General features: G+C 57.4%; 43 protein-coding genes, 20 pseudogenes and 1 other annotated feature (1 of these 64 running past the window's edge). Of the genes and pseudogenes, 32 read left to right on the forward strand and 31 right to left on the reverse strand.

Translation table 11 applies throughout. The annotated features are described in order from the left end of the window. Positions 1–885: 885 nt before the first annotated feature. From A6U98_RS37270 to A6U98_RS23590, 3 genes and pseudogenes are all read left to right on the forward strand, one after another. Positions 886–1,059 (forward strand): annotated as a pseudogene (locus A6U98_RS37270) (hypothetical protein); the annotation flags it as partial. A 153-nt stretch (positions 1,060–1,212) separates the two neighbouring features. After that, positions 1,213–1,743 carry an inorganic diphosphatase gene (gene ppa / locus A6U98_RS23585; protein WP_064653279.1) on the forward strand — a complete coding sequence of 177 codons (531 nt, stop codon included), beginning with the start codon at positions 1,213–1,215 and terminating at the stop codon, positions 1,741–1,743. A 198-nt stretch (positions 1,744–1,941) separates the two neighbouring features. Further along, positions 1,942–2,936 (forward strand): annotated as a pseudogene (locus tag A6U98_RS23590) (IS30 family transposase). 99 nt (positions 2,937–3,035) lie between these two features. Here A6U98_RS23590 and A6U98_RS23595 read toward each other — a convergent pair. Beyond that, positions 3,036–3,773: a hypothetical protein gene (locus A6U98_RS23595; RefSeq protein ID WP_064653281.1), complete on the reverse strand. Its 738-nt coding sequence runs from the start codon at positions 3,771–3,773 to the stop codon at positions 3,036–3,038. 291 nt (positions 3,774–4,064) lie between these two features. Between A6U98_RS23595 and A6U98_RS23600 the strand changes: the two are divergent. Then, positions 4,065–5,439 (forward strand): annotated as a pseudogene (locus tag A6U98_RS23600) (ISNCY family transposase). Between the two features lie 288 nt (positions 5,440–5,727). Then, a pseudogene (locus A6U98_RS36190) lies at positions 5,728–6,251 on the forward strand (IS30 family transposase); the annotation flags it as partial. Positions 6,252–6,512: 261 nt separating this feature from the next. Here A6U98_RS36190 and A6U98_RS23605 read toward each other — a convergent pair. The 3 genes and pseudogenes from A6U98_RS23605 to A6U98_RS23615 form a co-directional block, all read right to left on the reverse strand. Beyond that, entirely contained in the window at positions 6,513–7,223 is a 711-nt protein-coding gene (locus A6U98_RS23605; RefSeq protein WP_064653282.1) for an NPP1 family protein, read from the reverse strand. Positions 7,224–7,244: 21 nt separating this feature from the next. After that, a pseudogene (locus tag A6U98_RS36895) lies at positions 7,245–7,322 on the reverse strand (hypothetical protein); the annotation flags it as partial. A 1,104-nt stretch (positions 7,323–8,426) separates the two neighbouring features. Beyond that, positions 8,427–8,693 (reverse strand): annotated as a pseudogene (locus tag A6U98_RS23615) (ATP-dependent DNA ligase); the annotation flags it as partial. A 448-nt stretch (positions 8,694–9,141) separates the two neighbouring features. Between A6U98_RS23615 and A6U98_RS37280 the strand changes: the two are divergent. Then, positions 9,142–9,381, forward strand: a pseudogene (locus A6U98_RS37280) (IS30 family transposase); the annotation flags it as partial. Positions 9,382–9,488: 107 nt separating this feature from the next. Then, a pseudogene (locus A6U98_RS36195) lies at positions 9,489–9,955 on the forward strand (ISNCY family transposase); the annotation flags it as partial. Between the two features lie 18 nt (positions 9,956–9,973). Here the strand turns inward: A6U98_RS36195 and A6U98_RS23630 are convergent. The 3 genes and pseudogenes from A6U98_RS23630 to A6U98_RS37785 all read right to left on the reverse strand — a co-directional run. Further along, positions 9,974–10,669: an acyl-homoserine-lactone synthase gene (locus tag A6U98_RS23630; protein ID WP_245304563.1), complete on the reverse strand. Its 696-nt coding sequence runs from the start codon at positions 10,667–10,669 to the stop codon at positions 9,974–9,976. A gap of 125 nt (positions 10,670–10,794) precedes the next feature. After that, positions 10,795–11,538, reverse strand: a complete 744-nt coding sequence (locus A6U98_RS23635; protein ID WP_115156642.1) for a LuxR family transcriptional regulator — start codon at positions 11,536–11,538, stop codon at positions 10,795–10,797. Between the two features lie 405 nt (positions 11,539–11,943). Beyond that, positions 11,944–12,105, reverse strand: a pseudogene (locus A6U98_RS37785) (autoinducer synthase); the annotation flags it as partial. Between the two features lie 179 nt (positions 12,106–12,284). Here A6U98_RS37785 and A6U98_RS37285 point away from each other — a divergent pair. Further along, positions 12,285–12,463: pseudogene (locus A6U98_RS37285) on the forward strand (ISNCY family transposase); the annotation flags it as partial. Between the two features lie 43 nt (positions 12,464–12,506). On the opposite strand, the gene A6U98_RS23640 reads toward A6U98_RS37285, so the two are convergent. From A6U98_RS23640 to A6U98_RS23655, 4 genes are all read right to left on the reverse strand, one after another. Then, positions 12,507–13,211: a hypothetical protein gene (locus A6U98_RS23640; protein ID WP_064653293.1), complete on the reverse strand. Its 705-nt coding sequence runs from the start codon at positions 13,209–13,211 to the stop codon at positions 12,507–12,509. Between the two features lie 92 nt (positions 13,212–13,303). Then, positions 13,304–14,665, reverse strand: coding sequence for an NAD(P)-binding protein (locus A6U98_RS23645; RefSeq protein WP_130671793.1), 1,362 nt, complete (start codon positions 14,663–14,665; stop codon positions 13,304–13,306). 116 nt (positions 14,666–14,781) lie between these two features. Beyond that, positions 14,782–15,897: a nucleotidyltransferase family protein gene (locus A6U98_RS23650; RefSeq protein WP_064653296.1), complete on the reverse strand. Its 1,116-nt coding sequence runs from the start codon at positions 15,895–15,897 to the stop codon at positions 14,782–14,784. A gap of 21 nt (positions 15,898–15,918) precedes the next feature. Continuing rightward, complete coding sequence (locus tag A6U98_RS23655; RefSeq protein ID WP_064653298.1) at positions 15,919–16,335, reverse strand: hypothetical protein; 417 nt, start codon at positions 16,333–16,335, stop codon at positions 15,919–15,921. Between the two features lie 1,440 nt (positions 16,336–17,775). On the opposite strand from A6U98_RS23655, the gene A6U98_RS36210 reads away from it, so the two are divergent. From A6U98_RS36210 to A6U98_RS23725, 13 genes and pseudogenes are all read left to right on the forward strand, one after another. Then, positions 17,776–18,348 (forward strand): hypothetical protein, encoded by a 573-nt coding sequence (locus A6U98_RS36210; protein WP_082933980.1) that lies wholly within the window; start codon positions 17,776–17,778, stop codon positions 18,346–18,348. Positions 18,349–18,524: 176 nt separating this feature from the next. Continuing rightward, a pseudogene (locus A6U98_RS23665) lies at positions 18,525–19,757 on the forward strand (IS3 family transposase). Continuing rightward, positions 18,809–18,925 (forward strand) — a sequence feature (AL1L pseudoknot). It overlaps the preceding pseudogene by 117 nt. A 1,269-nt stretch (positions 19,758–21,026) precedes the next feature. Then, the gene (locus tag A6U98_RS23670) at positions 21,027–21,731 is read left to right on the forward strand and encodes a GntR family transcriptional regulator (protein WP_064653302.1); all 705 of its coding nucleotides are present in this window, start codon (positions 21,027–21,029) and stop codon (positions 21,729–21,731) included. Between the two features lie 773 nt (positions 21,732–22,504). Then, positions 22,505–24,127: a cytochrome-c oxidase, cbb3-type subunit I gene (gene ccoN / locus A6U98_RS23680; protein ID WP_064653365.1), complete on the forward strand. Its 1,623-nt coding sequence runs from the start codon at positions 22,505–22,507 to the stop codon at positions 24,125–24,127. Between the two features lie 8 nt (positions 24,128–24,135). Next, positions 24,136–24,870, forward strand: a complete 735-nt coding sequence (ccoO, locus tag A6U98_RS23685; RefSeq protein WP_033183463.1) for a cytochrome-c oxidase, cbb3-type subunit II — start codon at positions 24,136–24,138, stop codon at positions 24,868–24,870. A gap of 8 nt (positions 24,871–24,878) precedes the next feature. Next, positions 24,879–25,031, forward strand: a complete 153-nt coding sequence (locus A6U98_RS23690; protein ID WP_017969139.1) for a CcoQ/FixQ family Cbb3-type cytochrome c oxidase assembly chaperone — start codon at positions 24,879–24,881, stop codon at positions 25,029–25,031. 1 nt (position 25,032) lies between these two features. Then, positions 25,033–25,896 (forward strand): cytochrome-c oxidase, cbb3-type subunit III, encoded by an 864-nt coding sequence (ccoP, locus tag A6U98_RS23695; RefSeq protein ID WP_064653305.1) that lies wholly within the window; start codon positions 25,033–25,035, stop codon positions 25,894–25,896. Between the two features lie 11 nt (positions 25,897–25,907). Further along, complete coding sequence (locus tag A6U98_RS23700) at positions 25,908–26,093, forward strand: hypothetical protein (protein WP_064653307.1); 186 nt, start codon at positions 25,908–25,910, stop codon at positions 26,091–26,093. A 199-nt stretch (positions 26,094–26,292) separates the two neighbouring features. Beyond that, the gene (gene ccoG / locus A6U98_RS23705) at positions 26,293–27,861 is read left to right on the forward strand and encodes a cytochrome c oxidase accessory protein CcoG (RefSeq protein ID WP_064653309.1); all 1,569 of its coding nucleotides are present in this window, start codon (positions 26,293–26,295) and stop codon (positions 27,859–27,861) included. After that, positions 27,858–28,343, forward strand: a complete 486-nt coding sequence (locus A6U98_RS23710; RefSeq protein WP_033183459.1) for a FixH family protein — start codon at positions 27,858–27,860, stop codon at positions 28,341–28,343. The genes ccoG and A6U98_RS23710 overlap by 4 nt, the downstream gene beginning before the upstream one ends. After that, positions 28,340–30,625: a cation-translocating P-type ATPase gene (locus A6U98_RS23715; protein WP_064653311.1), complete on the forward strand. Its 2,286-nt coding sequence runs from the start codon at positions 28,340–28,342 to the stop codon at positions 30,623–30,625. Before A6U98_RS23710 ends, A6U98_RS23715 begins: the two co-directional genes overlap by 4 nt. Next, complete coding sequence (gene ccoS / locus A6U98_RS23720; RefSeq protein WP_027681636.1) at positions 30,622–30,780, forward strand: cbb3-type cytochrome oxidase assembly protein CcoS; 159 nt, start codon at positions 30,622–30,624, stop codon at positions 30,778–30,780. The genes A6U98_RS23715 and ccoS overlap by 4 nt, the downstream gene beginning before the upstream one ends. Before the next feature lie 34 nt (positions 30,781–30,814). After that, a complete protein-coding gene (locus A6U98_RS23725) occupies positions 30,815–31,486 on the forward strand; it encodes a Crp/Fnr family transcriptional regulator (RefSeq protein WP_064653313.1) in 672 nt (223 codons plus the stop codon). Between the two features lie 225 nt (positions 31,487–31,711). On the opposite strand, the gene A6U98_RS23730 is transcribed toward A6U98_RS23725, so the two are convergent. Next, positions 31,712–32,023, reverse strand: coding sequence for a hypothetical protein (locus tag A6U98_RS23730; protein ID WP_064653315.1), 312 nt, complete (start codon positions 32,021–32,023; stop codon positions 31,712–31,714). A gap of 82 nt (positions 32,024–32,105) precedes the next feature. On the opposite strand from A6U98_RS23730, the pseudogene A6U98_RS23735 reads away from it, so the two are divergent. Continuing rightward, positions 32,106–32,806 (forward strand): annotated as a pseudogene (locus tag A6U98_RS23735) (IS6 family transposase). A gap of 115 nt (positions 32,807–32,921) precedes the next feature. Here the strand turns inward: A6U98_RS23735 and A6U98_RS23740 are convergent. Continuing rightward, a complete protein-coding gene (locus A6U98_RS23740; protein ID WP_033181738.1) occupies positions 32,922–33,782 on the reverse strand; it encodes a S49 family peptidase in 861 nt (286 codons plus the stop codon). 557 nt (positions 33,783–34,339) lie between these two features. Between A6U98_RS23740 and A6U98_RS37790 the strand changes: the two are divergent. Next, positions 34,340–34,897: pseudogene (locus tag A6U98_RS37790) on the forward strand (DDE-type integrase/transposase/recombinase); the annotation flags it as partial. A gap of 295 nt (positions 34,898–35,192) precedes the next feature. Here the strand turns inward: A6U98_RS37790 and A6U98_RS36220 are convergent. From A6U98_RS36220 to A6U98_RS36230, 5 genes and pseudogenes are all read right to left on the reverse strand, one after another. Further along, a pseudogene (locus A6U98_RS36220) lies at positions 35,193–35,512 on the reverse strand (transposase); the annotation flags it as partial. Then, entirely contained in the window at positions 35,431–35,757 is a 327-nt protein-coding gene (locus A6U98_RS37795; protein ID WP_064653319.1) for a zinc-binding dehydrogenase, read from the reverse strand. The gene A6U98_RS37795 and the pseudogene A6U98_RS36220, both read right to left, overlap by 82 nt. Then, entirely contained in the window at positions 35,758–36,156 is a 399-nt protein-coding gene (locus A6U98_RS37800) for a hypothetical protein (RefSeq protein ID WP_064653321.1), read from the reverse strand. 6 nt (positions 36,157–36,162) lie between these two features. Further along, positions 36,163–36,408, reverse strand: a complete 246-nt coding sequence (locus A6U98_RS37805; protein WP_245304564.1) for an alcohol dehydrogenase catalytic domain-containing protein — start codon at positions 36,406–36,408, stop codon at positions 36,163–36,165. A 93-nt stretch (positions 36,409–36,501) separates the two neighbouring features. After that, positions 36,502–37,032 (reverse strand): annotated as a pseudogene (locus A6U98_RS36230) (aldehyde dehydrogenase family protein). Between A6U98_RS36230 and A6U98_RS23770 the strand changes: the two are divergent. The 4 genes and pseudogenes from A6U98_RS23770 (at position 37,026) to A6U98_RS23780 (ending at position 40,629) form a co-directional block, all read left to right on the forward strand. Continuing rightward, positions 37,026–37,753 (forward strand): annotated as a pseudogene (locus tag A6U98_RS23770) (IS6 family transposase). The pseudogenes A6U98_RS36230 and A6U98_RS23770 overlap by 7 nt on opposite strands. A 466-nt stretch (positions 37,754–38,219) precedes the next feature. Then, positions 38,220–38,741, forward strand: coding sequence for a transposase (locus A6U98_RS36240; RefSeq protein ID WP_130685522.1), 522 nt, complete (start codon positions 38,220–38,222; stop codon positions 38,739–38,741). Then, positions 38,689–39,057 carry an IS66 family insertion sequence element accessory protein TnpB gene (gene tnpB, locus A6U98_RS23775; protein ID WP_197496434.1) on the forward strand — a complete coding sequence of 123 codons (369 nt, stop codon included), beginning with the start codon at positions 38,689–38,691 and terminating at the stop codon, positions 39,055–39,057. The genes A6U98_RS36240 and tnpB overlap by 53 nt, the downstream gene beginning before the upstream one ends. Further along, a protein-coding gene (locus tag A6U98_RS23780; protein ID WP_115156651.1) for an IS66 family transposase occupies positions 39,033–40,629 on the forward strand; the annotation gives its coding sequence in 2 pieces (ribosomal slippage) (positions 39,033–40,595 and positions 40,597–40,629; 1,596 coding nt in all). Before tnpB ends, A6U98_RS23780 begins: the two co-directional genes overlap by 25 nt. A 232-nt stretch (positions 40,630–40,861) precedes the next feature. Here A6U98_RS23780 and A6U98_RS37290 read toward each other — a convergent pair. The 4 genes and pseudogenes from A6U98_RS37290 to A6U98_RS36910 form a co-directional block, all read right to left on the reverse strand. Beyond that, a pseudogene (locus A6U98_RS37290) lies at positions 40,862–40,960 on the reverse strand (IS5/IS1182 family transposase); the annotation flags it as partial. Between the two features lie 372 nt (positions 40,961–41,332). Further along, positions 41,333–42,398: pseudogene (locus tag A6U98_RS23785) on the reverse strand (IS3 family transposase); the annotation flags it as partial. Positions 42,399–42,773: 375 nt separating this feature from the next. Next, the gene (locus A6U98_RS37810) at positions 42,774–44,009 is read right to left on the reverse strand and encodes a hypothetical protein (protein ID WP_245304565.1); all 1,236 of its coding nucleotides are present in this window, start codon (positions 44,007–44,009) and stop codon (positions 42,774–42,776) included. An 89-nt stretch (positions 44,010–44,098) separates the two neighbouring features. Next, a complete protein-coding gene (locus A6U98_RS36910; protein ID WP_156667886.1) occupies positions 44,099–44,251 on the reverse strand; it encodes a hypothetical protein in 153 nt (50 codons plus the stop codon). Positions 44,252–44,746: 495 nt separating this feature from the next. Between A6U98_RS36910 and A6U98_RS23805 the strand changes: the two genes are divergently transcribed. Together A6U98_RS23805 and A6U98_RS23810 are read left to right on the forward strand one after the other, a co-directional pair. After that, a complete protein-coding gene (locus A6U98_RS23805) occupies positions 44,747–46,351 on the forward strand; it encodes a hypothetical protein (RefSeq protein ID WP_130671790.1) in 1,605 nt (534 codons plus the stop codon). Positions 46,352–46,596: 245 nt separating this feature from the next. Continuing rightward, entirely contained in the window at positions 46,597–48,078 is a 1,482-nt protein-coding gene (locus tag A6U98_RS23810; protein ID WP_064653330.1) for a carboxypeptidase, read from the forward strand. Positions 48,079–48,123: 45 nt separating this feature from the next. Here the strand turns inward: A6U98_RS23810 and A6U98_RS23815 are convergent. The 9 genes and pseudogenes from A6U98_RS23815 to A6U98_RS23855 all read right to left on the reverse strand — a co-directional run. After that, positions 48,124–48,387: pseudogene (locus A6U98_RS23815) on the reverse strand (IS110 family transposase); the annotation flags it as partial. 260 nt (positions 48,388–48,647) lie between these two features. Continuing rightward, positions 48,648–49,167: pseudogene (locus A6U98_RS23820) on the reverse strand (thiamine pyrophosphate-dependent enzyme); the annotation flags it as partial. Between the two features lie 33 nt (positions 49,168–49,200). Beyond that, the gene (locus tag A6U98_RS23825; protein WP_064653337.1) at positions 49,201–50,118 is read right to left on the reverse strand and encodes an NADP-dependent oxidoreductase; all 918 of its coding nucleotides are present in this window, start codon (positions 50,116–50,118) and stop codon (positions 49,201–49,203) included. 92 nt (positions 50,119–50,210) lie between these two features. Continuing rightward, positions 50,211–50,678 carry a DUF3788 domain-containing protein gene (locus A6U98_RS23830; protein ID WP_064653339.1) on the reverse strand — a complete coding sequence of 156 codons (468 nt, stop codon included), beginning with the start codon at positions 50,676–50,678 and terminating at the stop codon, positions 50,211–50,213. Positions 50,679–50,717: 39 nt separating this feature from the next. After that, entirely contained in the window at positions 50,718–51,461 is a 744-nt protein-coding gene (locus tag A6U98_RS23835; protein WP_064653341.1) for an NAD(P)H-dependent oxidoreductase, read from the reverse strand. Positions 51,462–51,503: 42 nt separating this feature from the next. Continuing rightward, complete coding sequence (locus tag A6U98_RS23840; RefSeq protein ID WP_064653342.1) at positions 51,504–52,049, reverse strand: peroxidase-related enzyme; 546 nt, start codon at positions 52,047–52,049, stop codon at positions 51,504–51,506. Positions 52,050–52,081: 32 nt separating this feature from the next. Beyond that, positions 52,082–52,735, reverse strand: a complete 654-nt coding sequence (locus A6U98_RS23845; protein WP_064653344.1) for a nitroreductase family protein — start codon at positions 52,733–52,735, stop codon at positions 52,082–52,084. 114 nt (positions 52,736–52,849) lie between these two features. Next, positions 52,850–53,818: an AraC family transcriptional regulator gene (locus tag A6U98_RS23850; protein ID WP_064653346.1), complete on the reverse strand. Its 969-nt coding sequence runs from the start codon at positions 53,816–53,818 to the stop codon at positions 52,850–52,852. 311 nt (positions 53,819–54,129) lie between these two features. After that, positions 54,130–55,089: a LysR family transcriptional regulator gene (locus A6U98_RS23855; RefSeq protein ID WP_003562137.1), complete on the reverse strand. Its 960-nt coding sequence runs from the start codon at positions 55,087–55,089 to the stop codon at positions 54,130–54,132. 233 nt (positions 55,090–55,322) lie between these two features. On the opposite strand from A6U98_RS23855, the gene A6U98_RS23860 reads away from it, so the two are divergent. The 3 genes in view from A6U98_RS23860 to A6U98_RS23870 are tightly spaced (at most 42 nt apart) and all read left to right on the forward strand, a layout consistent with a single transcriptional unit that may run on beyond the window. Then, a complete protein-coding gene (locus A6U98_RS23860; protein ID WP_064653348.1) occupies positions 55,323–56,414 on the forward strand; it encodes an ABC transporter ATP-binding protein in 1,092 nt (363 codons plus the stop codon). 42 nt (positions 56,415–56,456) lie between these two features. Continuing rightward, positions 56,457–57,188, forward strand: coding sequence for an HAD-IA family hydrolase (locus tag A6U98_RS23865; protein WP_003562139.1), 732 nt, complete (start codon positions 56,457–56,459; stop codon positions 57,186–57,188). Positions 57,189–57,203: 15 nt separating this feature from the next. Further along, positions 57,204–57,671: the 5' portion of an FAD-binding oxidoreductase gene (locus A6U98_RS23870; protein WP_064653350.1), read on the forward strand. Its footprint extends 840 nt past the window's final position; the window shows 468 of its 1,308 coding nt (coding positions 1–468); the start codon lies at positions 57,204–57,206; its stop codon lies off the right edge, out of view.

The raw sequence follows: 57,671 nt of genomic DNA on the forward strand, positions 1-57,671 counted from the left end.
CTTCCTTTCTTGCTGTCTCGGTTGTCCTAGCACTCGTCGTGCCAGGCCGATGGCGCGCTGATTAACCTAGGGATTTCGGATTAATCCGCTTTCGCCAGGGGTCCCAGCGCGACAGCTTTGTCAGATTTGCGACAAAGGGTGTCTGCTGCGCTCGGTAGGTCGCAACATCTGCCTTTTGGTCGTCCCTTAAATCGGGAGTAAACTTGTCCGAGCCCTGGCCCCCATGTGGCGTAGTCCGCCTTTCCCAGCTTCAGGTTCTTGAGACGCAGAGCAGCCATTCTTACTTCCTTTTCGTGTTCGAACCGTCCGAGGTGATGCCGCGACATCGGACGCGGCTGGTTCCGTCGCAGCCCAAGAACAATTTTCAAGCGCCGTGCCAATTGAGCTGATTGATGGGGCAGAACGGAAGTTCGTGCTGCTGCAAACACTTAGAGGGATTAAATACCGGACCGAGGAATCCTAAAGCGTGTCACGAAGCCGACAAAGGAGACGACAATGTCGCACATCTGTCGTGAGGCTCCTGAAGAAGCCGCGGAATAGAAGCGCCAATGCGCAAGCACTTCTTGGCCGAATGAGCCGCACTTGATGCAAATGCTGGCAATGGAAAGCGGCGCGGTGCTTTAGCGAAATCTTTTGCGGTTAAAAATCTCGCAAGCAGTGTTGCACCCCTGCCAAGCGCATGCAGCCACCTGTGTCGCAAACCCGACAAACTGTCGAACTGTGGACCACTAGCGAAGTCCACCCGCCGCACAATCGGCCTGGCACGGCGAGTGCTAGGACCGAGGTACCAAGACGACGGTGCTCGGAGCCAGGAATCTGGCTGCTGACAGGTAGTCACCTAACGTGTGAAGGAGGAGCTATGGCCTCGTTACTTGAAATTTATTTTACGTCATCCTTATCGACGGCGAGGCTGCTTCTGACGACCTGCGCAAGGAACTCGTTTCCTGGGCACGCAGAGAGATCGGCTCGATCGTCACGGCCCAGTTCGCGCCGGACCTGCCGAAGACAACTTCCGCGAAAATCATCCGCCGCATCCTACGTAAGATCGCCGAGGACAAATGCACCTAGTTCGGTGACGACGCATCACCTGATCGACAATCGGCTGAACCGAAAAGGCTAGCTGCCGATACGACAGATGAGCGCGATTATGCTTGGACAGCTGTCGTGACAGTACCTTTGTGTCTGCGCGTCTACATCCACCTAAGGAGCCCCATGCTTATCGACTCGATTTCTATTGGCAAGAACCCGCCGGACGACGTGAGTGTCATTGTCGAAGTTCCGTTCGGTCAGCCGATTAAGTATAAAAGGAACAAGGCATCCGGTGCACTTGTTGTCCAACGCTTCCTCTCCACGCCAATAACCTATCCGGGCAATTACGGCTTTGTGCCGCACACGCTGTCAGAAGACGGCGATGCGATCGACGTCTTGGTCGAAGACACTCGACCACTCGTTGCGGGCTGCGTCAAAAATGTGCGTCCGATAGGTGTTCTGGTCATGGAAAAGGATGGCGGTAAAGACGAGAAGTTAATCGCGGTGCCGATGGCGAATTTGACGCACCTCTACGACAAGGTTGAGAACTACACCGACCTGTCGGGAAGCTCCCTGCCTCAGATCGAGTACGTTTTCGCGTACTACAACGATCTGAAGCCCAGCACGTGGGTGAAGATAGACGGCTGGCAGGACGTCAATGCGGCAAAGAATATGATTCTTGAGCCGGTAGGCCGCTACAATTCAAAAACATGATCGCCAATCGCGAGACCTGCGAGAGTCGTCGACGGTCGAGTTGGAGCATGCTAAGTCACGGGATTACGGACAACCTATAACCGATTACTGGCCTAAGGTTCCATAAGATAGATTGCGCCGCAAATTTGTGTAGCCGGGTACATTCTATCTCGAACTGCAACAAAGGCGCTAAGCTGCCTGCTTTTCGGGAGCCATGGTTTGATCCGTACCTTTTCGCATTTGAGTTTTGACGAACGCCGATCGATTTCCAGGATGTTGGATCAGAAGTTTAGCCAGTCTGAGATCGCCAGACGCCTCGGCCGGGACCGTGCGACCATCTCCCGGGAGATAAAACGCAACTACTGGCACGATCAGGAATTCCCCGATGCCGAGGGCTACTGGGCGATGACCGCCAACGACATGGCGCGCGACAGGCGCCGGCGGATCGGCAAGCTCTTTCGTCGCGAGGATCTGCGGAACGAAGTGATCGGAAAGTTGGAATCCGGCTGGTCGCCGGAACAGATTGCTGGACGACTGAAGATCGAACCAGCGGCCAAGGCAAGCGTCTGTCACGAGACGATCTACCGGTATGTCTATTCACCAGAAGGACAACGGCAGCAACTCGCGCGGCTTCTCCCGGAACGGCGGAGAAAGCGCCGGCCGCGATATGCTCGCAAGCCGCAGAATCCAGTCTTTCCAGATGAGCGTTCGATCAAACATCGGCCGGAAGCCATCAACGATCGCAAGGAATTCGGTCACTGGGAAGCCGATCTCATGATCTTCGAAAGGGTTCAGGGCAATGCCAATGTGGCAACGGTTGTTGAGCGGACGAGCCGGTTCACCATGCTGTTCAAGAACAACGACCGGCAGTCCAAGCCGATCATGGAGCGGCTCATCGACGTGCTCAGCCCCCTGCCCAGGCATGCCCGGCAAAGTTTGACGTTTGATCGCGGATTTGAATTCGTCTCCTGGCGGCGACTGAAGCAGGGAATGGGAACCGATGCATGGTTCTGCGATCCGTCTGCGCCCTGGCAAAAAGGCTCCGTTGAGAACATGAATCGGCGGATTCGGCGTTACCTGCCGAGGGATACTGCTGTCCTGTCAGTTCCTGATGAATCGATACGATCACTGATCGATCGGTTGAACAGTCGCCGAGAAAATGCCTTGGTTTCCGCACCCCAGCTGAAGTGTTCAGGCGTGAAGTGAACAAATGACGGCAAGCTGGGGCGGAGGACGGATTTTATGAATGATCCTGCGGTGATTGCGCGGCGAGAGAAAGCGTTATTAGGCAGCCAGCGGCAGAATAGAGATCGTCAATGCACGCCGATATCGCTTTGCGTATCCGATCCCAACTGCAGGCAAGCTGCCCAAAGTAGCGTCTTGTGGAAGGATCCATCCTGCAGAAGAGTGAGCCCCTCTCGTGCCTCGTAGAGCAAGCCGAGCCAGCATAAGCGTTGGAAGACGCCATACTGAAGATCGGATTTCAACTCCCAGGCTTCTATGGTCATTTCGGTGTCCGACAAAGGCGCCAGCTCTGGATAGAGGATTTTCACAACGTCCATTGGCGCGCAACCTTTTCTGGCCTTGATATTGAGAAGATTGAGGAACATGCGCCACCAGCGTAACCGCGCTCGGACCTCCTCTTCCCGCTCGGTGGCGTGGACATAGGAATAGAGATAATCCGTGGCGACCAGATCGAAGAAGGCTTGCGGGTTCACCAAAAACTCCCGGCCGCGTCTGGTTGGCAGCAGCACATCCTTTTTCCGACGAAGAAGCTTCAGATGACGGGCCATGTCGCGCACGACCCAAAGCGGCGGCATGTCGCTTTCATTGAGCACCTTGTTCATGCTGTAGAGGTCCTCGGCTGTGAATCCTGGCCAGAGGAAGTGCACAGCGGCCCAATGCACGAACTTGCGGTTCATGGCGCCGGTCGCCGTCAATCCTATGCCACCCTCACCGTCAGCATAGGCAACCGAAAGAAGCATGCCGCGAAGAAGTGGTGACAGCGCGGCGATGTCGACGTCACCTTGCAGGTTGATTTCCGGAAGCATCGTGCGGCTTTGATCCCCAACTGCGCCATGCAAGTCCCAGCGAGTATCGAGCGGTAAAAGAACAATTGCTAGTGAGAAAGCTAAAGCCGAAGGGTGCGTCATCACCCGCCCCCGCTCCGCCCTTTCAACCCGGCCCAGCCGGTCGGATCGAGGGCTGATCTCCTTGCCCTGTAGTAGCCTTTAAGCCCTTGTTGCATTTACATTAGAAGTCACACCGCAAAGTTAAAGTGTCCTGTTTCTGCAAAGTTGGAATGTCACTCTCCCCTTGTTTGATGACCTGGGAGATTGCGGATGGGACTGATTGCGATGAGCAGATCGTGATCTGCAGCGGATCGAGATTCTATCGAAAGTGATCGCCGGCCGGATGACGATGGTGTCGGCGGCACATGTGCTTGATCTGAGTACGCGCCAGGTGCGTCGTCTGCTGGAGCGGATCAACACGGGTGGTGCGGCGTCGATCCGGCACAAGGCGATCGGCCGACCGTCGAACAACCGGATCAGCGACGGTGTTCGGGATTACGCCGTGACGTTGGTTCGCGAACGCTATGCAGACTTCGGACCAACCTTGGCGGCCGAGAAGCTTGCCGAGCGCGATGGGTTGCGGGTGTCGCGCGAGACGTTGCGCGGCTGGATGGTGGATGCGGGCCTGTGGCTCTCGCGCAAGCAGCGGCGGACGTTTCATCAGCCGCGCTTGCGGCGTGAAGCCTATGGCGAGCTGGTGCAGATCGACGGGTCCGAGCATCGCTGGTTCGAGGACCGCGGTGATCCATGCTCGCTGCTGGTGTTCGTCGACGATGCGACGGGCAAGCTGATGCAGTTGCGCTTCGTGCGCTCGGAAAGCGCCTTCAGCTATTTCGAGGCGCTGGCGCTTTACCTGCGCGATCACGGCGCGCCTGTGGCCTTCTACTCCGACAAGCATTCGGTGTTCCGGGTGGCGAAGAAGGAGGCTAAGGGTGGCCAGGGCATGACCCAGTTCGGGCGGGCGCTTTGTGAGCTAAACATCGAGATTCTCTGCGCAAACTCAAGCCAGGCCAAGGGCCGCGTCGAGCGGATGAACCGGACGCTGCAGGATCGGCTGGTCAAGGAATTGCGGCTGGCCGATATCTGCGACATGGAGGCAGGCAATGCGTTCCTGCCTGACTTCATAGAGCATTACAATGCGCGGTTTGCGCTCGCCCCTACCCGGTCCGATAATCTGCATCGGCCGATGAATCTTGCGTCGGACCGGCTGAAGGAGATCCTGTGCAAGCGTGAGCAGCGCTATGTCGGGTCGCAGTTGACGTTTTCGTTTGAGCGCCAGCGGATCATGCTGGAAGAGACCGAGGTGACGCGTGGCCTGGTTGGCCGCTATGTCGAGACCTATGCCTATGCCGATGGCCGGCTGGACGTGCGCTGGAAAGGTCATTCCCTGCCCTACAAGACGTTCGACAAGGACCAGCGGGTGACGCATGCGGCGATCACCGAGAACAAGCGGCTCGGCGATGTCCTGGCCTATATCAAGGAGCGTCAGGACCAACTGCCGGCGCCCAAGGTCAGGACCAACAGCGAGAAGAATGGCTACACGCCGCGGGGCCGCAAGCCGGGTCGGAAGACGGATTTCATGAACGATCCCGCCGTCATTGCCCGACGGCGACAAGCGCTCTCTGACCTCGATGCGGCGGAATGACTGGCTGCTCCAACTGTCAAAGCTAAAGCCGAAGGGAAGCATCTCACCCGCCCCCTCCCTTCCCTTGCAACCCGGTCCAGCCGGTCCGCTCGGGGGCTTGCCTAAGCGCAAGTGGACATGCCGAGTGTCGCATTTCTAAATGGCTGAAGAAGCGCCCAAAGTGACACTTCTACTTTGCACACAAACGGACATTCCAACCCTGCCGCCACAACTATTGTAAGGGGGTACATTCTATTTCCAATTGCGACATGCCAGTAATTTCAACGGCTTCACTTTGGAGATTTTGGCATGTCTCGATGCTATTCGCAGATCACCCTCGCCGATCGCCGACGCCTGCGTCACATGGTGGCGGCAAAAGTTCCGGTAAACGAGATGGCACTTCAGCTTGGCCGCCATCGTTCGACGATCTATCGCGAGATCCGACGCAACGCGTTTCGCGATCGCGAACTACCGGACTATGACGGTTATTACAGCACCGTTGCGAACGACACTGCCAAGGACCGACGTCGCCGGCTGAGAAAGCTGCGGCGCCACTCGACGTTGTGCACAGAGATCATCAACAGTTGGAGGCTCGCTGGTCGCCGGAACAGATTGCCGGGCGCCTGCTGTCGGACGGCCTCAGTCGAATTCGCGTTTGTAAGGAGACAATCTATCGCTTCATCTACAGCAAGGAAGATTATGGGCTTGGTCTCTATCAGTATCTACCTGAGGCACGCCGAAAACGTCGTCCAATGCGCTCCAGGAAGCCGCGTGACGGTGCGTTTCCAGCCACGCACCGCATATCCCAACGGCCCGATTTTGTTGGAGATAGACCGCTCGCATGCTCGAAGTTTCACGTATGTCGGAGGATCCTGTGGGTGAAAGACTCAGTGCCTCTAACCTGACATTCCGAACGAAGCAGCGCCGTCGAGAGATAGCTGTCGAAAGCGAATTTCAGGCTTCCAAAGTGTTCGAAAGTCGCGGGCCGTAGATGACGTTATCTTTGACGTGCGATCGGCCATGCTAGTTCTCCAGGTACTGTTGTGTTTAGATAAGGACAGGCACGGGATTCCCTTGCCCATCCCATCCACTACTCATAGTCGAGCCTTGCTCAGATTGAAGTACCAGTTGTATTCGTTGAACGGTACCCCCTTACCAAAGTCGAAGGTCTCCAGCGTCTGCCGCGCTGCCGGTGTCAAGTCGGACCAACTGACCGCAGGCTGTAACCCGCCGCGAATCTTAGTGTCAACGACTGAAGGGTTGAGCGGGAACGGGTTCCGCTGATAGCCGACCAGCGGATGTGTTCCGTGCATGTGGGGATTTTTCTCGCGGGTGTAATAGCCATGGCTCGAATAGCTGATCGAGATCAACCGCGCCTCGATATCGAAGGCCTCCGTCCAGACGATGATATTCTGCCAACCATGCCGATGCCCCAGATTGCCAGCCCCGTCGACGTTCTGCTCCTTAGGAAAGTACCACGCGTACATTGTTGCACACTGGCCTCTAAATTTTTCCGATCTCACGTAGACCTGCCCGATGCTGCGTGAGCAATGGCCGTCCATCGCTCCCGACGGTTTCAGACCAGCGCCGATGTTGCCTTCGGCATCCACGGCCGGGAAAGGCACACAGCCAGTAAAGACCTTGAGATAAGGCTGGAAAGCCTTGAGGTAGCCCGAGGTGCTGTCGGGAAACCCTTTCACATCATCGTGATCAATGGCACGAGCGTGCGCCGACCGCCATGGCACGCAAAGGGAGAGCAACCCGGCGAGCACCGTCCTGCGATTTGGGTCAATGTGGACCGGCATTTTGTTTCCTTTCTGTTAAAGGGCGAGCGTATTCTGGGATGTAGTGGATTTGCCAATGCCTCCCTTTCCGTAAAACCCGATCTGACGCAGAGCAGTCATAATTACTTCCTTTTCGTGTTCGAACCGACCGGGGCGATGCCGCGACATAGGATGCGACTAGTTCCGTCGCAGCCTGAGAACAATTTTCAAGCGTCGTGCCAGTTGAGCTGTTTGATGGGGCAGAACGAAAGTTGGTGCTGCCGCATACACTTAGAGGGATAAAAATACCGGAACAAAAACTCCATGGCGTGCCACGAAGCCGCCAACGATAACGACAATGTCGCACATATGTCGTGAGGCTCCTGAAAGCGGTAGATGAGCAAGCACTTGGCGCATGTACTTCTGGGTCGAACGGTGCGTGATGCCGCCGCCATCCTGCTCGAACCGCAAAGGGAAAGTCGGGTGTATCGACAGAGAGCGGTTGCTATGGCGACGGCCGGGGGTTCGGGCTAGAAGCCGCGCGGCTCCTTGGTCATACGCCGCGACAGATCGGCTACCCTTTGCGCCAGCACGGAATCGAACGGCCAGTCCTCAAAAGGAGATCTCGGCGCAAAGAGTAACCGATCTGTCGCCGCCAGCAGACGCCCGAAGATTCTAGATCTCGCGACGGACGAAGTCAGCCACAAGTGGCTCTGTCACACTCCAGACCAAGCCCGTAGCAAAGAGGTTCGAAAAGGAACGAAGAAGGGGCATATCCAGCTAAAAAGTGGAGTTTCTCAAACTGGCACCGCTCTTGCTCGAGGAACTGAGCTTTCAAGCGCCATAGGAGTTCGTGATGTCCAGAGGGATGAGTGCGTCACCACCAGCACTGAACCTGAGGGGTAAACCCTTGCTTACACCAGCGCAACCCAGAATAGGTTCTCTTCCGATGAATGTAATTGCAATTCCGGGCTCGCTTCTCACCTCCGCATCCCTCGCCTCCGCTAGTACAATCAGCGGTCACGCGCAAGAGAACTGGGAAAGATTCAATGACGCCTGCGCCTTTGAACGCGCCCTGTACGTTAACATCTTGACGTATGCCGAATACGCCCACTGGCCGGATGAGGCGGTCCTGCTTCTCACCCAGGTGCAGACCGTTATCGTTAGCCTCTGCAAGTATATACCAACGTTCTGGTCTTAGTGTGCACAAGTCTCAGCAATGGCATCGCGACGTTTATAGCTCATCCAGTCGTGGCCGCCGCGCGTCAAGATGCGAATGCGGGTCGGCTCGATAAGGACCGAAAGGCGATAGCCATCCCATTTCACTTCGAAAGCCCATTGCGGCCCTTTGGGCGGCTTTGGCTTCAGAAGCGCCAGACACGGCTCAATGCGATCCGGTATGGGGTCGAGGGGAAGGTTTGGCTGAGCAGGATCTCGCGGCTTGCGTGGCCGGGAACGAACGGGCCGATCAGCATCCCGCAAGAGCGGCTTTGATTTTGGCGGCTTTGTCATGCCTCCATCCCATCAGCAACGTCTTAAAAAGCAATTGACTAAGATTGATGACTCGCATCCGGATGAGAACATAATAAGAACATCCCGGCGAGGCGGCCGCCAATCTGAAAATCTGTACTGAGGAGAAACGACGATGCTGGAGCAATCGGCCGTCAGCGAAGCCGTGCATGATGAAGATGAGATGGACCTTTCCGGTCTCTATTGGACGCCACCGGGCGAAATGCAGCGGGAGGACGCGCATAGGAACTTAGCGGAAGCGATTGCCGGAAGGCGACCGGATCAAGTCAAGCTCTTCAGCGCCAGCGCTTTTGAAATACCTTCGGCCTTCCCGGCTGGCTTCTTTGATGTAGCTATCGACATGGCTACGCATGAAGCGTGTGGTGTTTACAGAGCTTATCGTGACAACAACGACTATGCGACGAAGCCGGAATGGTTCTCCCGCAAACTGAAGGCTTTAGAAGAAGGGATCGGTGCGTGCAGTTGGTTTTGCGACCCAAGTGCGCCTTGGCAAAAAGGGACCGTCGAGAACAGCAACAAGCGCATTCGACGCTTCCTGCCGGGCACCACAGATCTGGCAGTTGTGTCGCAACGCGACCCACCTCACGCGTCATGTCAACGACCGCGCAAATGCCTCGGATACAGGACGCCGACCGAGGTGTTTATGGCGCATTTGCACGAAGATAGGTGATCCCCTACTCTGCAAAACAGGCGTGATGCACTTGGGTTAGCTTCTTCAGGGTTATTTAGTAATGCGACACATAGGCCAGTTAGAGATGCGACAGTCATGGCGCTGACGGTCTCGTCTCGAAGAAGCGCGGCCGTCCGAGCAACCGGCGCCACAGTGAGGGGTTTCGCAAAGCGGCGCTAGACCTGATCCGCGAACGCTATCTCGATTTTGGCCCGACGCTGGCGGCCGAGAAGCTGATCGAACGCCACCGGATTGCCATCAGCGAATCTTCCAACCGCGCGGCCGGCGTGATTGTTTCGGCGAACTCGTTCAGATCAACGGCTCGCTTCATTGGTGGTTCGAGAACCGTGGCCGCAAATGCGCCCTGCTCGTTTATATCGACGATGCCACCGGCAAGCTGTTGCATGTGCGCTTTGCGACTTCAGAGAACACCTTCGACTATCTGCACGCGACGAATGCTTATTTGCAGCAATGGGGCAAGCCGATCGCGTTCTACAGCGACAAGCATGGCATCTTCCGCAGCACGCATGCCTCGATGACGGACCGGACGAGCGGTCTGACACAATTCGGTCGGGTGAATCAGGCGCACCAGTTAGCCTCTATCAGCCTGCAAGTCGCGCTTCGCCATGAATTCACAGTAATGCAAATGGTGCAAGGTAGCTTCGGGCTTCAGCGGATTTCGAGCCTCCGGCTCGAGCAAGAGGGTGCTTCCTTCGATAGAATAGAGTTGATGATGCTTCCTCAAGCCAGACATGGAAGGCTTTGCCTGGATTGGTACGATTAATACGCCATTGAGCAGCGAAGGCGGACCAAGCTCGGTTACGCTCCAACCGGTTGAGACTAAGAGTTGCACGAGCTTCGGGTGCGTTTCGACGATCACCGAGGTTATGCCGGCAACAAGGCAAAATTCCATCACGCCGGTCATCAAGACATGTGACGCCGATACCCCATTTATTAGAATTTGACCCTCCGCGACAATACATCGGGTCCACTCGAATATCTCGGGCGAACGCGGCCATGCTTGCCCTTTCACGATCTGCGGATAAACATCCGATAAGAGATGAGGTTCAGTCGTCGGGAGCAATCGCGTATATCCCACGACAGTGTCTTTGAAGAACAATGCAAGGTGCAGCGCACGGTCGTGATCGAACTGGTCGATTTCCAATCCATCATTTCTACGAAGCGCCTCCCAGCCAAGCCTTTCCACGAATTGCTCGTGCCGAAAGCGCCAAATTTTCTCCATTGCTTGCCCGTGTGATTCGTGGCGACCGACGTAAAATCTTATCATTCTGCCCCCCATCATAGTGCAAGAATGCATTAGATCCCCGGTCGTTTAAATGAGTGAAATTACCTAGTTTTCACGCGTCGCCGGCCAACGCCGTCGTCGATGGTCCTGCCCAGGAGGGCGTTACTTTACCGAAGGATTCCGTAACGAAAACTCTCCGCTATCATCTGCGCCGAATTGACTACATCGAGCTTGCGTTGAACATTGAGTATCTCATTTTGGATGGTTCTATGCGAGCGGCCTAGAATTGCCGCGATCTCCACCGCTGTCTTGCCCGCAGCGCACCACTGAATGATCTCGCGTTCACGCGCAGTTATTCTTAAAAGGCGCCTGTCTTGGGAGCTCACGTTTTTCGTTAACATGCTGCGCACTGTGTTATGGGCGTAAATTGATATGATATGTAGCGCTCCTCTGGCAGCTCGCGACAGATCCACCTTCTCTGACCCGAAAGTGATAATTGCTTGAAAGCCGTCGGCGGTATGCAGGGGCACACTGTAACCATCCTTCATTTTGAACTCTCGGGCCTCCATCATAATCCGGCGCGCATGACGGCCGAGCTCTTGACCCTGCAGTGCTTCCGACCACACAAAGGCACCGTCTTGCATTTTACTCAGATGGATCACGGGATCGGCATGGACGTAATTGCCCGTTGAATAACGTTCAAACCACTCATAGGGCCATGCGTTCAATAAGAAATACGGATCGATGCGCTCCGTAGGCAAGGGTATGCCGGACATTGCAAAACAACTAAAACCAAAGTGGCTCGCTGTTCTGTTCAATGACATCAGGATATCCTCACTGCTCTTCGCTAGTGCAGCGTCTGATATAAAGTCGAACATTACATTTGCCGTTGCCAACGCCTCGCTGTCCACTCTTCCCTCCAGGACATGCTACTCAAGGCAGCATTTTTCATGGTCGCTTCCGGTAGGAGCTAACTCTCCGAGTAGCCACTGTAGACGAAAAACCCAGCGAAGAGGAGCCTTGTCTGTATCTTTGGCAAAGTTGCCCAGACAACGAAACCAGGTCAACAGCTCCGCCTTTGCTTATAACAATGTACTTTGCAAATGGCCCGGACCTGATGTCAGAGCTGGCTTGACCTAGTACAAAGTAGCATCGGGCTTCAGCGGATTTCGAACCTCCGGCTCGAGCAAGAGGGTGTTTCCTTGGATAGAATAGAGTTGATGATGTTTCCTCAAGCCAGACATGGAAGGCTTTGCCTGGATTGGTACGATCTCGGGTGAACGCGGCCATGCTTGCCCTTTCATGATCTGCGGATAAACATCCGATGAGAGATGAGGTTCAGTCGTCGGGAGCAATCGCGTATGCAGCGCACGGTCGTGATCGAACTGGTCGATTTCCAATCCATCATTTCTACGAAGCGCCCCCCAGCCAAGCCTTTCCACGAATTGCTCGTGCCGAAAGCAACAGATTTTCTCCATTGCTTGCCCGTGTGATTCGTGGCGACCGACGTAAAATCTTATCATTCTGCCCCCCATCATAGTGCAAGAATGCATTAGACCCCCGGTCGTTTAAATGAGTGAAATTACCTAGTTTTCACGCGTCGCCGGCCAACGCCGCCGTCGATGGTCCTGCGAAGTGATAAGGAGGGCCTAAAGGTGTCGAGCAAAAGAACGGATTGGTCGTCCGGCGGGGATTGTCGGCTATCATCGCCACGAAGGCGTTGAAGCTGCGGCGACGCTCGCGGACCTATACCGTTCAATGCGTTGGTTCGCAAACTTCTTTAAACCGTCGTTCAAACTCCTGGAAAAGCGGCGTGATGGCGCATTGGTCAAGAAATGGCAGCTACCGATGTAAGTTGGGTTGGCGATTTGCAGTAATTTTATTCACACGGTGTAGCCGTCCTAGCCAGGTGGTATTCCTCGACGTCGTGTTGCGCGGCAATGTGCTGCAAAATGCAATCAACGACATCGGTATCGCGTGTATCTTCATTCTGAGGAACGACAAGCCAACCACGTTCGCAAGCCATCTCCTGCAAGACGGTCTGAATCTTTGTCTGATAGGCGCAGTAAGCGTCGCGCGGATTGCCGCGATAACCGTCCCAACGCCCAATCTCGGTCTCTTTGAAGACCGTGCGCCGGTGCCAAGATACATGCGGCTCTATCTCCAACAGGACGACGAGATCAGGCTCGGCAGCCCGATCGAAATAATCGAGAAGCTGGGCTCTGTCGATCTTCGCTCGGCAATGCGCTTTGGCGACCACTCTGAACTGCGAACCGTCCATAACGGTGATGAGATTGCCAAACCTTGGCTCTCTGCGAAGCATTTGGCCCACGGCAGAAAACCAGGATGCGAGCAAAAACAAATAAAAATGGGTTCCTAGCAGGTCAATCTTCGGTTCGCCCTGTTCAGGCCAAATGATTTCCTTTAGCAGTCGAAGCCGACTATCAGTGAAAGCGTCTCCGAACTCTATGTCGCTCTTATTCAAATAACGGGCCAGATACCCCCCATCACGCAGGTTATGAGCCAACTTTCGGGCAATATGAGTCTTGCCCGCTCCATCAATTCCTTCGATTGCTATAAGCATGCTCCACTACCTCCCGCGAATGGTCTGCGCTTATCGCAGTATTGCCGCCCGTTGATCGGCTCGGATTTTCGGATGTGTACTTCCGCGCCAGTTTATTGTGCAGCAATTGTCTGCACATCATGTAACTCCTCGGCCGCAGTTTCGCGAAGACATGCCGCGATGGAGGCTCCGACATAATGTCCGCTGACAAGGGCGGGGACGAGGCCGCGAAACCGGCCGACGACATCGCCGCAATACCAGATCCGCCCACTATGATTCTGCAGGGCGGCATCAACGGTCGGGAAGGCACCAACACCCTCGACTGATGGGAAAATGCAGACAGTCTCTGGCGTCGCCATGTCCGGAAACTGCGTGATGAGCATACGCGCGCTTTCGGCGAGGATCCTATAGAGTTCGGGATGTAATAGAGCGGCCACGTCGCCCCTGCTGAACTTCTGCCGCGGGAACCAGGGACGATCAGCCTTTCCGAATTCAAGCGCTTGGGATATGGAAGGGCGATCTAGGAATTCGGTGAGTGGCTGCCATGTCGCCGTCGTATCGCTCCCCAACCGCTGTTGCAAATCGGCCCAAATCTGTCGACCTCTGTCGAGATTATTCCCGCCGAAGCGCGCCAGTAAACCGAAATTGGAGTAGCCGGTCGGGGGTCCGTCCGACCGACCGGAAAGAGCAGCAGTGCCACCATAGGGGATCATCCAAACCTCCCCGTCGCGACAAGTGCAAAAGGTTCGCACTTCCGTACACGCCGCATCGAGAATGTATTTCACGTCTGGGCGTTTAACGGCCTTAAGGAACCCAACTCCGTTAGGATGTTCGATACGGATACCAAACTCGTATCGCAGGTCGGTCATGGCGATCGGCGCCGTCATCATGGACCGTAGTGCCTGCGGACCGAAGCGCCCAGTTGCGATCGCAAGATGGGTGAAAAACTCCTCTCTCAGATCGCCGTCCGCTCCACGACTTTGCACGAGGTAGCCTTGTGGCGAGGGAATGATCACTTCCACGCGCGTGTTGGCCAAGATGAGGTTGCTGAACTCATGCATCATGGCGGCTATCAGCGCGTTTCGCTGCGCCAACGAGCCGTAGGTCGACGGATAGTCCTTGCATATCATGGGGTGGCCCGTGCCGAGAAAGCTGGTTTCGGTGTCCGGATCAAAAGGGGGCGCCGGAATGCCCACCTCCGCCAGCTGGCGTTCGATGGCGCCATAGGCATCCTCAAGACGGCAACGGCCCTCTAGCGTGTAAAGATGTGTGCCGGATGGAAAAAAGCTGAACTTGCCGTCGGAGAAAAGGCCGGCACCACCAATTCCGCTTCCTAGATGGTCTGCCACGTCATGCTTACGTTCTGCAAGCGTACGGCCAGCCTCGAACAAGAGGAATTTAATACGCTGTTTGGCAAGAGCCTGGCCAACTGCCAGGCCGGCCGGCCCTCCACCGATTATTGCTACGCGTTCCACCGTTTGCTCCTCATATAAGGATCGGCTTGCCAGGCGGCGACCACCTTTGACCGCTAGCTGCAATAGCTTAGCCATGTTGTAATTGCCGTGCCGCAAGGCCGGCCGCGGGTCCCGCCTCAAGCGAGCTGAAGATCACTGATGACTGTACGCGATAACAGCTTAGGGACAATGTCTCCGAAGTCCGCTTCATCCGGCCGTCCTTGCTGATCTGGCATCAGAAGCGCCAACACCTTCAAAGGAACCGGCGCATCAAAGAGGCGACGAACCTGTTCAAGGACGTAGAAGATTGCAGCTGAAAAGCCGTACTTGCCCGCAACCGCAAGCAACTCGGGCCAGTCGATGTCCTCGGCATGAAGGCGCAACAGCGCGTCGATGTCGCCCAGCATCTGCAATTTCAGGGTGCCATGTTGGTAGGCTTCAAAATAGATGCGGGCAGCGCTGAACCACAGAACGCTAGTCAGCGACAGACAATGCACTTCTCGACCGAGCAACCTGCGGGGACCGGCGCCGCGCCAGACGTCTACCTCCTCCATGCCAGCTCCAAGACTGAAGTGGATGTCGACGAACACCGGCATCCGCACCGAGCCATCGTCTTGGACGAAGGATTTGATCTGCCGCGTTCGCCATTCTGGCGCGATTAGGGTCGTGTCGAACTTCGGCCGAATCTCCTCGACCATAGTGACTGAATGTAGCGCGTACTTATGCTCGAGCGTCTGGTGTGTGATCTTGCGGAACATGTGTGTGAAGACACCATCCGCCGGATTGAATACTCCGTGCTGATAACCCAATCGGTAAAGCTCTTTCTGCACTCGCCAGACATCTGCTTTGCGCACCATAATGTCCAAATCCTGCATCGGGCGCAGTGCCGGGTCGGAATAGAGCAGAGCTGCCAATAGAGGACCCTTGAACAAATAGTGTTCCAGATCGCACGCACGAAAATGTCCTAGAAGTTCACCAAGGCGACGGAATTGTACCTCGCTCCGCGCCTTCGACAACTGCGACCACATATGTATGTAGTGGACGACCCATTCTGGTGTCCGGGGAAGCAAGGCTAGTCTATTGAGGTGGAAACCGCACAACGGCAATGTCTGATAGCTCTCGGCACGCCAAAGGACGAATGACCAATCCAGATCCGAGTCGACAATCCGCTGCAGGCGCACGTCATCGGAGGGCGTCAGGTCCGGTCTACAAGTCAGTAGGAGAAAAGTCTCCTCTCGGGACAGCTGAACCATTGTTGCTCTCCTTCTATCCTCTTAATTTTTGGAGACGACCGTTTTTGTTTTAGCGACATCGGCGGCTTCATTCACGGCAACCGGCGTCTCGTGCCCGCGCCCGTTCGATCCAGCTGGCGATAGCAGAGCCTGATAACGTTCGAGTTGGCGATCGAATTCTCCTAAATCCTTGTCAAAGCCCTGTGCAAAGATGTCGGAGAGCGTGGACTCGCTCTTCTGTCCCTCCTCGACAGCGGCCTGAGAGCTCATCCGGACGGCATGGGATGCAAGCAGGCTATAGGGAAACATCATGGGCAAGCAGGCAGTGCCAGAAGCTTCGGGTTCGATGTTTGCCCCAATATCTTGCATAATCAGAACAGCCAGCTTCCCCGCCAACGTGATGACGAACTTGCCGTCGTTCTCTTCTACCGAATATCCAAAAAGCAACGAGTCGCTCATCTCAGTTATTCCTCCTTAGACCGAAATACAGCCAAAAGACCGTTGTCTCGGGCTGCGCAGAAACAATTGCCGCGGAATGCACTCGCGAGAATACATTCCGCGCCGGAGGGACACACCTAGACGGCGCGATGGATCGCGTAAGACCTGCGCCGGACACTCTGCCCGCGCTTCCAAAGGGACACCTCGTGCCGGGAAAGCGCCAAAGCACTGCGGCCGGCATTCAGCAGGCTCCAATACTTCTTCTTGTTGCCTGCCGCCCTGTGCTGTTTCGCCAATGCGAAGCAGTTCTTGGCTAGACGTAGGTGTTTTCCAGCTGGCGAAGTCCAAAAACCGCGGCTAGGTTTTGTCGACGATGTTGCTGCACGCGATGCTTGAAGAAAGGGATTTCTCGCATAAGCCATTTCCATTCTCCTCTTTTGAAGTCATGCGTCCCGCTATACGCAATCTATAGTTGCCGATAGCCGATCATTCTTTTGGGTGTAGTGGTCGTATAAAGGTACCCTTTTCGTATGTTGTGATAACCACTGTGAGCTAAAAAAGGATTCACTTAAATAGGTACTATTACTTAGCTTTGCCGACGTGCTGAGCAACGACTCACGGCCGCTGATGTCCCGAGCCACTCTCGGAGACGCAGTGCACGCGCGCCTGGGCGAAACTGTTCAGCAGCGCCTGCACGCTGACCTTGCCGCCGTGCATGTTCGGAAAGAGGGCCGCTGCGCCTCGTTTCCTACGCTTCTTGAGCCAAGCAACGAAGGGCTTGCTATGCGTCCTTTGTGAGTGGCGTACCTCGCTCTTTGCGGCCTCTTCCGATGTATTGCACCTATCCACCGCGGCCGAACATTACCGCGTCTCGGTCGAGATCGATGACCTCGGAGAGCCCCGCCACCCCGTTCGCGCGGCCAGCAGTAGAAGAGTGTGATCGCCGCGTTCCAGCCATGTGCTTCGATCCGTACAGTCCAGAATCGCTTCAATCTCGGGCCTGGTGAGAAACTGAAGCCTCCGCTTGTCACATCGCTCGGTAAGCTCCCGGTGGCCGCCTTGCGAGGTTGATGCGAATATCGGAAGTCCTTGTGTAATGGGCGTACTGCGCGCTATTCCCAATACGACTACAATCTCGCGGGAGCTGGTCCCGCTTCCCTCGCAGCATTTATCGTAATGTCTCATGCTCAGTCTTCTCTTTGCCGGCTCAAAATGTCCTCGATCATCACGAGGTATCCATGCCAAACCTTGCTGACCCAGGAGGTAATCTTCAGTGCCGAAAATTGGCCGGTCTTTGATTGGAACGGTGGTCGGGTTCACGTCTGAAATCCGCAACAAGGCCGCTCAATTAAGTAATTTTACTTATTTACTAGCGCCACCAACCCAGGTTCAAGTGAGACGCATTATTAAACCTACGATGGAACGATCCTTCGATCGTCACATCGCTACGGGGAGGGTAAAATGGCAGACGATTATCTCAAATACGGCGATAGATTGCGCATCATCAACGCATACGGAGGAGTCGGGCTTGGCGGCTACCTCGGTGTTGGCGGGGAATCAAAGGTACCCAGTGCCGTGGATAATGTCGGAACATATGCAAGCCTATCAGGTCAAGAACTTGCTACGCAATGGACAATAATGGCGGCGCCGGGCTCCTCTAAAACCCCTGGACAAAACGTTTGCAGCGGTGATCAGATTCGCCTTCAAAGTTACCAAGATGAAAGTTATTTGGCATTATTCAGCAGCAATCCGCCGGGTGATAGCGGTTATCCCGTGGCAACCACCACCACTTTGAATGATGATACGATTGCGGGCGCTTGGTACGTCCTCATTAGTAGCCAAAATAAACGCAATGATCCAAATCTGAGCGACACAAACGACGTATATTTGGTAGCTACCTTTGGTACGCTGGCAGGTGCTTTGGATACCAACGGCGTAGGTGCAGGCGGCTTCAAATACAGCGTCACGGGTGCGCGTCTGCTCAATCGTGACGGCGGAAGCGGCTCTTGGCAGGTAGTGAAAATCAGAAACTGAGCTTCAAATTCATCCATCCAGCGTTGTACCGTTACTGGCCTCGTGTCAAGTTAAGGCGCGAGGTCCCTCAAGCGGCCTACAGATGGGCAAGCTCTCTCCATACGGTAGCTGCCTTAGCTTGGGTCGTGAACCGCCCCGGGTTTGCCGGAGGCTCCAACTTCTGAGAAAGTGGAGCCATGACAAACAAGACAACAAACAAATTTTCACCTGAAGTTCGCGCCCGAGCGGTGCGGATGGTTTTGGATCACGAAGGCGAGTATTCCTCGCGTTGGGCGGCGGTGTCCTCGATAGCGGCCAAGATCGGCTGCACGGCGCAGACGCTCGATGAATGGGTGAAGAAGGCGGAAGTGGATAGCGGCTCACGTCCCGGCATTCCGAGCGACATGGCCGAGAAGATGAAGGCTCTTGAGCGGGAGAACCGTGAGCTTCGTCAGGCCAACGAGATATTGCGCAAAGCCTCTGCTTATTTTGCGATGGCGGAGCTCGACCGCCCACTGAAGCGATGATTTCCTTCATCGATGAACACCGTGGGGTGTTTGGGGTCGAGCCGATCTGCAGGCTGCTGCCGATTGCCCCGTCCACCTATTACGAGAACATCGCCAAGCGTGAAGACGTGGACCGGCTTTCGGTCCGCGCCCGCGGTGACATTGCTTGGAAGATCGAGATACGCCGGGTGCTCAATGAGAACTTCCAGGTCTATGGCGTGCGGAAAGTCTGGCGGCAGTTGCAGCGGGAGGGCTTCGATGTCGCCCGGTGCACCGTTGCTCGTCTCATGAGAACGATGGGGCTTCAGGGCATCATTCGCGGCAAGCCCGTCAAAACCACTGTGGCGGACAAGGCCGCCCCTTGCCCGCTCGACCGGGTCAATCGCCAATTCAAAGCGCCGAGGCCGAACATGTTGCGGCTTTCCAACTTCACCTACGTCGCCACCTGGGCTGGCTTCGTTTACGTGGCGTTCGTCATCGACGCCTTTGCCCGCCGCATTGTCGGCTGGCGAGTAAGCCGGACCCGCCCATGCCGGGTTTGTCCTCGATGCCTTGGAACAAGCTCTTCATGAACGGCGTCCCGTTCGTGGCGGCGGCCTCGTCCATCACAGCGATCGTGGCGTTCAGTACGTCTCGATCAAATATTCCGAGCGACTGGCCGAGGCAGGTATCGAGCCTTCGGTCGGAAGTATCGGTGACAGCTACGACAATGCGCTCGCGGAAACGATCAACGGCCTCTACAAGGCCGAGGTCATTCATCGGAGAGGGCCGTGGCGCAACTTCGAAGCGGTTGAATTCGCCACCCTGGAATGGGTTGACTGGTTCAACCATCGACGGCTTCTTGAGCCCATCGGCAACATCCCGCCTGCCGAAGCCGAGAAGCAGTATTATGCCACCCTGGACGAACCAGCTATGGCCGCATAACTTAAACCAAATGGCCTCCGGCAAACCCGGGGCGGTTCAGTCGAGCATAGGATGCCATGCGGCGGGCGAGAGGGTGATTTCCTGCCACGTATTTATGGCGGCGTTTCGCAGTTTTCGATGTTCAGCAGTGCTCGTTCGGTTGCGGCCAAGATGGAAGAGGTTGTGGATCGGATGTAAGTGATGAGGAACTGCTGGCGTGCGGGACTGATTTGAACCGACTCATATGGTGTTCCCCGCGGTCGGGCTGTTGGCGCGAGACCTCGCAGCGATTGTGAAATTACGGCTCTGTCCAACTGCACGTCGGAATTCTACCTTCGATCTCCGTGCTAAAGAGAGCCGTCTAGAAGGCAAACAGCGAATACGCCGCCGCTGCATGGCTTGCGACACCGATCGATCAAGCATCACCAGCGTCAGCTTGTCGGTCTTGCGCATTAACTCCACCTACAGGTTGATAAATACATGAGATCCAAGGCGTTAAGCCAAAGTCTTCGTTACCCACGCGCTTGAAAGTGCCTGATCCCTTACCCTGACAACCGCGATGATACACTTCCATTGCGTTTCCTATGTTGTTTGATTTTCTCGAAGAAATTCACTCCCGTCGCCATCGGCTCCGAGGTGAGGAACTAATCGAGCCACCTAAAATGTTGGAAGTGTCTAGCAAGACGAGGAACTTATCCGGCTGCTTGAGCGATTGGTAAGCGAACATGGCCAGTTAAAGATTTTGCGACTCGCCAACTGAGAATCGTGTGACCGAACATCCGCAGGTGTTTGATTAATACGTACAGTATTATACGTTTACTTAGTCATCCTCAGAAAGCTAAAATACAAAAACTTGCGCTCGAGCGATAACCCCAAAATATCAAAAAATATATTATCCTTATATATTGATCTGTGGCGAGCCGCCGTCTAGATCTGCTCAACACGCGGCACGGGGGCCTACCCCGGTCAGCGAAGGGAGGCTCAGATGAACCGACGTGACAACATGCACACATACAAAGCCAGAATTGACAGGCCAGAGATGAAGGTCAGCCTTGTAGCTGGAGAACGTGACCGCGACCTCTTGCGCATGGCATTGAACTCAACTGCGAGAGAAAGTGATAAAAGCCAACCGCGGCTGTAATACAGGCCGGCGAATCTCGCTCGGGCCAAAACTCGTGCCGGTATAGGGGGGCCAAAATATTTTCAGCCTTGAATTCGGAACGACGCCCGACATCAACGAATAAGATCCTGTAGAGTCCTTAAAGGACATCGACAGAGGAAAACTATCAAATGCGGTGTTGCAAGAACGCGCCTCCACGTCGCGGGGTCGCTTTAAATTTTGACATTGAACCAGAACCTGCAAAGGCCGATATTGCCTACGATGCTATTCGGCGATTGCTGCACAGTTACGGCCGTGTGCCGGACCAACATCTCAGGGAACAGGATCTGGCGTCTAAGCTCGATATTGGTCGAACCCCAGTACGCGAAGCACTTCAGCGGCTGGCGGCGGAAGGGAAGATCCAATACATCCCTCAGAGAGGTTTTTTCACGAGACCGATGTCAGAAAATACACTGTTGGATTTTTATGTTGTTGGACGCGAGACCCTCATTTCGGCCTTAAATCGAATGCGGCCGCAGGCGCCAGAGAGCTGGAGCGTGTCGGACAAATTGTCCCCTGACGAACTCGCCTTAAGGACAGAAGCGATATTCGCAAAAATCGCCGAGGAAGCGGCCAATTGTGAGGCTTGCAAAATCGTCCACCGATTTTGTTTTTGTACTCACCCTTTACGAATGGAAATAACCGCGTCGGATCTTCGGCCCGCGTTTGTCAAAAGCCTCGGAAGACTAAGTGCCGCAATGTCTGAATTAGGCGTGGCAACGGACCGGGCGCAGTCCGCGTTGATGAACCACCTTGATCTAGAACAGGGTGCCGTCTCAAGGGTCGTACACGAGGTGAACGAACGTGGATTAACAGGGTTTTCTCGGCCGGCGTGAATCTCGTGATATCGCATAACTGAAGCCCTAAGGCTCGAATTCACTCGACGCCGCTCTGCGTTCGAAAGACCTCGCAATGAACGAACCGGCGGAGAGAAAAGCTCACCTGCAATGCTCGCAGAATAAGAGCGTTAGATCCTACGACAGTTCGAGATCATCTTGGCGGGGCCTTCACTGCTTGTGTGGTCCCAATCTTTTTCCCGCTCAATGCACGGCTCCGCACAGCCGTCGACGAGGACCCTATTCGCCTCACAAATAAGCTGCAGCCACAGAGCCGATGCGGGTTTTCCGCGGCCGCGTGTCTTCACCAGATCGGCCATCATCTCTCGCCGGCTGAAGGCGAACATGATCACAGCACCGCCTTGACGTTGAAGGTCACGCCCCACCTGCTCTCCGCCTAAACATAGTCCGAGATGGACCGCGCATCGCTCCATTGGCGACGGCTCGACGTCGTACTTCACGCATGTCCTCTCGCCGGCCTACACCCCCTGACCTGCAGAGATTGCGCAAGCGAGAAAAGCATCTGGGTCGCTCGGCTGCGGCGTGCAGTTCCTCCGAAAAGTGCTGATGTGCATCTTCGTGTTTGTCGTTTCAGCGTAGCTATCAGACTGGCGTCCAAGCCCTTTCACGAATGAAGCAACCCCGCACATAGTGGGAAAACGCTGGCCTAGTTTGACTTGGATCAAGACGCCAGCACCGTCTTCATGACAGTCCTGGCGCAAGTACCAAAAAGCCGGCCGGAAAGCGGCCGTCTGTGCACTGAGGACGATATCATGAATTACACAACGGAAACGATGGTGATTACGGTCGCGGCGTTTCTGGCGCTGCTAGGAGCGGCATTCGCACATGACCACCTCTTTGCAGTCCACATGGGTATTCTCTGCTTCTGCCTGCTCGCGGGTGCTGCCCTGCTGGTCAGGAACGTTGATTTTTCGCCGGCAGGCCAACGGCGGAAAGTCGATATATCAGGCTATTTTGACGAGGTGATACGGTATGGCCTGATCGCCACGGTATTCTGGGGCGTGGTCGGCTTCCTGGTTGGCGTGGTCATCGCGCTGCAACTGGCCTATCCCGACCTCAACATCGCCCCCTATCTCAATTTCGGAAGGCTGCGGCCCGTTCATACATCGGCGGTCATCTTCGCCTTCGGCGGCAATGCGCTGATCATGACGTCGTTCTACGTGGTGCAACGCACCTGTCGCGCACGTCTTTTCGGTGGCAGCCTGGCCTGGTTCGTATTCTGGGGTTACCAGCTTTTCATCGTGATGGCTGCGACCGGATATGTTCTCGGAATCACCCAGGCTCGTGAATATGCCGAACCCGAGTGGTACGTCGACCTCTGGCTTACCATCGTCTGGGTCGCCTATCTCGCCGTGTATCTTGGAACGATCCTGAAGCGCAAAGAGCCGCACATCTACGTGGCAAACTGGTTCTATCTCAGCTTCATCGTCACCATCGCGATGCTGCACGTGGTCAACAACCTGGCGGTTCCCGCCTCGTTCCTTGGCTCCAAGAGCTATTCTGTCTTCTCGGGCGTCCAGGACGCGCTGACCCAATGGTGGTACGGCCACAACGCCGTCGGCTTCTTTCTCACCGCCGGCTTCCTGGGCATGATGTACTACTTCGTGCCGAAGCAGGCCAACCGACCCGTCTATTCATACCGGCTCTCAATCATCCACTTCTGGGCGTTGATCTTCATGTACATCTGGGCCGGCCCGCATCATCTGCATTACACGGCGCTGCCCGACTGGGCCCAGACGCTCGGCATGGTTTTCTCGATAATGCTCTGGATGCCCTCCTGGGGGGGCATGATCAACGGTCTCATGACCCTTTCAGGCGCCTGGGACAAGATCCGCACCGATCCGATCATCCGTATGATGATCGTCGCCATCGCCTTTTACGGGATGTCTACCTTCGAAGGCCCAATGATGTCGGTGAAAACCGTCAATTCGCTCAGCCACTATACCGAATGGACGATCGGCCACGTGCATTCCGGCGCTCTCGGTTGGGTGGGAATGATCACCTTCGGGGCGATCTACTACCTGACGCCGAAGCTATGGGGACGCGAGCGTCTCTACAGCCTGCGGATGGTCAACTGGCACTTCTGGCTCGCAACCCTCGGGATCGTCGTCTACGCCGCCGTGCTTTGGGTTGCTGGCATCCAGCAGGGGCTGATGTGGCGCGAATACAATTCCCAGGGCTTCCTCGTCTACTCCTTCGCGGAGACGGTCGCGGCGATGTTCCCCTACTACGTGCTGCGCGCGGTCGGCGGAACGCTTTACCTGGCGGGCGGTCTCGTCATGGCCTGGAACGTGTTCATGACGATCCGCGGCCATCTGCGCGACGAAGCTGCAATCCCAACCACTTTCGTGCCCCAAGCACAGCCTGCCGAATGAGGTGAGACATGGCATCGATACTAGATAAACATCAGATCCTCGAGAAGAACGCGACGCTTCTTCTCGTCGGCTCGCTGCTCGTCGTGAGCATCGGCGGCATCGTCGAAATCGCACCGCTGTTCTACCTGCAGAACACGATTGAAAAGGTGGAAGGCATGCGGCCGTATACGCCGCTCGAGCTGGCCGGCCGGAACATCTACATCCGCGAAGGCTGCTACCTCTGCCACAGCCAGATGATCAGGCCGTTCCGCGACGAGGTCGAACGCTACGGCCATTACTCGCTCGCGGCCGAGTCGATGTACGATCATCCTTTCCAGTGGGGATCCAAGCGAACCGGGCCGGATCTGGCCCGTGTCGGCGCCCGCTACTCCAACGAATGGCATGTCCAGCATCTCGCGGATCCACGGGCAGTCGTGCCGGAGTCGATCATGCCGAGTTACGCCTTCCTCAAAGAGCAGAGGGTGACGGTCAAGGACGTGGGAATGGACCTGAAGGCCAACGAGGATGTGGGGGTGCCTTATAACGACGACATGCTGGCGAACGCGGAAGCCGACATGAAGGCCCAAGCCGATCCGAACGCAGATACGCCGGCCCTGCTTGCCCGCTATCCTAAGGCGAAGACCGGCGATTTCGACGGCGATCCTGCTGCGCTGACCGAAATGGATGCCTTGGTGTCCTACCTGCAGATGCTCGGAACGTTGGTCGATTTCTCGACCTACGACGACGCGACCGGCTACCGATGAGGTGATCCATGGAAACCTATACTGCAATGAGACACTTCGCCGACAGCTGGGGCCTCCTGGCAATGGCGGCATTCTTCGTCGGCGTCGTTGTCTTCACCCTTCGCCCAGGCAGCAAGCAAACGGCGAAAGAGGCCGCCGATATTCCCTTGAAGGATGATTGAGATGTCGGAAAAACATATCGATGAATTGAGCGGCGTCGAAACGACCGGACATGAATGGGACGGCATCCGCGAACTCAACAATCCGATGCCCCGCTGGTGGGTGTGGACCTTCTATGCCACCATTCTCTGGGCGTTGGGCTATGCGATCGCATATCCCGCGATCCCGATGATGACCGACGCCACGAAGGGCATGCTGGGCTATTCCAGCCGCGCCGAGCTGCAGCAGAACCTCGATCAGGCCAAGGCATCGCAGACGACTCTTCATGATCTGATCGCCGCCAAGACGGTGCACGAGATCGATTCCGATTCTGCCCTTCGCGAATTCGCGGTCGCTGGCGGCGCATCTGCATTCAAGGTGAACTGCGCGCCGTGCCATGGCTCGGGAGCAACCGGCGGCCCGGGATTTCCGAACCTCAACGACGACGATTGGCTTTGGGGCGGAGACCTCGATGCCATCCAGGCGACGATCGCCCATGGGATTCGCTTCGATGGGGATACGGACACTCACGCTTCCGAGATGCCGCCCTTTGCCGATGTTCTGGATCCCCTCCAGACAAGGCAGGTCGCGGCCTACGTCTGGGGACTGACCAACACACCGTCGGACCCCGGTCTCGCAGAGGCCGGAAAACAGGTCTTCGTCGATAACTGTGCAGCATGTCACGGCGACGACGCCAAAGGAAAAGCCGAAATGGGCGCGCCGGATCTCGCCGATGCGATCTGGCTGAAGGCACGCGGCGAGGATGCGATCATCCGTCAGGTAGCCGCTCCCAAGCATGGCGTCATGCCTGCCTGGGCAGGGCGTCTCGGCGATACGACGGTCAAGGAACTTACCATTTTCGTGCATTCGCTTGGCGGCGGGACGTGAGGAGAAAAGCCATGGCAGATCATGACCACAATCCGATCCTCGGCCTCTACGGCACATCACGCACCGCCATCCGATCGCGCATATCGGAACGCGCTAAGACGATGCCCCCATCACCCGAGCAGGACGTTCCGCCAAAGATCGCCAATTCGATCTTAAGTTTGACCGGTGTCAAGGACCACAAGCAGACGGGCCGTTAGTCCTTAGCTCGTCGAGGATGTGCCAGCCGTGCCTCTCCTCGGCGGCTCCTGCAGGCCGCGCCCTTCTGTCCAGGGCGCGGCCTGTTCGTTTTCGGGAAGATCACTTTCCGACGAGATTGCATCTGGGCATTTCTTGATCTGCATCAAGGAACGGATGCGCGGCAGATGGGACAAGGGCGGGTGAACTCGGATAGGGCCCATGAACCTCTACACCGCACCAGATCCCGATAACATCGAGCGGCTGAATGTCGAGCCTGTCAATGCCCGTCGCAACCGGCAGCCTCTCTACGCACCTCGGAAGAAGGTTTTTCCCAAGCGTGCAGAGGGACGATTCCGTCGGTTCAAGTGGATCGTCATGCTGATTACGCTCGGCATCTACTATCTCGCGCCATGGATTCGCTGGGATCGCGGTCCTTACGCACCTGACCAGGCAATCCTCATCGACCTTTCCTCACGGCGCTTCTTCTTTTTCTTCATCGAAATCTGGCCTCAGGAGTTTTATTATGTAGCGGGTCTCCTCGTCATGGCGGGGTTCGGCCTGTTTCTCGTCACTTCCGCGGTTGGCCGCGCATGGTGCGGCTACGCTTGCCCGCAGACCGTCTGGGTTGATCTCTTTCTCGTCGTCGAACGTGCGATCGAAGGCGATCGAAACGCGCGAATGAAGCTTGACGCTGGTCCCATGAGATTTGCCAAGTTGAGGAAGCGTGTGGTCAAACATTCGATCTGGCTGCTGATCGGCGTCGTCACGGGCGGTGCGTGGATCTTTTATTTTGCCGACGCGCCGAGCCTGCTTGTTGCCCTGTTCACCGGCCGCGCGCCTGCAGCCGCCTACACCACCGTCGCCATCCTTACCGCAACGACCTATGTGCTCGGCGGTCTGATGCGAGAGCAGGTGTGCACCTACATGTGCCCGTGGCCACGCATCCAGGGTGCGATGCTCGATGAAAATTCTCTCGTCGTCACCTACAATGACTGGCGGGGCGAGCAGCGGTCGCTTCACGCCAAGAAGGCTCAAGTCAAGGGCCTGCCGGTCGGGGATTGCGTCGATTGCAATGCCTGCGTGGCGGTGTGTCCGATGGGAATCGACATTCGCGATGGACAGCAGATGGAGTGCATCACATGCGCTCTCTGCATCGACGCCTGCGACGGTGTCATGGACAAGCTCGGAAAGCCTCGCGGCCTGATTGCCTATGCAACGCTGAGCGAATACTCGACCAACATGTCGCTCGCCACAGACGAAGGACGAACGGCCATCCAGCCATCCAGGGTTCGAAACGAGGATGGGACCTTCGTTCCGGCGATCCGCCACTTCGACTGGCGTATCATCTTTCGTCCGAGAACCGTCTTTTACGCGGTCGCCTGGGCGTCAGTCGGCATGGCTATGCTCGTCCATCTCGCCTTTCGGGAGCGCCTTGAACTCAACGTCGTTCACGACCGAAACCCCCAATATGTTCTGGAAAGCGACGGCTCTCTGCGGAATGGCTACACGCTTCGTGTCCTGAACATGGTGCCGACGCCGAGGGATGTGAACATAAGCCTGGTCGGGCTGGAGGGGGCGACGATGCGCATTCCCGAGTTCGGCAAGGAAGACGCTCGCGGCTTTACAGTCCACGCCGAACCCGACGCGGCCACGACGCTCAAGGTCTTCGTCACGCGCAAGCCTACCGGAGCCGCGATCAATGAATTTCTGTTCGTTATCGAAGATACCGATCATGCCGATCGGGCAACCTACCGCGCGGCGTTCAATGCACCGGGAGACATCAAATGAAGACCTCCGCTCAAGGTTTTACAGGCCTGCACATGCTGCTTGCGACCTCGGCATTCTTTGGCGTGGTGATCGCGGTAAACGTCACCATGGCCTTCTATGCCTCCTCCAGCTGGAGCGGTCTGGTCGTGGAAAACACCTATGTCGCCAGTCAGGAGTTCAACCGCAAAGCGGCGGCGATGAAGGCAATGGCCGCTTCCGGCATCGAGGGCAACCTCTCCATAAAGGGGCACGAGATCCGCTACGACATTCACGACAAGAGCGGATCGCCTGCGATCGTCGACGACGTCGTTCTGAATTTCAAACGGCCCGTCGGAGACCACGAGGACTTCCACCTTACGCTCAGGAGGACAGCCGCGGGGCGGTTCGAAGCGGAGCATGGCCTAGCCGAAGGTGACTGGATCGTCGAGGCCATCTCGCGAAACGGCGGCGTGGTCGTCATGCATGAGGCAAAACGCATCGATACCGCGGAGTTAGGCCAATGACCTGCTGTACCATGGACGCAGAAAGCGTGCTTGCCCTCAGCACGACATCATCCAGTGCCGAAGAGGTTCGCCTTGTCAGCCAGCCGCTCGGCGAGGGATTGCGTCAGTTGGACCTGAGTGTTCCCGACGTTCACTGCGGCGGCTGCATTTCGACTATCGAAAGGGCGTTGTTGTCGCTTCCCTTCGTCAAGACAGCGCGAGTCAATCTCACAGCTCGAAGGGTGACCTGCGTTTACCAGGAGGAGGTCGAGACGCGTGCAACCGATCCGTCCAAGATCCTCGCAGCGATCAACTCGGCCGGATATCGCGCGCATCTCTTCACGCCCCAAGCTCCCGAGAACGACAAGACCAGAAATCAGCTTCTCCTCGCGATCGGCGTTTCCGGTTTTGCGGCCGCCAACATCATGTTGCTCTCGGTATCGGTCTGGTCGGGCGCGGATGCCGCGACGCGCGACATGTTTCATTGGATCTCGGCGATGATAGCAGCGCCCGCGCTGGTTTATGCGGGGCGCTTCTTCTTCAAATCGGCCCGGAATGCGCTGCGGCACGGGCGCACCAACATGGACGTTCCGATCTCGCTCGCCGTGACGCTCTCCTATGCCGTTTCATTGTGGGAGACCGTCCATCACGGCGAGCATGCATGGTTCGACGCTTCGGTCTCGCTGCTCTTCTTCCTGCTGATCGGCAGAACCCTCGATCATGTCATGCGGGAAAAGGCTCGGGCGGCGATCAACGGACTAGCACGACTGGCCCCGCGCGGAGCATTGCTGATCAATCCGGACGGGTCGCGACATTACATTGCGATAGAAGAGATCGCAGCGGGGGATGAAATCTCGATAGCCGCAGGCGAAAGGGTTCCCGTCGATGGCATAGTCGTCAGCGGAGAAAGCGACGTGGATCTCTCCATCGTCACCGGCGAAAGCAGCCCCGTCGCCGTTGCCAGCAACAGCGAAGTGAGTTCTGGGGCAATGAATCTGACCGGCTCGCTGGTGCTGCGGGCAACGAAAATTGCCAAGAATTCGCTTCTCTCCGAGATCATCGGCCTGATGGAAGCCGCCGAGGGCGGAAGGGCTCGCTATCGCAGGATCGCCGATCGCGCTGCCGCACTCTATTCCCCGGTCGTGCATCTGTTGGCGTTGGTCTCTTTCCTTGGCTGGGGCTTCCTGGGCGGAGACTGGAAACAGGCCATGCTGGTCGCCGTAGCGGTGCTGATCATTACCTGCCCATGTGCGTTGGGTCTTGCCGTGCCCGTTGTCCAGGTCGTCGCTGCGGGGGAGCTTTTCCGGAAAGGCATCATGGTGAAGGATGGTTCAGCACTCGAAAGACTGGCCGAGGCCGACACCGTGGCCTTTGACAAAACGGGCACCTTGACGATGGGCAGTCCGCGCCTTGTCGGAGTGGGCACCATGGACGAGAGCGCCACCGCAATCGCCCGTGGATTGGCCACGCATTCACGGCATCCTCTATCTCGGGCTCTGGTTCGGGAGACCAAAACCGCCCCCATGTCCTTCGACAGCGTCACGGAAATCCCCGGCGGAGGACTGGAGGCCAGGAATGGAGCGGATGTCTATCGTTTGGGCAACACGGCGTTTGCCTGCGGAACCAGCGTCGTGCCCCGGACTGCCGATAGTCCGTTTTCGGAAGTGGTCTTGTCGAAGAATGGCGTCGATTTTGCCCGCTTCTTCTTCGACGACACGCTTCGTCCGGGTGCTTGCGAGGCCATCGACCGGCTCGGTGCAGCCGGCCTTGAAACGCTGATCGTGTCCGGCGACAGGCAGACCGTCGTCGACAACACGGCGCATGCTCTCGGTATCGACAGGGCTTTTGGCTCTCTGACGCCAAAACAGAAGGTCGAGGAATGCCAGAGGCTGAATGGCCGAGGTCGTCGCGTGCTGATGGTTGGCGACGGTATCAACGACGCCCCGGCACTTGCAGCGGCGCATGTCTCGATGGCGCCGGCCACGGCATCCGATATCGGCAGACAGGCCGCCGACCTCGTTTTCTTCAATGATCGCCTTGACGCTGTTCCGGAAGCAATCGCTGTTGCGCGAAGATCCGCCAGCCTCATCCGGCAGAACTTCGCTCTCGCCATCGGTTACAACGTTCTGGCGGTGCCGATCGCCATCGCCGGATTGGCGACACCGCTCATAGCGGCGGTGGCGATGTCGACATCGTCGATCATCGTCGTGACGAACGCCCTGCGTCTGAACGCGTTCGGCAAGCGTCGAGATATGCAAATTCGAGGGGGGATCGGCAGGAGCGCGGAGGTCAAAGCCGCATGAACATGTTGATCTATCTCATACCGATCGCGCTGCTGATGGGAGGAATGGGACTTCTGGCATTCCTTTGGTCGCTGAAGAGCGGCCAGTATGACGACCTTCAAGGCGCCGCCTGGCGAATCCTCGCCGAGGACGAAACCGATCAACGAAAACCCTAACCACACACTGGGTCCAAACACGAAAGGAAGATGGATGCTTGCCAAAAATTCTGTGCTTCTGCAGTCTGAGCTGTTCGCTGGTTTGGATCAGGCGACTGTGGAGCAATTCACGGCAATGGCTGAGCTTCGAAGCTTCGCTGCTGACGAGAAGATCGTAGCCGAGGGCCAGAAGGCGTCGTTCGTCTACTGCGTCATGAACGGGTTTGTCCGACTTTCAAAATCGGAATCCACCGGGCGCGAGGCGGATATCTGCGTGTGCGAGCCGGGCGACACCTTTGGGGAATATCTCCTCTCGGGGGGCGGCTCCTACGCTTATAGCGCGCGGTCCGCCGACGGGGCCGAGGTCGCGCTGTTCGCGCTTGCGGACTTGCAGGCATTCGCCGACCAACATCCGATCGTACACCGGAATGTCATGCGCATCATGGTCAGGCACCTGCTCGGTGCGATGGATTGTATTGCGGGAGACCGATTGCTCACAGCCGCGCAACGGGTGGCAAACTACCTTGTGAGCCGCTGCCCCGCCTCGACGATCACCTCGCGGGTCACGTTCCGCCTTCCTTACCGGAAGAGAATCCTGGCCGGCAAACTGGGACTGGCGCCGGAAGCCCTTTCCCGCGCGTTTGCGGCGCTCGCCCCGTCGGGGGTCGAAGTCAGGGGCAATGTCGTTCTGGTCGATAGCGTCAACCTGCTTCGCAAAGCGTGCTAACCTTAACTAACCGGCACAAGAGATCCGAGATGAGGCTCAAGCAGAAATGTCTCATAAAAATCGGAAGGCTGCTTGATTTCGATCAATCTCGCTTTTGACGCACCTTAGCAATTAAACGATAGATTGGCTCGCGCCAGCAGCAAGACAACCGACCGCAGAAAACGGTAGGAAGATTGTTTTCCCATAATTCATTAGACAATCCTTTGTGAACGCGTTGGTCTTGCCTTAGCGGCTGAGTTTGGTTGTATGGCGGCGCCCCATCTGGCGCAGCATGTCGCCGATTACGTCGGGTAGATCGGTGATGATGAGATTCCTACGATTGACGATCGCCATCTCCGGATCGGTAATCGGGCACGATACCTCCTTGCGCGGTCGACCTAGGATCGGTGTTATGCTCGAAGCAGCATTTGCCAGCGCTGTTGGCAAGCGCTTCTCGGCTCCGAGCCGAGCTGCTTGCAGGCGCTTTTCAGAGAGCAGCCAGTCGAACATCTGGCCGACGGTCAGTCGCTGTTCTTCGAGGGCGACGTCGCCAAACACCTCTTTGAAGTGGTTGAATGGGTATTGTCACGTTAACTGGGTTGCGGTTGCCTGCCTAACGGGTTGCGCATAATTTTCGGCAATGCAGACATCAGATATCAGCTTCAAGCGTCACCGTTTTCCACCGCAGATCATTGCTCACGCGGTCTGGCTTATTTGCGGTTCAACCTTAGTCTGCGTGAAGTTGAGGAAATGCTGCTCGAGCGTGGAATCGACGTGTCATACGAGACAGTCCGCCGCTGGATCGCCAAGTTCGGACCCCAGATCGCACGCAACTTGCGGCGGCGGCAGGCGCGCCCCGGCGATATTTGGTATTTGGACGAAGTCGTCGTGAAATGCGCTGGAGAGAAATCCTGGCTCTGGCGTGCGGTCGATCAACATGGCACCGTTCTCGAAGAGATATTGCAGAAGCGGCGTGATAAAAGGGCAGCAAAGCGCCTGCTGGTGGCGTTAATGAAGCGCTATGGCTTTGCTCCCAAACGGATCATCACCGATAAGCTCCGCTCCTACAGTGCAGCAAAGGCGGAAGTGGCACCCGGCCTTGACCATTGGTCGCACAAGGGCCTCAATAATCGGGCCGAGAACACCCATCTGCCGTTTCGAAAACGGGAACGAACCATGCAAGGCCACCGATCACCAGGCACGTTGCAACGGTTCGTCTCCATGCACTCAGCGACCCGCAATTGCTTTTCAGTTCCGTCCCGTCGCCGCGCCGCGCAAACAATTCGCTACCATCGGCTCGAAGCTTTCGATGCATGGAAAATTGCGGCCTGTGTCGCCTGAATATCCACAAGCCGCTGACCTTTCCAGCCAGAGAAACTTAACGTGACAACACCTTGTCGTGAGCCACCTCCAGAAAAAGAGCCAAGGACAAGGTCACGACCGGCACCGCACCCCTTCAAAGCCCGAAGCGGCTCCACAATGCTCTCTCTTCCGCCGCTTCGACAAGCCCTGTCGCGAGACCGGATGCAGCACCTTCAAGCGAGACCGGCGACACACCTGGAATACGGCGGCCGAACAGGCCGCGGCCGGCGGTGACGAGCTCCAGTTTGGTCTTCTGGCCGTAGCGCCTTTTCAGTTCCTGGCGCATGTCGCCGAGGCCATCGATGAGGCCGAGCTCGAGGCCGCGCGTGCCGCTCCAGAACAGGCCGGAAAACACCGTCGCATCGTCCCTCAGCTTGCCGGCGCGACGTTCGCGCACCATGGAGATGAAGACCTGGTGGATTTCGAGCTGCAGGCTCTTCAGGTACTCGATATCCTTTTCCTTTTCCGGCTGGAAAGGATCGAGGATCACCTTGTTTTCGCCCGCCGTATAGACGCGGCGCTCGACGCCGATTTTCTTCAAGAGCTCGGGAAAACCGAAACCGCCGGAGACGACGCCGATCGAGCCGACGATGGAGGTGGCGTCGGCAATGATCTCATCGCCGGCAAGCGCGATCATGTAACCGCCGGAGGCAGCGACATCCTCGACGAAGACCAGAACCTTCTTCTGCTTCTCGCGGGCAAGCTCGCGAATGCGGGTGAAGATCAGGCGCGACTGGACGGGCGAGCCGCCCGGCGAATTGATGGAGATGGCGACCGCCGGCGCGTCCTTCATGGCGAAGGCTTTTTCCAGAACCGGAGAGACATTGGCAAGGTTGAGGGTCGGCCGGAACTGGCCGCCGCCGCTGATGATCGGCCCCTGCAGCCGGACAACCGGAATGGTGATGCCGTCCTTGCGGAACCGTTTCGGCAGCAGTTTTCTCAAGAATCCGGCCATTTTTCATCCTTCGCTTCGGGTCGCACGATCTTCACCGCAACGAAAGTCCGCATCGTCGGGATGTTAGGTGATGTCATTTAGGCCTTTGTCGCTGCCCGAGGCACGCTCCGGCCGCTCGTGTGCCACATCTAGACGGCACCTTGGCCTAGATCAATACAAAAGAATAATATATTTTATGACATACATGATTGCCGCGCTCCAATGCGATTCTGTATTTTGGTTCTGCAAAATAAACAGAACGGTTATGTTCGTTGAAGTATTAAATACAAGTATGGCGAACTTTCGATCGCAAGATCGGTGGTTGGTCCGTGGGAATGTCTAAAGCGATTATGTTCGCTTACCAACCTGTCAAAGAGCCCGGTGATTTTCCCGCTCTCGCTAACAACCCCAACAAATTAGGTGAACAGATTAGACCCTCACCTCGGAGGTGATGACCAATACCGAAGAACATCAAGACCGCAATGGAAGTGTAGGCGTTGTCATGTGTCTGCGGCTTAGCGGTTGGCGAGATAATTGCGGGGATAAGGACCCGTTCCTTCAGCTAGAAGAACCACCGCTTTCCACCGCAGATCATCACCCGTGCGATCTGGCTGTATTTTCGGTTCCCTTTGAGCCCGCGGATGGTCAGGAAATGCTGTTGGAACCAGCATTGTCGGCCTCATCACGGGATCCTTTCATAGGAGACCATCAAACTCGGGACAGCTTATGCCAGGCAGTTGCGCAGAAAAAACCCGTCGCGTAAGGATATCTGACATCTGGACGAGTGGTGATTTCTATCGGCGGCCGAAAACATCAAAGCTGCCAAGCGATTGCTGGTCAGACTGCTGAAGAAACATGGCCTGGCGCTAAAGCGGTATCATCACCGACAAACTGCGCTCGTATGGCGCTGCAAAACGAGATGCCATGCCCGCTGTCGAACATTAATCCAATAGGGCCCTGAACAATCGTGCGGAGAATTCTCACGTTCACTTCGAAAGCGAGAACGGGTGATGCTTGATCGATCTTTACAGCAATCCGAAATCGCTTCGTTCTCTCGCATTCGAAACGTTCAGCCCTTTCCACTTACAATCATCGGATTGGCGCAATGGAAATCCGTGAACGACGCGACTGCCTGACGTCACAAACAAGCGCCTTATCCAGGCGTCGATGAAACAACGTGATATCGCCGATGAGAGCTTTCGCGAAATGGCAAGTCGCTGAAAAAGAGATGATCGCCGCATCTGAAGTCCATCAATGGGCGGAAAGGCCGAGCACCGACCGTCTGAGCGTTACGAAGGTGACTGTGGCCAAATCAAGGAAGCACATCGACCATCTCGACATGCGAGGAGATGGTACGCGAAAGCACTGCGATGCCGTCGCCGGCCCTATCCCTGAGGCAGCGTTTCTTGCGCTAGTGGATTGATCCCACCTTTGGTGCCCACGTTTGACCGCTGCAATGATCTCGTCTGGATCTGCCCTCCAGATGAAGGGCTTTGGTTTTTGGTTATGCTCTTTGACGAAGCGTTAATGATAGCTCGGAGGTCGACGACGGACTGGAAGACGCCTTACTTCGGACGTCGGCGCGTCAGGTTCGTAAAGAAGCCCTCGATGGCCCTCAGCCATGAACAGGATGTAGGGACGAAGTGGAATGTCCAGCGCGGATCCCTGGCTAGCCAAGCGCGGACCTTCGGCTGTTTATGGGTCGCGTAGTTATCGAGAATGACGTGGACGGCCTTATCCTTTGGCAACTCCCGCCGCTCATGAAGTGCACTTCGTCCAGATTGATCACGGTGCCCATGGCCGACGCGCCGAGAATGCCGCAGGCGCCCATCGGCGCCAGCACCGCGCTGCGGATAACGCTAGAAATCCCCGTCGTATCGAGCGCGAAATTCAACCCGTAGCTTGTGATCGCCCTGATTTCGGCTGTCGCATCCACCTTGCCGGGATTGATCGTGTGAGTGGCGCCGAGCTCGCGCGTCATGGCCAGCCGCATCATTCATGTCCGCCGCGACGATGGTTGTCGCGCCGACGACCTTGGCGGCTCAGGGCGGAGAAGCCGACCGGACCCGAGCCGAATACGGAAGGATTTGCCCACCGAAACCTTGAGCGCGTTCATGACTGCGCCCGCACCGGCCTGGATACCGCAGGCGAGCGGTCCCAGCAATTCGAGCGGCGCCGTATCCGGTACCTTCAGGACATTCAGCTCATGGCAGATGGCGTGAGTGGCGAAGGATGATTGGCCGAAGAAGTTGCCGTGAATACGCTCGCCGCCTGCCGAAAGTGCGCTCGAGCCATCTGTGCGTGCACCAAGGAAATTGCGCAGGAAAAATTCTTGGCAATAGCTGATGTGGTGATCCAGGCAACTCGGGCAGTGGCCGCAGGAATCGAAGGTCATGACGACTTATCCCCGGCCTTCCCCTTCGAGACGGCGCGGCCGACTTTCTCGACAATGCCGGCCCCCCTCATGTCCAAGTCCCACCGGCAGCGGCGTCGGCAGCATGCCATCACGCACGATGATATCGGTATGGCAAGCACCCGTTGCCACGACCTTCACGAGGATTTCGTTATCCCTCGGCTCCTCGATACCGACGGTTTCGAGGCTGAGGCTAGTGCCTTGCGCGCGGGCAATCGCAGCTTCTATCTGCATGGCAATCTCCGACATGAACTGGCAAGCGCGGGGGATGCGGGCCAAGCGCGACCCGATTGGTGGAGGGATCACCGACGTGCAGGTGTGACGCCTTCATAACCAGTTTGGCTGTCAAGACTTCGGCGATCTTTTCATCGGCGAGGATTAGGCCCGTCGCCATGCAAATCTGGCCCTGATGTAGAAAGGCGCCCCAGGCCGAATCGGAAGCAGCGATGTCGAGATCGGCGTCGTCGAGCACGATAAGCGAGTTCTTGCCGCCAAGCTCTAGCTGAATCTTCTTGAAGTGGTTGCCGGCAATCTCGGCGACCTTCGAGCTGGCCCTGGCAGATCCGGTGAAGGAGATCATCGGGCATCGGTGCACATCGCCTCGCCGGTGTCAGCTCCACCGGGCGCCATCTGCAGCACGCCCGTGGGCAGGCCGGCTTCCTCGAAGATGCGGGCGATGATGATGCCGCCCGAAATCGGCGTGCGCGGATCGGGCTTGTGGACCACGGCATTGCCGAATGCTAGCGCTGCGGCAATCGAGCGGAACGAAAGCACGAGCGGGAAATTGAAGGGCGAGATCACGCCGACGATACCGGCGCGGCGCGCACCCTCACCGAACTCACCGAAGGGCGATGTCACGTTGTGTGGGGCTTAACGATTGTGGAATAACGGATTGGGTGAACAGTCCGACCGTAAGCTACAAGAGCCACCGCTTTCCACCGCAGATCATCGCCCGTGCGGTCTGGCTGTATTTTCGATTCCCTTTGAGCCTAAGGATGGTCGAGGAGGTGCTGCTGGAGCGCGGTATGATCCGGAGATGGGGTCGCAATTTGGAACGGCTTATGCCAGGCAGTTGTGCAGAAAGAGGCCCTTGCGAAAGAATATCTGGCATCTGGACGGGGTGGTGATTTCCATAGGCGGCCGCGAACATTGGCTCTGGCGTGCCGTTGACCAGGACGATTACGTTCTCGACGAGATCGTTCAAGCCCACCGCGATACCCAAGCCCCCAGGCGATTGCTGGTCAGACTACTGAAGAGAAGCGAAGCCTGACGCCGAGCGGATCGTCACCGACGAATTGCGCTCATATGGTGCTGCAAGACGTGAGGTGATGCCCGCCATTGAACATCGATCGCGCAAGTGCCTGAACAATCGGGCCGAGAATTCTCACCTGCCGCTTCGAAAACGGAGCGGATAATGCAGGGATTTCGATCCTCGCGGCTTGCAACGGTTCATATCCATCTTTTCGGCACTCCGAAATCTCTTCGTCCTGCGCACCAGAAATACTCAGCCCTCGCCATCCACATCCATCGGATCCGCGCAATGGCGCAGTGGAAAGCCGTGACCGGCGCAACCGCCTGACGTCTCAGACAAGCGCCCTGTTCCGACCTTGATCAAACAACGTGACATCGCCCGGAGCATCAAGCCGAGCGTATCGAGCATGTTGACGCCTAGCCTGCGTCACCGGGAACTCCTAGGCCGCCCACCCTTTTGTCGTGAAAAACGAAAAGAATCGAACAGCAACTGAGGAGTGCCGTCGATCCGACAGACGTCCGTGGGAGGAGGTGGGCCATCTGAATTCGAAGCTCTGCGCACGAGATGGATCGCTTCGATGAAAACCAGGGTACCCATTCCCGTCGCACATGATAGACTTTGCTGCAGCGCAGCTATGCAATGGATGCATAGCGCTTTGTCGAGAAAACCTACATCTCACCGCCGGCGTGTCGGGTGCTGCCGTGTCGGAGGTAGCAACCTTCTTCGAACCATCGTATCCCTCCGCCGAAGGCCGTCTGTGCTGACTTGCTGATTGGCTTTAAGTCCATGGCTTATGTCATGCGTTACAATTATTTCCCCCATTGAGGTGTTGTCCTCCGATGATCTTGGTCACCGGCGGGACTGGTCGGACGCAGAGAAGGTTCGGATCGCCGAGGAAAGCCTGCAAGGTTTTCGGCAGGGCTCAGTGACGGCACGGCGTTATGGATTGTCGCGATCACTGTTGACCCGTTGGCGTCGGGAATACCGAAGCGGGCTTCTGAGCGGTTCCGCATCAACAAGCTTTGTGCCGCTTTCGATTTCGCCACCGACTGCGGCATCTTCTGAGATGATGGCTCCGCTCCAGTCGGGCGGCGAAAAGATGATCGAGATTGGCCTGCCGAATGGCCGGCGGCTGACGATTCCGGCCTCGCTTGATCCGACCTCCTTGCCCGTCTGTTGTCGATCCTGGACGTGTCATGATCGCGTTTCCGGGCGGGGTGAAGGAGTGGATCGCGGGCGGCGTGACGGACATGCGTTGCGGCATGAACAGCCTGGCGCTGAAGGTGCAGGAAGGCCTTGGCCGCGATCCTCATAGCGGCGAGGTTTTCTGCTTCCGCGGCCGCAAGGGTGACCTGATCAAGGTGCTCTGGCATGACGGCGTTGGCATGTCGCTTTACCTGAAGCGGCTGGAAGCTGGAAAGTTCATCTGGCCAGTCAAGCCAGAATGGCTCTGCCGTGCCGGTGTCGGCGGCGCAGCTCGGCTATCTCCTGGAAGGGATCGACTGGCGCAATCCGCGCTGGACGCAAAGGCCTTCCAAGGCGGGTTGATAGGTACATTCCTCTGTTTTTGTTGGGCTTTTGGCATGTTCCATGGTAGCTTTCGGCCATGGATGATGCTGCTTCGGAGATAGGAAGACTGCGCGCCGCGCTTGCGGCATCGGAGGCGCGTGCCGCCTCCGCCGAGGCCGATCTCGCACAGGTGCGCGCCGTCGTGACAACCTCCGAGGCTATGATCAGGCACCTCAAGCTCGAGATCGCCAAGATGCGGCGGGAGCAGTACGGCCAAAGCTCGGAACGCCGCGCCCGGCTGATCGACCAGATGGAATTGCAGCTCGAAGAACTCGAGGCAGACGCCACAGAGGATGAGATCGCGGCAGAACGCGTGGCAGCAAAGATCGCGCAAGTCTCGGCCTTCGAACGCCGTCGTCCGGCCCGCAAGCCGTTTCCCGAGCACCTGCCGCGCGAGGGCCTAATCATTGAAGCTCCTTCGACTTGCACCTGCTGTGGCTCAGCGCGGATCGTGAAGATGGGCGAGGACGTCACCGAGACGCTGGAGGTGATCCCGCGCCAGTGGAAGGTGATCCAGACGGTGCGGGAGAAGTATACCTGTCGGGATTGCGAGAAGATCAGCCAACCACCGGCACCTTTCCATGCGACCCCACGTGGATGGGCGGGACCGAACCTGCTCGCCACGATCCTGTTCGAGAAGTTCGGCCAGCATCAGCCATTGAACCGCCAGGCTGAGTGCTACGCCACGGAGGGTGTCGATCTCAGCCTCTTCACGTTGGCTGACCAGGTCGCGTCTTGCGCGACGGCGCTGCAACCGATCCATGACCTGATCCGCGCCCATGTTCTGGCCGCCGAGCGGCTGCATGGCGACGATACCACCGTGCCGCTTCTGGCGAGGGAAGCAACGAAGCAGGCAAGGTTATGGACCTACGTTCGCGACGACCGCCCCTTCGCGGGCGGCGCGCCTCCCGCAGCCCTCTTCCACTTCTCACCCGATCGCGAGAAGACCCATCCCAATAAGCATCTCGCCGGGTGGTATGGCACTCTGCAGGGCGATGCCTACGGCGGCTACAACGACCTCTATCGTGCCGACCGCAGCCCCGCGCCGGTGATCAGCGCGCTCTGCTGGAGCCATGCGCGGCGCAAATTCTTCGAACTGGCCGACATCGCCGGCAACGTTCGCAAGGGCAAACCCGCCCACGAGATATCACCCGTCGCGCTGGAGGCTGTGGCCCGCATCGACGCGCTCTTCGACATCGAGCGCGGCAAAAACAGAATGCCTGCCGAGGAGCGGCTCGCAGCGAGGCAGCAACATGCTCGTCCACTCGTCGAGGAACTGCACGACTGGCTCATGGCCCAGCGTGCGCAGATGTCGAAGCACAATCCCGTCGCCAAGGCGATCAACTACATGTTCGAGAAGGAGGGTCGCTGGGAAACCTTCACCCGGTTCCTCGACGACGGCAGGCTGTGTCTCACGAACAATGCCGCCGAACGCGCCCTGCGCGGCATTGCTCTCGGAAGAAAGGCATGGTTATTCGCCGGTTCCCAGCGTGGGGGCGAGCGCGCCGCCTTTATGTATTCCCTGATCGTCACGGCCAAGATGAACGATATCGATCCGCAATCCTGGTTGGCGGACGTGCTCGCCCGGCTGCCAAACATTTTCTGTATCCAGGTTGCCGGAACTACTCCCCTGAAACTGGTCCGCCGGAAGCGCCCGGCAGATGACGGCCTGATGGCGCGCCCGACCCATGTCTACACGATCGACTATGTCGCCTCGCTGATAGGCGAGAACCTCGAATTCATCCAGGAAATCGCCAGCAACTCAGACAACATCGACTATGGCGAGATGATCCATGCTTATGACGGAACCGAGGAAGGCATCACCACCTTCACCGAACGCGGCATCGAGAGCTTGAAGGAATTCCTCGCCGATGTCCGCACCTGGGACGGAGGTGTTCGGCAGTTCCTCATAGACGAGCAATGTGATCCGGAAAGGATCGAACGCATCATGGCAGGCGAGCCAAAATCATAAGTCCTGCGGCCTTCGCCGGATGGATACGAACCATCCAGGTCGATCTTGAGATCGATTCCCGACCAGTTTCGGCCGCGCCCGCCTTTAGATCGACCAGCATCGGCGTCTGTGCTCGGACGAATTTCGATCGCGCGGTGCAATCTTGCGTATTTCACGCATGCCGGACGATCGGTGGCGTCTCCGGAACCAAGGTTCAATATGATGCCCCGGGTTCGTTGCCAACGTGACCTGCCACTGAACTTACATCCAGCGGCGGTTAGAGCCTCGGCGGCTTTGAATACGCCAAATGGCGCGGTGTGAGCAACCGGCGGAAACGCGAAGCTTTCATCTTGCGCAGCGTTGGAGCCGGTTGCGGCGATGGTCCCGGCATAGTCTGCCGGGGTCTGATATCCGAGCGATGAGTGCGGCCGGAAATGGTTATAATCCTCAGCCCATTCAGCGATGGCGCTGCGGGCATGATCGAGGCCGAAGAAGAGGCTCTCGTTGAGCAACTCGTCGCGCAGGCGACCGTTGAAACTCTCGACATAGCCGTTCTGCATTGGCTTTCCCGGCGCGATGTAGTGCCACTCGACCTTGTGATCCTTCGACCAGGCAAGAATGGCATTCGAGGTGAATTCGGTGCCGTTGTCGGAGACAATCATGTCAGGCTTGCCGCGTCGTTCGATCAGCGTCGTCAGTTCCCGAGCAACACGGCGACCGGAGATCGACGTGTCGGGGATTGCCGCCAGGCATTCGCGCGTCACATCATCGACAACATTAGCACCCGGAAGCGTCTACCGCCGGCAAACTGGTCGTGGACGAAATCCAGCGACCAGCGGGCATTGGCCTTCGCTTCGACCAGGATCGGCGCACGCGTGCCGACAGCACGCCGACGGGCCTTTCGCTTGCGAACGGAAAGCCCTTCCTCGCGATAAAGACGGTATATGCGATTGACCCCGGACGGCTCTCCGTCTCGCCGAAGCAGGATGAATAGCCGCCGGTAGCCGAAACGCCGTCGCTCATTAGCGAGGTCACGCAGCTTCGCTCGCAGATCGACCTCCGGCGGTCGATTGGACCGATAACGGATCGTCTTGCGGTCGGCGGATACGATCTGGCAGGCCCGCCGTTCCGAAAGACCCATGACGGCCTTCAGATGCGTGACGGCTTCACGCTTGGCGGCAGGCCCTACCATTTTTTTGCAAGAAGCTCGCGGAGCGCGGCTGCATCAAGCATCTGTTCGGCCAACAGCTTCTTCAGCCTGGTATTCTCGTCCTCAAGCGCCTTCAGCCGCTTCGCCTCGGAGACTTCCATGCCGCCATATTTGGCTTTCCAGTTATAAAACGTCGCTTCTGAAATCCCGTGCTTGCGGCAGAGGTCGGCCGCCTTCGCGCCAGCCTCCTGCTCCTTCAGCACACCGATAATCTGCTCTTCCGTAAATCTCTGCTTCTTCATTCGTCCGTCCCGTAATAGGCCGGACTCTAATCCATTCTGGAGGAAATTCTCAGTGGCAGGTCAAACGCGTTCTTAGCGTGTCTTCACGAAGTTGCCACTTGGCGAGCCCGTTTCTCGCGGCGCTGCTGGGGGGGAGGACGAGATGTTCATGGCCCCTCGCTATTTGGCGACCGTGCGGCGGGCGAGATCGATGCCTACCTGGCGATGTCACGTTGTTTGTGGATAAGCTACACCATGCCCATTTTGCAGGGTAGAGGATCACGCCTCATCCTGCAAATGCACCATGTTCAGGCGTCCAAGAAACAACGTGACATCGCCCATCATCCTCAAAGAACTTAATCCCTCCTGGTTGGGATCGATGGACCAACGCCTGTATCAAGTCGAACTCACCGACCAATTATTAAAATTGAAGTTCATCCCCTCGGGGGACGAGGTAATCTCGACGCCATATTGAACGCTGCCGACGTGCATGTCGCCAAAGTAGCCCTTCGACTTGAGCCACTCTAGGATGCTCTTGATGTCCACCGTTCCGCTATCGCTTTTGGATGTGCACAGCAGTGAGATCACGTTGTGACCATTAGAGCCCGTGAACACGTTCCAAGTCGCCCCGCCCACATTGACATTGCGGTAGAGCGGGATCGCTGCGCCCGAGCGGTCGTAACGATATGAGATGGGCTTGACATTGCCGCTTCCCTCTGGACTTGCAGTGTAGTTTGTCCAGAGCATTATCTCATTCTGGTGTGAGCTGTCCCAGATGTCGTAGGCGGTGTCCCAGGCCCCGCCAGCCGGAACATCCTGATTGAAGCTCGAAGTCAGAGTATTAATTGAACTGAGCGGCTTTCCAATATTTAAAGCCTGGTGGGGATAGCTCTTGATGCCATTTGTATTAGGCTGTTTCGACCAAACGCTCCACTGTTTGCCTGCATGAACCGAAATCGTCTGAGGCCCGGCGCCGGTTCCCCATACATCATTATTCCAAGAATAACCGCCGTAGGAAAATTCTTCGAATGGAGAGCTCGAGCTCCAAACCTGGGCGTTTGCAGGAAGAGGCGCGGCAATCGATGATCTGGGTTCAAGTTTATCATCCTGTGCATCCATGTAGCCCGGCAAGGCTGGCGATCCAGCACCGTTGATTCGATTGGGAACAATAAGCTCGCTTTCGGTAACGTGAACACCGCGGAAGCGGGTTTCCACCTTGCCGTCGGGCACCGGCACTTCGTTGGTCGTATAAGAGCCTTCCAGTTCTGCGCAGACAACGCCCCATCCGGCCCGGAGATTGCAACCTACCTGAGCGCCCACCGCTGGGGCGTCATCACTATTGAAAGGGTTGAACTTTGGAGACGCGACACCTCCGTGAAGACCGGCATAAGCCCCGGCCCACGAGAAGGTTCTCGGTGCTTCGTAAGAAGAGACACTCGGATCGCTGTGGTCGGCGTGATCGGCCGCCGACGCGCCGCATGCCATTAAGGTCAAGAAGCCTACGGAGAAGATTTTTCTTTTAACTAGCGACATATGTAACCCCATAACGAGCCGTTTAAACAAGTAACAACTAGGGTTGAGTTTGGTTGATGAACCGATTTTAGGGTTCCTTTCATCGCCGTTGCGATGCACGGGGCAATCTATGGGGGTATTCTGACCTACACTTTGGCCATCAATTATTTCGCGTTCAGCAAACTTATGACATGTTATCACATTTCATATTATACGTTGATACCGACGCGCTCCGATTCCAAGGCCGCGGCGGAGGAGCGGAAGAGTTCGATGGTTCCGTTCAATGGGGATCGATCTCTATATTGGAAGTTTTGCGTTTGGGGTTTCGTAATTTTCACGTTGATGGTCAGCAGTTGCGGCATGGCCGAATCCTCTCAGTTTCATTGTCTCGGTGGGTCCTAGCACTCGTCGTGCCAAGCCAATTGCGCGATGAATAGAATTTCGAGCTGGTCGGCTCGCTAGGGATCCACAGTGCGACGGGCTTGTGAGATTTGCGACATGTCTGTCTGCATGTGCTCGGTAGGTCACAACGCTGCTTTCCAATTGCCAGCATTTGCGTCAAGTGCGGCTCATTCGACGGAGACGTGCTTGCGCAGAGTTACCGTGGCTCTCCGAGAGCCTCACGACATATGTGCGACATTGTCGTCAATTTTGTCGGCTTCGTGACATGACTCAGGATTCTTCGGTCCGGTATTTCATCCCCCTAAGTGTTTGCGGGAGCACCAGTTTCCGTTCTGCCCTATCAATCAACTCAATTGGCACGACGCTTGAAAATTGTTCTTGGGCTGCGACGGAACCAGCCGCGTCCGATGTCGCGGCATCACCTCGGTCGGTTCGAACACGAAAAGGATGTAGTAATGGCTGCTGTGCGTCAAAAGAATACGTTCTTCGTTGAGCCACTTAAGAGTAACAAGCGGAGGTACGGCAAGTCGGATTTCGCCAGGTGGGGAGCCGTTTGCGAGTGCAGACGTAAGCCTACCCGGCACGATTTAGCATCCACGCCTTGCAGATTCGGGGCGGCGCTTGTTCTTCTGTCGATCGGGACCTTTGGCACTGCTGAAGCACAAATTGCGGGTTCGGGTTACCCGGGCTTCGAAAGCTCGCTGCTTAAAAAGCCGAATGACTGGAACGGCGACCTTTTTTCTGCCAATTACGATTTTCCGGACCATGCCGCCGATATGACGGGGCAACCCTGGCTAACACTTAGTCCAAGCAAGCCGAGTGAGCGCGATCGGTATTTCCAAGCGGTTTTGAACTATGGCCTCACTGCCTTCCCGAAGGATATCCGCCACGGCTGTCCCGAGCCTTCCCTAAACTGGTATCATGTTCCGTGGCTGACCTTCTCGTTCGGAAACACGCAGGCTGATCTACAGCAGGGAGTTATTGGGTCTGGGCGAGAGCCGATTTGCGGAATGACTCAGGAGCGTCAAGCACCAGTCGGTTTCCTTCACAAACAGCAGACGCAGGTGGTCCAGACCTGGGCCGTTGGATCGTTCAATGAAACAGGAGGTGTGCTTCTTGGCAAAACCTGGAAGAACCCAAAATCTGCTGATCTGACCAATCTGGCTTTCGATAACGGCAGCTTCATCATAAAATTTCTATTTACAGAGGCGGGCACGGATCAGGTTCCTTATCTGCTGGGATCGCCGGAATGGCATGCGAACATATATCCGAGCGCGAGTGACACGAGTTCGCGGGTCACGAAAACCTTGCGGCTCATCCAGATCGATTTCGGCGTTCGCGATAAGAATTTCGACCATGCGACTGGATGGGTTTACGGCACATTTCTCTATTACAATGGAGACACAACCGTGCCGAGCGACTGGAAGTCCAAGCTCCTCCCGGTGGGAGTCATGTGGGGAAATGATCCAGGTAAAACTGATCCCGCAACATTCGTTCAGCAATATTCGAACCCGAAAGTCATAGATCTGGTCAAGCAGGGCAAGATCTTCGATCTTTCTAAGCGGACGGTTTTCGGATGGCATGGCCGTGTGAACGGGGTCGTGGACAATCCCGTATCATCCTGCCTGTCCTGTCATGGGACGGCACAGGTTCACCCTCAAACAAACATCAAGCAATTCATCACGCCGGCTTTGGTGAACGGGCAGGCTAGCGACGAGAACAAGATGCTCTGGTTTCGAAATATTCAGGCCGGCGAAACATTTACCTTCACGCCAGAAGAGCTGGAGATCGTCCGGCAAGGCGATCCCGGTCTCCTCCGGGCAACATGGACGCAGGACCTCATGCGCGACTTCGTTTCCACAGACTATTCGCTTCAGTTGCGCATGGCGATCGAAAACGAGCGGTTTTACACCGGCATCGAGAAGGCGGTCGTCGATCTCACCAATGCATCCGCGCAAGGGAAGGAACCGATTATCGATGAGGCGACCCGAGGCCGGCTCGTTGACGCGTTCAAAGCTGAGTCGAAAGTCATTGTTCGCGCGGGCGAGTCCGAAGAGTAGGGCTGGGGAAACGATATGGCACTTGCATCGTACACTCCGCCCTTGACCTCTCAAAGCACTATTGGGACGTGTTCTTATGGAGGATGGGTGCGGCCGGTAAACGGTGTGCGAGGGGTGGGCGCAGTCGGCCCCGCCTCCCATTCCTGCCACTTGTTGAGGCTCCTGCAGCTGCGCAACTCCCGCCCGAATGCCTTTCTTAGGGACCCAGACCTTCGACTCATTTGCACTCTCAAAGGAACACCATCATGACTGACTCCGATCGCTTTGTGGCACCTGCCCTGTACCATGCAAAGGAAAGCGATCCACCGAGGGCGAATGTCCAGAGCGGCGCACGCGACGGCGTGCTGAAGCTTCTGCCGGCCGATTCCGTCACCGAACACGTGTCGACAATCGGTGGCCGGAAGATTGCCTATACCGCGACCGCCGGCACGCTGGATCTCTTCGGCCCGGACGGCGCGCAGACCGGCGCGATCTTCTACACCGCCTATGTCGCAAGGGATGGCGGGCCGAACCGGCCTCTGACCTTTGCCTTCAACGGCGGGCCGGGTGCTGCTTCCGCCTTCCTGCATCTCGGGCTGGTCGGGCCGAAGGTACTCGATTTCGGGCCGGACGGACGCGACGGCGCCAATGCGAAACTCGTCGACAACCCGCAAAGCTGGCTCGATTTCACCGATCTCGTGCTGATCGATCCGATCGGCACCGGCTGGAGCCGGACGGCAAAGGCCGACGACGCCTCCAATTATTACAACGTCAGTGCCGACGCCCAGAGCATCGCGAAGGCGATCGCGCTCTATGTCGCGCACAACAACCGTTCCAACTCGCCGAAATATCTTCTCGGCGAAAGTTATGGCGGCTTCCGCGCGGCCAAGGTCGCTTCAGCGCTGCAGCAAAGCCAGGGCATCATCGTCGCCCGCGTAGTGATGCTTTCCCCCTTTCTCGAGGGTCAACTGACGTTCAATGCCGATCAGTTCCCGCTCGGCGCAGCACTAGAGCTGCCGTCGCTAGCCGCCGCCGAACTCGACCGGCACAAGGCCTTTGACGAAGAGAAGCAGAAGGTAGCCGAGACCTTCGCGCTCGGAGACTATCTGACGACGCTCGCCGGGCCGCCGCCGACGGGCGCCGAGGCCGCCGCCTTCTATGGCAGGATCGCTCGCCTGACGGGCATTCCAGAGGATATCGTCACCCGCAACCGCGGCTTCCTCGGCAGTTCCTTCGTCAAACATTCAGATGGAGGCAGCGGCGAGGTGATGAGTTCTTACGACGCCTCCTTTGCAGCACCCGATCCCTATCCGGAATCGGATAGGCCCGGCGACGATCCCTGGAACGGCTTCACATGCGCCTATGGCGGCGCCTTTACCGATTACGCCCGCAACGAGCTCGGCTTCAAGACCGAGATGACCTATTCCATGCTCGCCACCGATATCAACTGGCGCTGGGAATGGGGCGGCGGATCGCCCTTCCAGGCCAGCGCTACCGACGACGTCAGGCAACTGCTCGCCGCGAACCCGGCCTTCCGCCTGCTGATTGCGCATGGCTACAGCGATCTGGTGACGCCTTATAGTGTCAGCCGCTACGTCGTCGACCACCTGCCGCCCTCGCTTGCCGGCGGCCGCGTCGGGCTAAAACTTTATCGCGGCGGGCATATGTTCTATACGAAAGCCGATCAGCGGGCTGCCTTCACGGCGGATGCGAAGGCCTTCTACGCCACACGCCCGGCGGCATCTTAACGGAATGTGGAATTCGATGTGCGATCAAGGTTCATGACAGATCATTTTTTTCCGCTTCACGTATGGCTTGACGTAAGACGCCGGCATCAGCCGAACCTCATGACCCGGCGCTAAGAGGACCCGGGCCCAGTGGTGCACGGTCGCACACGCCTCAATTCCGATTAGGCACGGCGGCAAAGCCTTGAAGAAAGCTGCGACATCGTCACGTCGCAGCTTTCGGCGGACCACTACCGCGCCCACCGCGTCTACGCCATGCCCCTGAAAGACGTGCTTAGCGATATCCAATCCGATTGTGCTAACCTGCTCCATGGTCGGCTCTCCCTCATGTGACTTTCGACTGCCACACTTTGGCACATTGCGATGCCGGGAGCGGAGGCCGTCCACCACATCAGGTCAGACCTGCGGAGCGGTCTGCGCTCCGCCAAGCCGCCGAATAGCGTTTGCTACCAGCTATTGGACGAACCTGGGGGTCTAGCGCCCGACACCGAACGCACTCCCAATTCTGACCTTGGCTTGAGGACGGCCGCTACTGCACTCACCTTTCCAACCCTTTTCGCCGTATTGCGCGATTATTCGTGCTTGCCTGGCAGGACTGAGCTCAACACCTGCCGCACCGTGCCGCGGATGACACCTTCCTGATTTGGATCACCCTTCATCAGCGTGGTTGTGAGTTTCTTCACCTGCGCAAACGTCAGATGCGGCGGCATCGACGGCACTTCCGGGTCGGTTTGACCTCAAGGAGAACAGGGCGATCCGACGCAAGCGCCTCGTCCCAGGCGGGCCCCAGATCTTTGGGGCGATCGACAAACAGACCCTTGAGACCGATGAGCTCGGCAAACCGGTGGTAAGGCAGGTGGGAATGCTTTGCGAGGCCTCGAACTTCGGATCGCCCTCCATCACCCGCTGCTCCCAGGTCACCTGGTTGAGGTCTTCATTGTTGAAGACGCAGATGATGAAGCGGTGGTCGGCCCAGTCTCGCCAGTATTTGGCAACCGAGATCAGTTCGGCCATGTTGTTCATCTGCATGGCACCATCGCCGACCATGCCGATCACCGGGCGGTCCGGGTGGGCATATTTCGCAGCGATTGCGGGGGAACCCTCCAAGGAGTGCGCGTGGCGTCCTCACGGGAGAACGCGAATGACCGTCTTTCCAGCGCGCCGCTCGGTCGAATTGAAGGTGGCGACCGCATCGTCCAGGCTTGAAACCTTGCCGACGTTCGTCCGCAGTCTTCCGTCCCGGACCCGCTGAACGATCTCGGATAGCTGGGCACGATCGGCCTCGACGACGAAGTCAGCCGTCAGGCCCTCCAAAGGCCGAATATCCGTCGGTCCGACGGCTGTCACAAGCGTTCCACCGGCCCGGATCAGCGCTGCGGATCGTTTCTGTATGTCGCCGCCGATAACGTCGAATACCAGATCGACGCCGACGACGTCCTCCAAGATGTCGTTTCCGAGATCGACGAATTCATTTGCACCAAAGTCGAGCGCCTTCTGGCGGTCAGCGGCGCGTCCGGTACCGATGACATAGGCGCCTGCTTCCCGGGCAAGCTGCGTCACGATCGCGCCGACGGCGCCAGCCGCGCCGTGTGCGAGCACGCTCTGCCCCGCTTGAAGGCGGCCATTCTGAAACAGTCCCTGCCATGCAGTCAGGCCAGATATCGGCAGGCTTGCGCCCACCGTGAACTCGACGCTGCCGGGCAGCGGCGCGAGATTGCGGGCCTCCACAGCGACGTACTCAGCGAGTGTGCCGTCGCGATACCAGTCAGTCAGGCCGAACACCCGCTGACCGATCGACAACCCCGTGGTGCCATAGCCCAGCGCGGTGATCACACCGGCCAGCTCATGGCCGAGGATCGATGGCGTCCGGTCACGAAAGGTTCGATCGGTCCAGGTCGAAGGCCAATCCAGTTCGGTGTTGACGAAGCCCGCTGCATGGACCTCAACGAGGACTTCGTTGATCGCTGCCTGTGGCCTGGGTCGTTCCACCAGCTTCATTCCGGCTGTTCCCGCAGCCTGGTCGGTCACTACGATCGCTTTCATGGGAATTGTCTCCTCAGATATTTGTTGGTTGGAAATTGCAGGCGTGGAGGGTTTTTCGATCTCTCGCGCGACATGTGATCGGCTTGACGCCTTCAACTGCGCGGCGGTGGCGGGCGCTTCATCGCCAAAAGTTCCGTCACATCATGCAGATCGTCTGCCGACGAGATGGCAAGCGTCAGCCATTTTCCGTCGATGTATGTTTTGGCTTCATCGCAAAGCTTGACCAGTTGCGGGCGCCAGACATAACGCCGCTCCTCGAACTTCTCTCGCTCGGCTCCGCCCATCACCACGACAGCCGAAAACCGCCGGTATTCCGGCACCAGGGTGGTGAACGCCTTCGTTTTCTTATAGCGCAAAGACCAACCGCGGTTCTTGCCGCCGTAGAGCCAGTCCAGTGCGAAAACTCCCGGATAGAATTCGTCAATCCAGGTCCGCAGTTCGGTCCAATGGCCGAACGTGTCTGCTCCGATCCATTCGCGGACGGCGCTGTCATCAGGCGGTGCTGATTTGCCGGTGATCCTGTCGCCGATTTGGGGAAACGTATTGGTAGGTAAAATCATAACGAGACCTCATGTTCACGGTCCGGCGGCGGCCGGAGGTTAAGGTGCGGGCGTGCCAAGAACCTGCGGCGCGCGGTCAGAATGCTGTTGGCGACGCTCTCCTGAGCTAAGGGGATCGCGAAACGGTCTGCCAGCGCTCGTAAGCACCGCAGGACGATCGTGGAATTCTCGAAAATGCTCAGCGGCGGTCAGGTCGAGAGCGGCGAGGGCTTTGTCCCTCGCTAATGGCGCCTGGCTCCGATCCAGGAAGGCGGTCCCTTGAAGCGGAAGAAATTGTTGCGTTTTCAGTCCAATGGAGCTGAGTGCCAGCGACATATAGGGTGTGAGAAAATCCGGCTGGTTGGCGCGCTCACCGGTGAAGAAGCCGCCGGAAGCCACGCCGATATAGACCGGTCGGTCCCGGAGCATTCCCACCTTCCCTGATGGCGTCGACTTAATTGTGCGGCCGACACGCAGGATCTGATCGATCCACGCCTTGAGGACCGAGGGTATCGTCAAATTGTGCATCGGCGTTCCGATGACAATCACGTCGGCCGCTTCGACTTCCCGAATAAGCGCTTCGGAAAGATCGAGAGAACCCATCGGCGGGGCGGCCAACGTCGCCGGCGACGCCAACGCGACGGCGTAGAGGGCTTCGGTTTGCGGCAGGGGTTCAGCCCCCAGGTCACGTCGAATGATGCTCGCGCCGGGCGCAACCTCAAGAAGCTTTTCGATGATCGCCGCCGAAAGCTGACGGCTGTGCGATCCCTGCCTCGGGCTGCTATCGATATGGAGAATATTCATGTCAATGATCCCAAAGCTTCAAAAGGTTGCGCAGTCGAAGGCTCAGATCGAGCCAGCCGGAGTGACGAAAGGGAAGTCCTTTTCGGGATCGAAGACGTTGTTGAAGAAGTTCGTCAGCGAATACATCGCCACCAGTGCGATGATCTCGATGATGTTGGCGTCGGTGTAGCCGACATCCTGGACCTCTTTCAGGTCAGCGTCGCTGACTTGCCCGCGGGTCTCGACGACCTTGCGTGCAAACTGGACGGCGGCGTCCCGCTTCGGGTCGGTAGCATGACCCTTGCGCGCGAGAATGATGTCATCGGCCAGCAGTTTAGCCATATGTTCAGCGGTGAAGCTGTGAACAGTCAAGCAGTAATTACACCCGTTCACCTCCGAGACGGCAAGGCCGATGCTGTCGCGTGTCTTTACGTCGAGCGCCTTGCTCAGGGAGCCGAGCAGGGTGGCCCAGGCGTTGAACGCAATGGGGCTCTGCGCGAAAGCCGCCATCATGTTGGGCGTGAACCCGATGTTCCTGGTGAACGTGTCGAGCGTCTGTTTCGATTCAGCCGGCACCTGTTCCGGCGTCAGAACAACGGTTCTGGACATTGTAATCTCCCATTTCTTGATTGGATTGGTAATCAGGCGAAGGACAGGACCTCGGCCACCGGCATGCGCGGCTTCTGCGGCCAGTTGCCGGCCCGCTCCGGCCCGACGGTCAGCAGCATCACCGGGATTTCGTCTTCGGCCAGGCCGAATTCGCGATGCACGGCCTCTGCGTCGAAGCCTATCATCGGTGTCGAACCCAGGCCGAAGGAGCGGGCGGCATAGATGATTGCGGCGGTGCCAAAGGTAGCGGAGCGCACCGCCTCGTCGCGCTGACGCTGCGGCTGGTCGTCATACAGGCCGCGGGCGGGGATTTCCCATTCCGGCACCAGATGGGCCGGCATGATGCCGGCTTCCACGACCGGTGCCAGGCGCGCGGGGACCGTGCTGGCATCGGCCAACTGGCCGACGATGATGAAAGTAACGGCGGCGTCGAGGATCGCGGGCTGCTTCCAGGCGATCGGATGGAGCAGTGCCTTGGCGTCAGGCGTACGGACGGCGATAAACCGCCAGTTCTGCAGGTGGAACGATGTCGGTGCGGAGGTGCCGATCCGCACCAGGTCGCGGATCTCATCGTCGCTCAGTGTGGCGGCGCGGTCATAGTACTTGGCAGCACTACGGCTCAGGATGGTTTCGATGACGGCGTTCGTCGGCGTCAGTTCGTTGGCTGCGTTGCTGATGTAGTTCATTGGGTGGCTCCTTCATCAAGTGATTACGGAGCCCAATTTACGGCCGTCAGTGAGAATATCGAGACTGGATTACCTCAATATAATGTGCGAAAGGATCAATCCTATGGAGCACTCCTAGTCAGCGCCCGCACGGCCAGTATGCGCTTGCCTGCGCCATTCCCCGGGCGTCATCCCCATTCTCTCGGTAAACACACGGCGGAATGCGGAAACGGATTGATAACCGACCGTTTCGGCCACAGCCTCGGTGCTGATCGTCGGCTTCTTCAACTCGTTGGCTGCCAGGCTCATACGGAGATCGGTCAACAAATCGAGGGCGGAGCAACCCAGCCTGTCTTGAAAGTGCCGCATGAACGTAGCGCGAGACATGCCACACAGGTCCGCCAGATCAGGCAGTTTCCATGGCTGGGCGGGATCGGCGAGCATGGCGGCAATTGCCGGAGCCAATCGCGGGTGGCCGGCCAGGGCCAACAAGCCTTCGGGGGCTTTGTCGGATTCGCTCGCCGCTCGCAGCACCAGCGTGAAGAGGGCCGAAGAAAGCGCGTTGAGAACGGCGCGTCCTCCCGCGCGATCGCCGGCGGACTCCATTCGCATCAGCCCCACCAAACTGGCCAGTTGATCGGTAGCAGATCCGATACCGTCTTTTCCGACGTCGTTTCCCGTTCGCGCCACAAGGTTCGTAGGCAGGTAATTGCGGATCAGCCGATCGTGGGGCGGTGAAATGAAAAATCGCCCACACAACAAATCGAGTTGCTCGCCCTGACTGTCGTTCTCGCTCAACATCCATCCGGCAGAGCCCTTGCGCTGCTGGGTGGGGATTGGCGTTTTTCCGCTACCGTCGTGAAGCACGTGCGCCGCACCGTGAGGAAGCAACACGATATCCCCGCTCACCAGCTCCCTCGCCGTTCGCGTCTCCGGATCCTCGAAGATGGCCCGGCCCTTGACGATGACGTGGTAGGGAATTTCGTTCGCCGCCGCCCGGCTCCACGTCAGACGCCACGGCGCGCCATAGGCACAGCGCACCTCGAGCTGACCGGTTACCGTGACGATTTGCAGGAGATGGCTTAACCAATCGACTTCAGACATTGGACCTCAAGAACCGGAAACGAAACATCTTACCGCAATTGTGCGCTCGTTCCACTTACCGGCATGCCTTGGTCAGCCGATCACAGCTTTCAGGCAAGGCGAGAGTGATGTCACGGCTCAACGAGGATCAGAGCCTTCGTTCGGCACTGTTTCAGCCGCTGCGAAAACCAGCGATGCACGCCTTGAAAGGAAACGAACCTTCAACCCGTGTGCCTGTCGATTTTGCCGTAGCGCATAACGACGCAGTTCTTTAATCATCAGATTTCAGGAGGTCAGCGCATCTCTGCTTTCCTTCTAAGCGTCACCCGCAGTCAAATCTTAGACCAACTCTCCGGCATGAGGCCGAGATCCGGATAGAGCCTGTCCACGGCAACAATGTCGTCATTGAGCTCTGCGATCATCCAGTCACGAACCTGCATGACGATGTCGCGCGCCGGCTTGTCCCGAAGACGGACGAGATGGCATTGGCGGCCTGTTGTCATCAGATGCTCGCGCGCCGGCACGAGTGTCTGGGTTCGCAGCCAATGTGCAACCACGTTCAGCCAGCCGAGTGCCACACCCTGCCCCAGAAGCGCTGCCTGCACCACAATGGCATAGTCGGAAAAGATCATCGAATTGACCGCATCGCCCTCGTTTGCCGGAGAAAAGAGGGTGGACCAGTTCGGCTGGGCGTCGCTGAGATTGATCGTGGTGTCGGGGGTTCGCTTGACTTCGCCGCCATCCTGTCCATGACTTTCCCGATAGGACGGGCTGCAGATCGGGATGAGGATTTCCGGCATGATAAAAGCAGCCTCGTGCCGCTCGTCCGAACCATTCACGAAGCGCATGCCAAGATCGACATCGTTGACCGGCCCCGCCAGCGCACCCATCACCAATTGGAAGCGCAAATCCACTGTCGGAAACTGCTTCTTGAAATCCGGCATGCGCGGCATCATCCAGTGCGTGGTAAAGCCGGTTGAAACCGAGAGGGAGACTGTCTGGATCCCGATGCGCCGGTCGTCAATCTCTCGCAGGGCATTTTCGATTCCCGAAAAGCCACGGGCAATCGCGTCGAACAACAGCCTGCCGGATTCCGTCAAGCCTACGCCCCCAGACTGCCGAACAAACAGCACCGTATCGAGATGCTCCTCCAGTCGTGCGATCATGCGGCTGACGGCAGCGGGCGTCACATTGAGTTCGTCTGCTGCCTTGGAAAAATTTCCGCAGCGTGCAGCAGCCTCGAACGTAAACAACCCATTCATCGATGGCAAAGAGCGGCGCAAATTGTTCATTACATGATGTAACAGCCTTCTGAACTTTTTTTCAATTGCGGGTTCGTCTTTTGTTTGGTCTGCTGCCAATCACAGAAGGCAAAAGATCTTCGATGAAAACGGGGAACAGAACATATAAAGCCTTAGGGCAAGCGAAGCCCAAGCGCGACAGATATGTTCAGGTTTCTGCTCAACAGGAAATGCGGCGCCGGTCATCCGAACCTTTGCGCGCATTAATTTTGCAGTGGGATCAGATGGTTGTTTTGAAAAAATCAGAACGCGTGGGCGTTTCTATCCGCTCGGCACACAAGAGCTATGGGGCTTTTCAGGCCCTGGACGATGTTAGCTTGGAAGTCGCGGCGGGAGAATTCGTCTCCATTCTAGGGCCATCGGGTTCGGGCAAGACAACCTTCTTGGGAATCCTCGGCGGCTTCGTCCAACCGACGTCGGGCTCCATCTGGCTCGGCGAACGGGATATTACATTCGAGCCGCCACACAAACGCGATATCGGAATCGTCTTTCAGAACTACGCGCTCTTCCCGCATATGAGCGTCGCCGAGAACATCACATTTCCGCTGCGGGCGCGCCGCCTACCGAAATCGAGCTGGCCCGAAATGCTACGCGAAGCCCTCGACATGGTCGAGTTGGCCGGATACGAGCAGCGCCGTATCCACGAGCTTTCCGGGGGGCAGCGCCAGCGGGTTGCCCTTGCCCGGGCTATGATCTTCGAGCCGGGACTGATCCTGATGGACGAGCCGCTGTCAGCGCTCGACAAGCAATTACGCGAGTCCATGCAGATCGAACTCAAGCGGCTTCACCGGAAGCTTGGCGCGACCATCATCTACGTCACCCACGACCAGCGAGAGGCTTTGACGATGAGCGACCGCGTCGCCATAATGAACAAAGGCCGCTTTGTCCAAGTCGATACGCCGGAGCAACTTCACGACCACCCCGCCGATTCCTTTGTTGCCCGTTTCATCGGCGAAGCAACACTGTTGTCGGTCGAGCGCGCCAGCGACGACACCGTGCGGCTCGGCGATATCGTCCTGCGCACGTCGCACGCCGTCCCCCAGAACACCCGTCTGCATCTTGCGGTCCACTCCGAAAAGCTCGTCGTCGCCGATGGCAGCGAAGTGGCCGGCGTCAATCGACTTACCGGAACCGTGACTGAGACACTCTATCAGGGAGAAAGCATCCGGGTTTTTCTGAAGCTCTCGTCCGGTGACGACCTCAGCCTCAGGCTTGCCAGCAACCATGCCGGCCGATTGCAACTTAAAAAGCCCGGCGAAGCCATAACCGTGGCGTTGCATCCCGAAGACACGATCGTGGTGCCGGAAGCATCCTAAAACTTGCCGTTCCAACCTTACAGTCAACAAGGAAAGAAGACTATGAACCTCACCCACTTCAAGGTCATGACCTTCGATGTCGTCGGTACTTTGATCGATTTCGAAACGGGCGTGCTGAATGCCGTTCGGGCACTGGGCGGCGAAAAGGCCGCCAGCGCTTCTGACGATGCTATCTTCGAACCTTACAAGCGCGGCCGCGACAAGTTCTACGGTCGTTCCTCCTTCGCCATGAAGGATGTTTACCTGTCGCTGGCAACAGAACTCGACCTGACGCGGGACGATGCGACGGCTGAGGCCTTCCAACTCGCCGTTTTGCGCTGGCCGGCGTTTTCCGACTCGGTCGAGGCCCTGGCCCGTCTGCGCAAGAACTTCCGGCTGGTTGCGATGACCAATGCAGACCGTACTGCCTTCTCGGCCTATTCGGCGACGCTTGGTAATCCCTTCCATGACAGCGTTACCTGCGATGAGGCCGGATGCGCTAAACCCAACCCGCAGTTCTTCGCTTTCAACAAGGGCCGCCAATCGGCCTGCGGCTACAAACAGTCGGAAATCCTGCATGTTGCCCAGAGCCAGCATCACGATATCGGCGTTGCAAAAGAACTGGGCTACACGACTTGCTGGATCGAACGGCGCCAAGGCCAACAGGGCTTTGGCGGCACGCCAGAACCCAAGGTGCTGACCAAGCCGGATTTCCATTTTTCTTCGCTAAAGGAGCTTGCTGACGCGGTCGATGCCGAATTGGCCGCAGGCATCCAGAACGCAAGCGCAGCCTGATCACGGAACCCAGAAATGATGACCGCCCATCCTCCCTTTCCTGACATTGCCTCGCTCTGGCAGGAGACAGCTGCCGACCGCCCGGTCTTCGATGCGCTGTCGGGCGGTCGTCACTACGACGTTGCCATTATCGGCGGCGGTTACACTGGGTTGTCGACGGCACGCTACCTTGCTCGCCGCGGCCTGTCGGCCGTTGTACTTGAAGCAAGCCGCATCGGCTGGGGCGCAAGCGGACGCAACGGCGGCGTGGTCTCGGGCAAGTTCCGGCTTGCCTTTTCCGAGATTGCCGCACGTTACGGCATCGACACGGCCCGACGTATGCATGATCTCGGCATAGAGGCCATCGATCATGTCGGCGAGCTTGTCGAGGATTACGGCATTGCCGCGGCCGATTATCAGCCGACCGGGTCGTTACGCTGCGCGCACAATGCAGTATCGCTCACTTCGCTGAAGAAGGAATTCGAATGGCTGCATCAGGCGCTC

This window comes from Rhizobium sp. WYCCWR10014 (assembly GCF_001657485.1).
In the GTDB taxonomy this organism is placed as follows: Bacteria; Pseudomonadota; Alphaproteobacteria; order Rhizobiales; family Rhizobiaceae; genus Rhizobium.

Coding starts and splice junctions, on each gene's coding strand:
- A6U98_RS36240 (WP_130685522.1), top strand. CDS start 38,220: ATGTCATGCGTTACAATTATTTCCCCCATTGAGGTGTTGTCCTCCGAT.
- A6U98_RS37805 (WP_245304564.1), bottom strand. CDS start 36,408: ATGCAGATAGAAGCTGCGATTGCCCGCGCGCAAGGCACTAGCCTCAGC.
- ccoS (WP_027681636.1), top strand. CDS start 30,622: ATGAACATGTTGATCTATCTCATACCGATCGCGCTGCTGATGGGAGGA.
- A6U98_RS23670 (WP_064653302.1), top strand. CDS start 21,027: ATGCGGTGTTGCAAGAACGCGCCTCCACGTCGCGGGGTCGCTTTAAAT.
- A6U98_RS23825 (WP_064653337.1), bottom strand. CDS start 50,118: ATGAAAGCGATCGTAGTGACCGACCAGGCTGCGGGAACAGCCGGAATG.
- A6U98_RS23700 (WP_064653307.1), top strand. CDS start 25,908: ATGGCAGATCATGACCACAATCCGATCCTCGGCCTCTACGGCACATCA.
- A6U98_RS23710 (WP_033183459.1), top strand. CDS start 27,858: ATGAAGACCTCCGCTCAAGGTTTTACAGGCCTGCACATGCTGCTTGCG.
- A6U98_RS23830 (WP_064653339.1), bottom strand. CDS start 50,678: ATGATTTTACCTACCAATACGTTTCCCCAAATCGGCGACAGGATCACC.
- ccoO (WP_033183463.1), top strand. CDS start 24,136: ATGGCATCGATACTAGATAAACATCAGATCCTCGAGAAGAACGCGACG.
- A6U98_RS36910 (WP_156667886.1), bottom strand. CDS start 44,251: ATGCCGCAACTGCTGACCATCAACGTGAAAATTACGAAACCCCAAACG.
- A6U98_RS23640 (WP_064653293.1), bottom strand. CDS start 13,211: ATGCTTATAGCAATCGAAGGAATTGATGGAGCGGGCAAGACTCATATT.
- ccoG (WP_064653309.1), top strand. CDS start 26,293: ATGAACCTCTACACCGCACCAGATCCCGATAACATCGAGCGGCTGAAT.
- tnpB (WP_197496434.1), top strand. CDS start 38,689: ATGAACAGCCTGGCGCTGAAGGTGCAGGAAGGCCTTGGCCGCGATCCT.
- A6U98_RS37800 (WP_064653321.1), bottom strand. CDS start 36,156: ATGACCTTCGATTCCTGCGGCCACTGCCCGAGTTGCCTGGATCACCAC.
- ppa (WP_064653279.1), top strand. CDS start 1,213: ATGCTTATCGACTCGATTTCTATTGGCAAGAACCCGCCGGACGACGTG.
- A6U98_RS23715 (WP_064653311.1), top strand. CDS start 28,340: ATGACCTGCTGTACCATGGACGCAGAAAGCGTGCTTGCCCTCAGCACG.
- A6U98_RS23810 (WP_064653330.1), top strand. CDS start 46,597: ATGACTGACTCCGATCGCTTTGTGGCACCTGCCCTGTACCATGCAAAG.
- A6U98_RS23850 (WP_064653346.1), bottom strand. CDS start 53,818: ATGTCTGAAGTCGATTGGTTAAGCCATCTCCTGCAAATCGTCACGGTA.
- A6U98_RS23845 (WP_064653344.1), bottom strand. CDS start 52,735: ATGAACTACATCAGCAACGCAGCCAACGAACTGACGCCGACGAACGCC.
- A6U98_RS36210 (WP_082933980.1), top strand. CDS start 17,776: ATGGCAGACGATTATCTCAAATACGGCGATAGATTGCGCATCATCAAC.
- A6U98_RS23650 (WP_064653296.1), bottom strand. CDS start 15,897: ATGGTTCAGCTGTCCCGAGAGGAGACTTTTCTCCTACTGACTTGTAGA.
- A6U98_RS23725 (WP_064653313.1), top strand. CDS start 30,815: ATGCTTGCCAAAAATTCTGTGCTTCTGCAGTCTGAGCTGTTCGCTGGT.
- A6U98_RS23835 (WP_064653341.1), bottom strand. CDS start 51,461: ATGAATATTCTCCATATCGATAGCAGCCCGAGGCAGGGATCGCACAGC.
- A6U98_RS23630 (WP_245304563.1), bottom strand. CDS start 10,669: ATGATAAGATTTTACGTCGGTCGCCACGAATCACACGGGCAAGCAATG.
- A6U98_RS23860 (WP_064653348.1), top strand. CDS start 55,323: ATGGTTGTTTTGAAAAAATCAGAACGCGTGGGCGTTTCTATCCGCTCG.
- A6U98_RS23740 (WP_033181738.1), bottom strand. CDS start 33,782: ATGGCCGGATTCTTGAGAAAACTGCTGCCGAAACGGTTCCGCAAGGAC.
- A6U98_RS23865 (WP_003562139.1), top strand. CDS start 56,457: ATGAACCTCACCCACTTCAAGGTCATGACCTTCGATGTCGTCGGTACT.
- A6U98_RS23855 (WP_003562137.1), bottom strand. CDS start 55,089: ATGAACAATTTGCGCCGCTCTTTGCCATCGATGAATGGGTTGTTTACG.
- A6U98_RS23690 (WP_017969139.1), top strand. CDS start 24,879: ATGGAAACCTATACTGCAATGAGACACTTCGCCGACAGCTGGGGCCTC.
- ccoN (WP_064653365.1), top strand. CDS start 22,505: ATGAATTACACAACGGAAACGATGGTGATTACGGTCGCGGCGTTTCTG.
- ccoP (WP_064653305.1), top strand. CDS start 25,033: ATGTCGGAAAAACATATCGATGAATTGAGCGGCGTCGAAACGACCGGA.
- A6U98_RS23840 (WP_064653342.1), bottom strand. CDS start 52,049: ATGTCCAGAACCGTTGTTCTGACGCCGGAACAGGTGCCGGCTGAATCG.
- A6U98_RS23595 (WP_064653281.1), bottom strand. CDS start 3,773: ATGCTTCCGGAAATCAACCTGCAAGGTGACGTCGACATCGCCGCGCTG.
- A6U98_RS37795 (WP_064653319.1), bottom strand. CDS start 35,757: ATGATGCGGCTGGCCATGACGCGCGAGCTCGGCGCCACTCACACGATC.
- A6U98_RS23655 (WP_064653298.1), bottom strand. CDS start 16,335: ATGAGCGACTCGTTGCTTTTTGGATATTCGGTAGAAGAGAACGACGGC.
- A6U98_RS23605 (WP_064653282.1), bottom strand. CDS start 7,223: ATGCCGGTCCACATTGACCCAAATCGCAGGACGGTGCTCGCCGGGTTG.
- A6U98_RS23805 (WP_130671790.1), top strand. CDS start 44,747: ATGGCTGCTGTGCGTCAAAAGAATACGTTCTTCGTTGAGCCACTTAAG.